Source organism: Citrobacter sp. B72 (genome assembly GCF_016894305.1).
Lineage (GTDB): Bacteria > Pseudomonadota > Gammaproteobacteria > Enterobacterales > Enterobacteriaceae > Citrobacter > Citrobacter portucalensis.
Map to the genome: position 1 here is coordinate 2,069,202 of NZ_CP069801.1, position 57,293 is coordinate 2,126,494.

Below are 57,293 nucleotides of genomic sequence, written 5' to 3' on the forward strand. Positions count from 1 at the left end.
TTGAGAACACCACAATTTGCAGGATCTCATTGTTAGCCATCGCTTCGGCGATGCTGGTTGGAATGGTATGCGTCAGAAAACCTTTCAGGCTCATGCCGCCTACGGCCAGGCCGGTGTCGGTGGCTTCCAGCGGGATCGCCAGGTTCAACCCGCTGCCGGGTTGCTCAAGGGAAACCACAAACAGACCGACCAGGATAGACAGTATAGAAGAGCTGATAAACCAGATCATCGCTTTGCCGCCCACACGACCGATGGTGGACGTTTCTCCCAGGCGCATAATACCAACGGTCAGGGTGCTGAATACTAAAGGCGCGATCACCATTTTAATCAGGCGTAAAAAGATGTCGGTAAGAAGCGTAATGTTATCGGCCCAGGCGGTCACGACGCCGGGGGAGGCATAAGAGTGGATCACCGCACCCGACAGGATCCCCGCCAGCATGAAGATCACGATAAACAACGTGAGTTTGTTTGCATTTGCCACTAAAAAGCCCTCAGTAAGGATTTAACATTTATTGATCGGTTACTCATTTTTTATACTTATTAAGTGGTAACGAGGTATTCATCATATAAATTGGATTAAAGCGTAAGCGGATACAACTTTTTTTAATTTTTTATCCATTTTGTTGTGGTATTTGCGATGCGTATGTGTGATCTCAATCACATAAAAATGCGTATTTCGGCCATTCTGACCGTGCTCACCGATAAAAATAAATGTTATTTACATGATAATTATGGTGTTTTTATGTGAATGATTTGTGGTTGCTGCGCACCCGTTTTATCTTCCCCTCGCCAGGCTTCACATCCCTTCAGGATTTCCTTTTCGCAAACGTAAAGTTATCTCAGCGAGTGCCGATAACGTTGATAACTCGTTTTCAGGAAGGTGCCTTATGTTTAACCGTATCCGCGTTGTCACAATGCTGATGATGGTGCTGGGGGTTTTCGCACTGCTACAGCTTGTTTCCGGTGGTCTGTTGTTTTCTTCATTGCAGCAGAATCAGCAAAGTTTTGTTATTTCTAACGATCTTCGACAGCAGCAAAGTGAACTCACCTCAACATGGGATCTGATGCTGCAGACACGAATCAATTTAAGCCGTTCTTCTGCGCGCATGATGATGGATGCGTCTAACCAGCAAAGCAGCGCCAAAAACGATCTGCTGAAGAATGCGAAAGCATCGCTGGCGCAGGCTGAAACGCATTACGCAAAATTTAAAAACATCACACCGTTGCCGGAAATGGCAGAAGCCAGCGGCAACGTTGAGGAAAAATATCAGCAGTACCATGCGGCCCTGGCAGAACTGGTTCAGTTTCTGGAAAGCGGCAATATGGACGCCTACTTCGCGCAGCCTACGCAGGGAATGCAAAACGCGCTCGGCGAGGCGCTGGGCAAGTACGCCAGCGTTAGCGAAAAGCTTTACGTCCAGGCATTTGATCAAAGCGCACGGGATTACCATTTCGCCCAATGGCAGCTTGGCGTGCTGGCCGTGGTGCTGGTGCTGATTCTGGTGGTGGTCTGGTATGGCATCCGTCATACCCTGCTTAATCCTCTGTCCCGTGTCATTGCCCATATCCGGGAAATCGCCAGCGGTAACCTGACCGCAACTCTCGCCGTTAGTGGCCGTAACGAAATCGGCGAGCTGGCCAGTACGGTTGATCATATGCAGCGCTCGCTGACGGAAACCGTCACTCTGGTGCGTGAAGGCTCTGATGCGATTTATTCCGGTACCAGCGAAATTGCCAGCGGAAACACTGACCTTTCATCTCGTACGGAACAGCAGGCGTCTGCACTGGAAGAGACCGCTGCCAGCATGGAACAGCTGACCGCAACCGTGAAGCAAAACGCGGACAACGCGCGTCAGGCCTCGCAACTGGCGAAAAGCGCGTCCGATACCGCGCAGCATGGCGGCAAAGTGGTTGATAGCGTGGTGAACACCATGCACGAAATCGCCGATAGCTCGAAGAAAATCGCAGACATCATCAGCGTCATCGATGGCATTGCCTTTCAGACCAACATTCTCGCACTGAACGCGGCAGTTGAAGCAGCACGCGCCGGTGAGCAAGGCCGCGGCTTTGCCGTGGTGGCGGGTGAAGTGCGTAATCTGGCAAGCCGCAGTGCGCAGGCGGCGAAAGAGATCAAAGCATTAATTGAAGATTCCGTTTCCCGGGTTGATACCGGTTCCGTACTGGTAGAAAGCGCCGGCGAAACAATGAACGACATCGTCAATGCCGTGACGCGGGTGACCGACATTATGGGCGAGATTGCCTCGGCATCTGATGAGCAAAGCCGGGGGATTGATCAGGTTGCGCTCGCGGTCTCTGAAATGGATCGCGTTACGCAGCAGAACGCCTCTTTGGTACAGGAGTCAGCTGCCGCAGCGGCCGCTCTTGAAGAACAGGCCAGTCGCTTAACGCAGTCGGTATCGACTTTCCGTCTTGCGTCACGTCCGGCCTCGACAAAACCACGCGATACACGATTACCAGCAGCCCCGAGCGCATCCTATCCGCGCCAGAGCATTGAACAAGATACGAATTGGGAAACATTTTGACTGATAGTTAAACCGCGGCCAGTGCCGCCCAATGGGAGCGTTGATGTTTAATCGTATTCGAATTTCGACCACGCTGTTTTTGATTTTAATCCTCTGCGGTGTTTTGCAGATTGGCAGTAATGGCTTGTCCTTCTGGGCATTTCGGGACGGTTTTCAGAACCTGAATCAGGTCGAACGGAGTAATCAGCAACGCGCTGCGCTGGCCCAAACCCGCGCTGTGTTATTACAGGCCAGTACGGCCCTTAATAAGGCAGGGACGCTGACCGCCCTGAGCTATCCGCCAGAGGACATCAAAACGCTGATGACCCTCGCGCGCGATAGCCTGGCGCAGTCTGAATTGATGTTTAAACGCTTTATGGCGACGTCGGATTCGACGGAGCAAGGCAAGGCGCTGTTTGGCGCAACGGAGAATAGTTTCAGCCAGTGGCACAGCGCTCTCGCGCATCAGGCCACCTGGCTTGAAAATAATCAGTTGTCAGATTTTCTGACCGCGCCGGTGCAGGCGGCTCAAGATGCTTTTGATGCGAATGTGAATGCGTGGCAGAGCAACATCGACAGCGTGTTGCAAACGGCGGGAGAGCAGAGTCAGCGTAATTACCATATGTCGGGGGTGATTTTCGCCACCATGGTGGTACTGGCGGCACTGCTCACCAGCGGTGCGCTGTTCTGGTCGCGCAAGATGATCGTTCAGCCGCTGGCGATTATTGGCAGCCATTTCGACAGTATTGCCGCGGGGAACCTGGCACGACCGGTAGCGGTTTATGGGCGCAATGAGATCTCGGCCATTTTTGCCAGCCTGCAGAAGATGCAAAAGGCGTTACGCGAAACGGTAAGTGACGTTCGTCAGGGCAGCTCAGCCATGCATAGCGGTATTTCAGAAATTGCGATGGGCAATAACGATTTATCTTCGCGAACCGAACAGCAGGCGGCCGCGTTGGCGCAAACGGCGGCCAGCATGGAGCAACTGACCGCCACCGTCGGCCAGAACGCTGATAATGCGCGCCAGGCGTCAGGAATCGCCAAAAGTGCGGCAGACACAGCGCATAAAGGTGGCGAGCAGACGTCCCGGGTCGCCAGCACCATGCATGAGATTTCTGCCAGCTCGCAGAAAATCGGCGACATCATCGGCGTGATTGACAGCATTGCCTTCCAGACCAATATCCTGGCGTTGAATGCCGCGGTAGAAGCTGCCAGGGCGGGGGAGCAAGGGCGTGGTTTTGCCGTCGTCGCTGGTGAGGTGCGCAATCTGGCAAGCCGTAGCGCACAGGCGGCGAAAGAAATTAAGGGACTGATTGAGGAATCTGTCACCCGGGTGCATCAGGGCTCGCAGCTGGTGGATATGGCGTCGCGCACTATGACGGAAATTGTCAGTTCGGTGACCCGGGTTAACGACATCATGGGCGAGATTGCCTCGGCATCCGATGAACAGCGCAGAGGCATTGAGCAGGTGGCGCAGGCCGTCAGCCAGATGGACTCCGTGACGCAGCAAAACGCCGGTCTGGTAGAAGAAGCCGCATCCGCCGCCGGACAACTTGCGACGCAGGCCGATCATCTTTCTGCTTGTGTCGCATTTTTTAAACTTGAAGAGCAAACCGTAGCAAAACAAGAGTTGGCGCAGCCTCAGGTTGCGCCCGTTGTATCCTGAATGTGATTGAGAAGGCGCTATGACATCATCTCTGCCCTCCGGGCAAACGTCATTATTGTTACAGATGACACAGCGCCTCGCGCTGTCTGACGCGCATTTTCGTCGGATATGTCAATTAATCTACCAGCGTGCGGGGATCGTACTGGCCGACCATAAGCGGGACATGGTTTATAACCGCCTGGTTCGTCGACTGCGTACCCTGGGGCTGGATGACTTTGGTCGCTATCTCAGCATGCTGGAAGCTAACCAGAACAGTGCTGAGTGGCAGGCTTTTATTAACTCCCTGACTACCAACCTGACCGCGTTTTTTCGCGAAGGGCATCATTTTCCGGTGCTGTCAGATCACGCTCGTCGGCGCAGCGGTGAATACCGCGTCTGGAGCGCGGCGGCGTCAACCGGAGAAGAACCCTACAGCATTGCGATTACGCTTGCCGATACCTTAGGTATGGCACCGGGCCGCTGGCGCGTTTTTGCCAGCGACATTGATACCGAAGTGCTGGAAAAGGCCAGAAACGGCATTTACCGCCTTGATGAGCTAAAGACGCTGTCACCCCAGCAGTTGCAGCGTTATTTCATGCGCGGCACCGGGCCGCATGAAGGACTGGTACGCGTAAGGCAGGAACTGGCAGGTCATGTTGAATTTTCCAGCGTGAACTTACTGGATAAGCAGTACAACGTGCCCGGACCGTTCGACGCCATATTTTGTCGTAACGTGATGATCTATTTCGATAAAACGACACAACAGGACATTTTGCACCGTTTTGTTCCACTTCTTAAACCTGACGGGCTGCTGTTTGCAGGTCATTCAGAAAACTTTAGCAACCTTGTGCGCGAGTTTAGCCTGCGTGGACAGACCGTGTATGCGCATGCGCCAGGTAAGGATAAAGCATGAGTAAAATCAGGGTGTTGTCGGTAGATGATTCTGCATTGATGCGTCAAATCATGACCGAAATTATTAACAGTCACAGTGATATGGAAATGGTGGCGACGGCGCCGGATCCGTTGGTCGCCCGGGATTTAATCAAAAAATACAATCCCGACGTCCTGACGCTGGACGTGGAAATGCCGCGCATGGACGGCCTCGACTTCCTGGAGAAGTTGATGCGCCTGCGTCCAATGCCTGTGGTGATGGTTTCTTCACTGACCGGCAAAGGTTCAGAGGTCACGCTGCGGGCCTTGGAACTGGGGGCGATTGATTTTGTCACCAAACCGCAACTGGGGATCCGCGAAGGGATGCTGGCGTATAGCGAGATGATTGCTGAAAAGATCCGCACCGCATCGCGCGCAAAACTGGCAGCCCATAAGCCCATGGCGGCACCGACGACCTTGAAAGCAGGGCCGTTACTCAGTTCGGAAAAGCTGCTGGTGATTGGGGCGTCAACCGGAGGAACAGAGGCAATTCGCCATGTACTCCAGCCATTGCCGCTTTCAAGTCCCGGTATTCTTATTACCCAGCATATGCCGCCAGGGTTTACCCGTTCGTTCGCCGAACGTCTGAACAAACTGTGCCAGATAACCGTGAAAGAGGCAGAAGACGGAGAGCGCGTACTCCCGGGGCATGCGTATATCGCGCCGGGCGACAAGCATATGGAACTGGCGCGCAGTGGCGCGAACTATCAAATCAAAATTCATGACGGTCCGCCGGTTAATCGGCATCGGCCCTCAGTGGATGTGCTGTTCCATTCGGTGGCGAAACATGCGGGGCGCAATGCTGTCGGGGTGATCCTGACCGGTATGGGCAACGATGGCGCAGCCGGAATGTTAGCGATGAATCAGGCGGGAGCCTGGACCATTGCGCAAAACGAAGCAAGTTGTGTGGTGTTCGGCATGCCGCGCGAGGCCATCAATATGGGTGGCGTAAGCGAAGTGGTCGATCTTAGCCAGGTGAGCCAGCAAATGCTGGTGAAAATTAGTGCCGGACAGGCAATACGTATTTGAATCAGGAGTTTATTTTTATGGCGGATAAAGAGCTTAAGTTTTTGGTTGTGGATGACTTTTCCACCATGCGTCGCATCGTGCGTAACCTGCTTAAAGAGCTGGGATTCAACAATGTTGAAGAGGCGGAAGACGGCGTGGATGCGCTGAACAAGCTGCAGGCTGGGGGATTCGGTTTTGTTATTTCTGACTGGAACATGCCGAACATGGATGGACTGGAACTGCTGAAAACCATCCGTGCCGATGGCGGGATGGCTTCTCTGCCGGTGCTGATGGTCACGGCAGAAGCGAAAAAAGAGAACATCATTGCGGCAGCACAGGCAGGTGCCAGTGGCTATGTCGTGAAACCGTTCACGGCGGCGACGCTGGAAGAAAAACTGAATAAAATCTTTGAGAAACTGGGCATGTGAGGGTGTGATGATGATGCAACCACAAATTAAACCTGCTGACGAACACTCTGCAGGGGACATCATCGCGCGCATCGGCAGTTTGACCCGAATGCTGCGCGACAGCCTGCGTGAACTGGGGCTGGATCAGGCCATTGCCGAAGCGGCAGAAGCGATTCCTGATGCCCGCGATCGTCTCGATTATGTTGTACAGATGACCGCGCAGGCGGCGGAGCGTGCGCTAAACAGCGTAGAAGCTTCGCAGCCGCATCAGGACGCGATGGAAAAAGGGGCCAAAGACCTGACTAAACGCTGGGATGAATGGTTCGAAAATCCGATCGAACTCTCCGACGCCCGTGAACTGGTCACCGATACCCGTCAGTTCCTTGGTGATGTACCTGGACATACCAGCTTTACCAATGCCCAGCTGCTGGACATCATGATGGCGCAGGATTTCCAGGATCTCACCGGACAGGTCATCAAGCGCATGATGGATGTTATCCAGGAAATTGAACGTCAGCTGCTGATGGTTCTGTTGGAAAACATTCCGGAACAGGGCGCTCGTCCAAAACGTGAAAACGAAAGCTTGCTTAACGGCCCGCAGGTTGACGCCTCGAAAGCCGGTGTAGTGGCAAGTCAGGATCAGGTTGACGACCTGCTGGATAGCCTCGGGTTCTGATGCGTATTTGCCGGATGTGAGGCGTGGGCCTCTCATCCGGCTTACGCGCAATTCTGCTTAAAGCCATAAATCCCGTCTTTTTTACCGCTTACTCTTCCCATTGCTGGATAGCTGTTCTGGCATCATTCTCGCCTATATCTCTATCCAGGGTCTGATGCGTGGCAGAAGAAAGCGACGACGACAAAACAGAAGCCCCCACACCCCACCGACTTGAAAAAGCGCGGGAAGAAGGGCAGATCCCCCGATCCAAAGAGCTAACCTCACTGCTTATTTTGCTGGTGGGTGTGTGCATTATCTGGATTGGTGGGGAGTCGCTTGCCCGTAGGCTGGCTGGCATGCTGTCGGCCGGATTACGTTTTGACCACAGTATGGTCAACGACCCGAATCTGATCCTCAGCCAAATCATCCTGCTGATTAAAGACGCGATGATTGCGCTGTTGCCGTTGATTACCGGCGTCGTTCTGGTGGCTTTAATTTCCCCGGTGATGCTTGGCGGCTTGATTTTCAGCGGTAAATCCCTGCAACCCAAATTCTCTAAGCTGAATCCGCTGCCGGGCATTAAGCGCATGTTTTCCGCGCAAACCGGCGCAGAACTGCTCAAAGCAATACTGAAGTCCACGTTGGTGGGAAGCGTGGCCGGATTTTATCTCTGGCATAACTGGCCGGCGATGATGCGTCTGATGGCGGAGTCACCGATTACGGCGATGGGCAATGCCCTGGATTTAGTCGGTATGTGTGCACTACTGGTGGTGCTTGGCGTTATTCCGATGGTGGGGTTCGACGTCTTTTTCCAGATCTATAGCCATGTGAAAAAACTGCGTATGTCGCGTCAGGATATCCGCGATGAATTTAAGCAAAGCGAAGGTGACCCGCACGTTAAGGGCAAAATTCGTCAAATGCAGCGCGCGGCCGCTCAGCGTCGCATGATGGCGGATGTGCCGAAAGCAGACGTTATTGTCACTAACCCTACGCACTACTCAGTGGCGTTGAAGTATGACGAGAACAAAATGAGTGCGCCGAAAGTTGTTGCGAAAGGGGCCGGGCTGGTTGCGCTGCGCATTCGTGAAATTGGCGCAGAGCACCGTGTCCCGACATTAGAAGCGCCGCCACTGGCGCGTGCGCTCTATCGCCATGCTGAGATTGGTCAGCAAATACCGGGGCAATTATACGCCGCCGTTGCCGAAGTACTGGCATGGGTATGGCAGCTAAAACGCTGGCGTCTGGCTGGCGGCAAACGTCCACCACAACCTGAAAACCTTCCGGTGCCAGAAGCACTGGATTTCATGAACGAGAAGAATACTGATGGCTAATCTGGTCGCGATGCTGCGTCTGCCCAGCAACCTGAAATCCACGCAATGGCAAATCCTTGCCGGACCGATCCTCATCCTGCTGATTTTGTCGATGATGGTGCTGCCGCTGCCGGCTTTCGTCCTCGATTTGCTGTTCACATTTAACATTGCGCTGTCGATCATGGTGCTGCTGGTGGCGATGTTCACCCAGCGTACACTGGAGTTTGCCGCATTCCCGACGATTTTGCTGTTTACCACATTATTACGTCTGGCCCTGAACGTCGCGTCTACCCGTATCATTTTAATGGAAGGACACACTGGCGCGGCGGCGGCGGGGAAGGTGGTTGAAGCCTTCGGCCACTTCCTGGTGGGCGGTAACTTCGCGATCGGCATCGTGGTCTTCGTGATTCTCGTCATCATTAACTTTATGGTAATCACCAAAGGTGCAGGGCGTATCGCCGAGGTTGGCGCGCGCTTCGTTCTGGATGGTATGCCCGGCAAGCAGATGGCGATTGATGCAGATTTAAATGCCGGTCTGATTGGCGAAGATGAAGCTAAAAAACGACGCTCGGAAGTGACCCAGGAAGCGGATTTTTACGGCTCAATGGACGGTGCGAGTAAATTCGTCCGTGGAGATGCCATCGCTGGTATTTTGATCATGGTAATCAACGTGGTCGGCGGTCTGTTAGTTGGGGTGTTGCAGCATGGTATGAGCATGGGCAGCGCTGCGGAAAGTTATACCCTGCTGACCATCGGTGACGGGCTGGTGGCACAAATTCCTGCGCTGGTTATCTCTACCGCGGCGGGTGTTATCGTGACCCGCGTGAGTACCGACCAGGACGTAGGCGAACAGATGGTGACCCAACTGTTCAGCAACCCCAGCGTCATGTTGCTCAGTGCGGCGGTACTTGGACTTTTGGGGCTGGTTCCGGGCATGCCGAACCTGGTGTTTCTGATGTTTACTGCCGCATTGTTGGCTCTGGCATGGTGGATGCGCGGTCGTGAGCAAAAAGCGCCAGATGAACCGCAGCCGGTGAAAATGCCGGAAAACAACTCCGTGGTGGAAGCCACGTGGAACGACGTGCAGTTGGAAGATTCGCTGGGCATGGAGGTAGGTTACCGCCTGATCCCAATGGTGGATTTTCAGCAGGATGGCGAGTTGCTGGGGCGAATTCGCAGTATTCGTAAGAAATTTGCCCAGGATATGGGCTTCCTGCCGCCGGTGGTACACATTCGAGACAATATGGATCTGCAGCCAGCCCGCTATCGAATTTTGATGAAAGGGGTAGAAATTGGCAGCGGTGACGCCTATCCGGGACGCTGGCTTGCCATTAACCCGGGTACTGCCGCCGGGTCGCTGCCGGGTGAGAAAACGGTCGATCCGGCGTTCGGACTGGACGCTATCTGGATTGAAAGCGCATTGAAGGAACAGGCGCAGATTCAGGGCTTTACGGTGGTTGAAGCCAGTACTGTTGTCGCTACGCATCTAAACCACCTGATTGGGCAGTTCGCCGCTGAGCTGTTTGGCCGTCAGGAAGCGCAGCAGTTACTGGATCGAGTGTCGCAGGAGATGCCAAAGCTGACGGAAGATCTGGTGCCGGGCGTTGTGACGCTCACCACGCTGCATAAAGTGCTGCAGAACTTGCTGGACGAGAAAGTACCGATTCGCGATATGCGCACCATTCTTGAAACGCTGGCGGAACATGCGCCGCTGCAAAACGATCCGCATGAGCTTACCGCGGTCGTCCGTGTTGCGTTAGGACGCGCCATCACTCAGCAGTGGTTCCCGGGTAATGAAGAGGTTCAGGTTATCGGTCTTGATACTCCGCTCGAGCGTTTGCTGCTGCAAGCGCTGCAGGGGGGCGGAGGCCTGGAGCCTGGGCTTGCAGACCGACTGCTGGCCCAGACTCAGGAAGCGCTGTCCCGGCAGGAAATGTTGGGCGCGCCGCCGGTCTTGCTGGTTAATCACGCGTTACGTCCGTTACTGGCGCGGTTTTTACGCCGCAGCATCCCGCAGTTGGTGGTGTTATCGAATATGGAGCTTTCCGATAACCGCCATATCCGCATGACGGCGACCATTGGAGGTAAATAATGCGTAAGTTACTGTGGTTGTTGTTTTTTCCTCTGGTGGCGCAGGCCACCGGAGAAGGGGCCTGGCAGGCAAGTGGCATGGGGATCACCTTAAATCACCGTGGCCAGTCAGCCTCGTCTGATCCTTTGGTTCCCAGCCAGCCGGTCTCAGGCTTGATGACGCTGGTGGCCTGGCGCTATGAGCTGAATGGCCCCACGCCCGCAGGTTTGCGGGTGCGTTTATGTTCTCAGTCCCGTTGTGTCGAGCTGGACGGGCAAAGTGGGACCACCAACGGGTTCAATAACGTTCCGGCCATTGAACCGATGCATTTTGTCTGGGAGGTCCCCGGCGGTGGTCGCCTGATCCCCGCGTTACGCATTCAGAGCAATCAGGTGATTGTGAACTACCGTTAACCCCCTCCGTCATTCAGACCAGCAGTTGAAACTGCTGGTTGTTTCAACATTGCAGCTTCTCATTCAATTAAATAGAAACGTCGTTTTATAAAATAAGTGACGTACGTTGCCGGACTCTTTGTATTGTTGCCATTTCACGAATCCTTCTGGCAGAAATAGAAAGGTTTCACTTCCTGTTAGCTTTTACTGTGACCCTATAAGGATGCCCATTGTCAAAGCGAGGATTGCGGGGCCTCCAAAAAAGCTGCTGCGCCGTAACAGGGGCAGGTCACAGCATTGAATCCGACATTGACAGAGGTTAAGTAAATGATTGTTTACCCGGTTAAACATAGCCCGTTATTGCGCCAGCCAGAACATTTTATTGCCAGGGATGAATTAAAAACGCTGATCAAAAAGGTGACGCATAACCTGGTCAATATTCATGACGAAACCGGTGAGTTCTTACTGCGTCTGGACGATGGACGCGTAATTGATACTAAAGGCTGGGCGGGATGGGAGTGGACACACGGCGTCGGCCTGTACGGGATGTATCAGTACTATCTGCAAACCGGCGATGAAACGATGCGCGATATCATCGATAGCTGGTTTGCCGATCGCTTTGCTGAAGGTGCAACCACTAAAAACGTGAACACCATGGCGCCATTTTTAACGTTGGCGTATCGCTATGAAGAGACGCGTAATCCAGCGTATCTGCCGTGGCTCGACAGCTGGGCTGAGTGGGCAATGCATGAGATGCCGCGTACCGAATTTGGTGGTATGCAACACATCACGCTGGCGGAAGAAAACCATCAACAGATGTGGGATGACACGCTGATGATGACGGTTTTACCGCTGGCGAAGATTGGCAAGCTACTCAATCGCCCGGACTACATCGAAGAGGCAACGTATCAGTTCCTGCTGCACGTGCAAAACCTGATGGATAAAGAAACGGGGCTGTGGTTCCACGGCTGGAGCTATGAAGGAAATCATAACTTTGCTAATGCCCGCTGGGCGCGTGGCAACAGTTGGTTAACTATCGTGATCCCGGACTTCCTCGAATTACTTGATTTACCGGAAAACAATGCTGTTCACCGCTATCTGGTACAGGTCCTGAACGCGCAAATCGCGGCGCTGGCGAAATGCCAGGATGAAAGTGGGTTGTGGCATACCTTGCTGGACGACCCGCAGTCGTATCTGGAAGCATCGGCAACTGCCGGATTTGCCTATGGGATCCTCAAAGCAGTACGTAAACGCTACGTTGGGCAAGAGTATGCGCCGGTAGCCGAAAAAGCCATTCGCGGCATTGTGCAGCATATTTCACCGGAAGGTGAACTGCTGCACACCTCGTTTGGTACCGGGATGGGACACAATCTCGATTTCTACCGCAACATCCCTCGGACCTCCATGCCTTACGGACAGGCGATGGCGATGCTGTGCCTTACCGAATACTTGCGAAAGTATTTTTGATATCGGTATTCGATGGCGATACCGCTATCGGACCTGATTGTTCAGTCGTCACTGTTTGTACCGTGTTGTCCTGCGGGGCAAACAGATGATCCATGATCTGACGCATAACCGGCGCGGCGGTGACACCATCGCTGCCGCCGTTTTCCAGAATTAACGCCACCGCGACCTTCGGGTTCTTATAGGGTGCAAATGCGGTATAGAACACGTGGTCGCGCAAGCGGACAGGGATCATCTTCGCATTGTAGGTCTGATTTTCTTTCAGGCTAAAGACCTGCGAGGTGCCGCTTTTTGCCGCAATGCCGTATGGCGCGGTGTGAAAGAACTTATAACCTGTACCATTTGGTTCATTTGCCATGCCGAACATCGCCTGACGCACCAGTCCCCAGTAGGGCGATGAGGCCGAGGCGATTTGTGATGGTGCTTCTGGAGCCTGATACGGCGTGATGGTTTTGCCGCTCTCTTCATCGAGCAGCAGGTGAGGGACGATAACCTTGCCGTTGTTAATCAGTGCGACCATGGCTTTTACCATCTGAATAGGTGTGGCAATCCAGTAGCCCTGACCGATGCCAACTGAAATAGTGTCCCCCTGATACCAGGCTTTTTTGTGCACTTTTTGCTTCCATTCGCGGCTCGGAAGCAGGCCGTTATACTCCTCATCAAGATCGATGCCGGTCGGTTTACCATAACCAAACTGGCTGAGCATGCTGTTAATCCGGTCGATCCCCATCATATACGCCACCTGATAGAAGAACGTATCGGCAGACTCTTCTATCGCTTTGGTGACATCCAGCATACCGTGGCCCGTTTTTTTCCAGTCACGGTAATGTCGCTCGGTGCCGGGTAGCGTCCAGGTAGGGGCGCCGAAGAAACTGGTCTGCGGCGTGATCACACCGTTCAGTAATGCCGACATCGCCATATACGGTTTGACCGTTGAAGCGGGAGGGTACAATCCCTGCGTGACGCGGTTGATTAATGGCAGGTCTTTATCCTGGAGTAGCTTGTTATAGTCCTGATAGCTGATGCCTTTGACAAACGGATTGGGGTCATAGCTGGGGTTTGAGACCATCGCCAGGACGGAACCGTCGTGTGGATCTTCAACCAAAACGGCGGCACGCTGGCCAGCCAACAAACTCTCAATGTATTGCTGTAAATGTAAATCCAGCGTCAGATGGATATCTTTTCCGGCAACGGGCGGCACATCTTTGATCAGGCGTACGATGCGTCCGTGGTTATCTACTTCCACCTCCTGATAACCGGTTTTTCCATGCAGTTCGTTTTCGTAATAGCGCTCAATACCTTGCTTACCGATGTTGTGATCGGCGGCGTAGTTCTCCGCCAGACCCTTTTGATCCAGTGCTTTCAGGTCGTTGTCATTGATTTTTGAAACATAACCCAGGACATGCGCCAGCGCCGCGCCATAGGGATACTGGCGGTCTTCGTAACTATTGATGTTGACGCCGCTAAAATGAAACTGGTTTACCGAAAAACGGGCGATTTCGACATCGGTTAGCGCATTTTTTAGCACCACAGGACGATAGCGGCTGCTGGCTTTCAGCTCATGGCGAAACTGGTCTATGTCATCAGGTGTGAGGTCAACGATCGGTGTGAGCTGCTGGAGTAACGCATTCATATCGCTGATTTTATACGGCGTAACGGAAATATCGTACCAGGTAACGTTGCGCACCAGCGGGATGCCGTTGCGATCGTAAATCATGCCACGCGTTGGGGCGACGGGCAGCATTTTGATGTCGTTTGCATTCGACCGGGTGGTGTAATACTGGTGCTGGCAGATTTGTAAGTTATACAGATTGTAAATCAGGATGCCAAAACAGATGACTACCAGGCCAAAGGCCACCAATACACGCCGCTGGAAGAGTTTTTCTTCCGCCTCAAAATCTCTGAATGTCATTGACCCGTACCCGATTAATTCGCCGCCTAATGATACGGAGGCTTAGACGGGATGACAGGCAAAAGATGTTCCATATCTCTAGGGAAATGTGTCATTCCTTGTGGGTTGTTACAAATTACAGTGAACGTAGCCGTTTCTCGTCGGCCTGAGTGTGCTGCCTACGAGGGCGGTCATTCGGGGAAATAAAAAAACCCGCGACATAGCGCGGGCTTTCATATTACTTGAGGTGATTACATACGTTCTACGGTTTCGATACCCAGTGTATCCAGACCCAGCTTCAGGGTTTTCGCCGTCAGTTGTGCCAGCTTCAGTCGGCTGTTACGAATCTCTTCGTTTTCAGCGCTGAGAATAGGGCAGTGCTCGTAGAAGCCTGAGAACAGACCAGCAACGTCGTACAGATAAGCACACATCACGTGTGGCGTACCTTCACGCGCAACGACGGTCAACGTTTCTTCAAACTGCAACAGACGCGCCGCCAGTTGAGCCTCGCGATCTTCGCTGATAACGACCTGCGCATTTGCCAGCGCGCTTTCGTCGATATCTGCTTTACGGAACACGGACAGTACGCGGGTATAAGCGTACTGCATATATGGCGCGGTGTTACCTTCGAACGCCAGCATGTTGTCCCAGTCGAAGATGTAGTCGGTGGTACGGTTTTTGGACAGATCCGCGTATTTCACTGCGCCGATACCGACCGCATTTGCCAGTTTTTCCAGTTCGTCGGCAGGCATGTCCGGGTTCTTCTCCGCGACCAGACGACGTGCGCGCTCCAGCGCTTCATCCAGCAGATCGGCCAGTTTAACTGTGCCGCCCGCGCGGGTTTTGAACGGTTTACCGTCTTTGCCCAGCATCATACCGAACATGTGGTGTTCCAGCGGCACTGAATCCGGCACATAACCGGCTTTACGTACGATGGTCCAGGCCTGCATTAAGTGCTGATGCTGGCGGGAGTCGATGTAATAAAGTACGCGATCGGCATGCAGGGTTTCGTAACGATACTTGGCGCAGGCGATGTCTGTTGTGGTGTAGAGATAGCCGCCATCTTTCTTCTGAATGATAACGCCCATCGGTTCGCCTTCCTTGTTCTTATACTCATCAAGGAATACGACGGTAGCGCCTTCGCTTTCAACAGCCAGGCCTTTCGCCTTCAGATCGGCGACGATGCCAGGTAGCATCGGGTTGTACAGGCTTTCGCCCATGACGTCGTCACGGGTCAGGGTAACGTTGAGGCGATCGTAGGTTAACTGGTTCTGCGACATGGTAATGTCGACCAGTTTGCGCCACATCTCGCGGAAGTATTCGTCACCGCCTTGCAGTTTCACAACATAACTACGGGCGCGTTCCGCGAAGGCTTCATCTTCGTCGTAATGTTTTTTCGCATCACGGTAGAAACCTTCCAGGTCAGCCAGCGCCATCTCTCCGGCATTTTCCTGCTGCTGTTTTTCCAGCCATGCGATGAGCATACCGAACTGAGTACCCCAGTCGCCGACGTGGTTAGCGCGAATAACGTTGTGACCGAGGAACTCCAGCGTACGCACCGCCGCGTCACCGATGATGGTGGAACGCAGGTGACCAACGTGCATCTCTTTCGCTACGTTAGGCGCGGAGTAGTCAACCACGACGGTTTGTTTAGCCGGTTGAGTTACGCCCAGACGATCGGAAGCCAGCGCCTGCTGAACGTGCTGCGCCAGAAATGCCGGATCGAGAAAAATATTGATAAAGCCCGGGCCTGCAATTTCAACTTTGCTGGCAATCCCGTTGAGATCCAGATGAGTCAGCACCTGCTCAGCCAGTTGTCGCGGCGCCATACCCAGTTTTTTAGCGACAGCCATCATGCCGTTAGCTTGATAGTCGCCGAACTGTACTTTTGCTGACTGACGAACCTGCGGTTCGCAATCTGCAGGCGCGCCTGCAGCAATCATGGCCTGACTGACTTTTTCTGAGAGAAGAGCCTGAATATTCACCGGAATACCTTACATTTATGAAGCGGCCTAAAATTCACCGCACCAGTTTAAGAATTAAGGGCGGGAGTATACTGCAAATGCCCGTTGCCGTCAGCATTGTGTGTACCGCCAGTAGCCTGAAATATAAACAATGCAATGGCGTAAATTTATTCATGATGTGTTCGGAGAAAACAGCGGTTGGATGGCGCAGCGCAACAGAGTAAATTAGCGACTTTGAACATGGATATGAGCTTTTAATATGGCGAACTGGCAAACCGTTGCAGAACTACAGGATATTTCTGCAGATTTACCGCATTTCACGCAGGCATTAACGGAACTTTCTACCCGTCTTGGGCTGGATATCACAGGCCTGGAAGCCGATCACATTTCCTTGCGTTGCCATCAAAATACCACCGCAGAACGCTGGCGTCGTGGGTTTGAACAGTGCGGTGAATTGTTGTCAGAAAACATCATTAACGGCAGACCTATTTGTCTTTTTAAACTGCATGAGCCGGTTTGTGTGCAACATTGGCAATTTTCCATCGTCGAACTGCCGTGGCCGGGCGAAAAACGCTACCCTCATGAAGGCTGGGAACATATTGAAATTGTTCTGCCGGGAGAGGCGGAAACGCTGAATGCGCGAGCGCTGGCGCTGCTTTCCGATCACGGTCTGAGTCAACCGGGCATTTTTGTGAAAACCAGCTCGCCAAAAGGAGAGCGTGAGCGTTTACCGAATCCGACGCTGGCGGTTAGCGATGGTAGCGTGACGATAAAATTCCATCCGTGGTCGATTGAAACCATTGTGGCAAGTGAACGTCAGGAGTGAGCATGGCTATACTGGAAATCTGCTGTTACAGCATGGAGTGCGCGCGCACGGCGCAGCAAAACGGCGCGGAGCGTATTGAACTATGCTCGGCACCCAAAGAAGGGGGCTTAACGCCGTCACTGGGCGTCTTGCGTTCCGTTCGCCAGCACATTTCGATTCCCGTCAATCCCATTATTCGCCCACGTGGAGGCGACTTTTGCTACACCGAAGGTGAATTTGCTGCAATGCTGGATGATATTGCGATGGTCAGGGAACTGGGATTCTCAGGGCTGGTGACCGGCATTTTAGATGTGGATGGCAATGTCGATATGCCGCGCATGGAGAAAATAATGATTGCCGCTGGTTCGCTGCAAGTCACTTTTCATCGGGCCTTTGATATGTGTGCTAACCCACTCAATGCGCTTAAAAAATTAGCTGATTTAGGCATTGCCAGAGTACTCACTTCAGGGCAAAAATCAGATGCGGCGCAAGGTTTAACAAAAATAATGGAACTTATTGCGCAGCCCGGTGCTCCAATCATTATGGCCGGAGCGGGGGTTCGCGCCTCGAATTTGTCCCTGTTCCTTGATGCTGGAGTGCAGGAAGTCCACAGTTCTGCCGGAGTATGGCTGGCTTCACCAATGCGTTATCGCAATTCGGGGTTGTCGATGTCTTCGGATGCGCAGGCGGATGAGTATTCGCGCTATGCGGTAGACGGGACGGCGGTTGCTGAAATGAAAGCAATCATTGCACACCATCAGGCCAGCTGATTTTTACCGTTGCATCATGTCGCCCAATATGATGCTTGCTCGTACCAGGCCCCTGCAATTTCAACAGGGGCCTTTTTTTCTCCTTCATATTTCAAGCCGCAGCAGCGTTGGCCGCCTCGCGCACCCCGGTCACGTAGTTATCTACGCTCCCGGGGATTTGCTGCGTTGCCGCCTTGCTGCAACTTGAACTATTTTGGAGAAACGGCGCTATACGTAACGGTCATTCGGCAATCTATTACGGCTTACGCGCAATCAATACCGCACGTAATGGGGCGGGGTAGCCTTCCACCGTTTTGCTGTGGTCGTTAGGGTCGAGGAAGTCGGCCAGCGACTCGGTTACCATCCACTCGGTGCGGCGCTGCTCTTCGGTGGTGGTGACGCAGACATCGGCGATGCGCACATCAACAAAACCGCATTTTTCCAGCCAGTTTTTTAGCGCCAACGCAGATGGAATAAAGTAGACGTTACGCATCTGCGCGTAACGATCGCCCGGCACCAGTACGGTATTTTCATCACCTTCGACGACCAGCGTTTCCAGCACCAGCTCGCCATCTTTAACCAACTGATCCTTTAATTGCCACAGATGTTCCAGCGGCGATCGGCGGTGATAAAGCACGCCCATGGAGAACACAGTGTCAAAGGCGTTTAGCGCTGGAAGTTGCTCAATACCCAGCGGCAGCAGGTGAGCACGCTGGTCATTGCCCAGCAGTTTACGTACCGCCTCAAACTGGCACAGAAACAGTTGCGTAGGATCGATCCCAACCGCCAGATGCGCTCCAGCGCCAATCATGCGCCACATGTGATAGCCACTGCCACAGCCGACATCAAGAATGGTACGGCCGGTGAGATCAGACAAGTGCGGCAGAACGCGGTCCCACTTCCAGTCGGAACGCCATTCGGTATCGATGTTGACGCCGTACAGCGAGTACGGTCCTTTACGCCATGGCATCAGGTTACGCATCAGGGTGTCGATGCGTTTAAGCTGGCCTTCGCTGAGCGGTTCTTTACTTTCTGCGGTAACGCTGTGTAGTAAGTCCAGACGATGCGGCGTCAGCTCGGGCAGAAACTCGACGGCGTTTGACCATTGCTTAAAAAGACCGTGCTGATCGCGCTGCCAGGCAGCGATTTGCGCCGGAAGCGTTTCCAGCCAATGGGACAGATGATTTTTGGCAATCAACTGATAAAAGTTACCAAAATCGATCATGCGCTAACCTCAGCTTTCAACGCCACCAGAGAGCCAAAGTTGAAGCACTGGAACCACAATTCGCTGTGCTCAAAGCCGGCCTGATGCAGTCGCGCTTTGTGCGTTTCTACCGAGTCGGTCAGCATCACGTTTTCCAGCATGCTGCGTTTCTGACTAATTTCCAGTTCGCTGTAGCCATTGGCCCGTTTGAAGTCGTGGTGCATGTTGAACAGCAGCTCGCCAACGTTAGCGTCTTCGAAACTGAATTTTTCAGACAGCACCAGCGCGCCGCCGGGATTCAACCCTTGATAAATCTTATCCAACAATGCCTGGCGCTCAGGTGGCTCAAGGAATTGCAGGGTAAAATTCAGCACCACCATCGAGGCGTTTTCGATAGTAATGTTGCGAATATCGCCTTCGACTACCTCAACCGGGGTCGGTGCCTTATAGGCGTCAATATGACGACGGCAGCGCTCAACCATCGCCGGGGAGTTATCGACGGCAATAATTTTGCAATTCTCGTGATGAATATTGCGACGCACCGAGAGCGTCGCCGCGCCCAGAGAACAGCCCAGATCGTAGACCTGCGTGTTGGGTTGTACGAAACGTTCGGCCAGCATGCCAATCATAGAAATGATATTGGAATAGCCAGGAACGGAACGCTGGATCATATCCGGGAAGACTTCAGCTACCCGTTCATCAAAGGTCCAGTCACCCAGACTGGCGATAGGCGCAGAAAAAAGCGTGTCGCGGTGAGACATAACGTAAAAATCCGGGAAAAATAAAGTGGCGTATTGTGCGCTAATGCAGGGAGAAAACCAACTCCCAGGGCATATACCAAAGATTCGCCAGCACCATTAGCAACAGCGAACACCAGGTTGCGCTCATGCCTGAACGGCGCCAGCGGAAGAGCCGGTGGTGGAATCCGTAATAATGCATCAGTCGTCCGGCAATCAACATCAGCCCGCAAATATGCACCATCCACGTCTCTGCGCCGTTCATTTCCATAAATAACAGCAGCACTAACGCGACGGGAATATATTCCACCGCATTACCGTGAATGCGGATAGCGCTTTGCAGTTCACTAAAACCTCCATCGCCATAGGCAACGCGATATTGCATGCGCAGGCGAACGACGTCAAAGGAGAACTTTATTAACAATAACGCACCCAATACGGCATAAAGCGCGCTTACCATACAAACTCCCTTTTAAAATGGCTGCTGGCACTGACTATGATAGGTGGCAATTTCAGAAAAGAGAAGATTGCTGTGGAATAGAGGGTGCTGATCCGATCTCTGGCAGGGCGCTGCGTAAATCTGCCCATAGCGTATCAACAAGCTCCGGGGCCTGCGCGATGTCCGGCGTATGCAAAAACAGATACGGCGTCGTGGTGCGTTGCCATAGCGATAGCTTGGTCAGCCAGACGGCAAAAAGCTCGCTGTTTTGTGCCATATTATCGCTACCGATAAAGCGTACCATCGGATGGTTTGCCGTCACTACCGCATGCACCGGAACCTTCGGTTTCTTGCGCTGGGCGTCACGTATTGCTTCAGTATGCGGGATTGCGGCATGCACCGGGCGGCTGTCCAGAATCACCCGGTTTACTCCGCGCTCGTGTAAACCGCGATTAAATAGCTGCTCGGCTTCGCCTTTGGCAAAGAAGTCTGGATGGCGAACTTCCACACCGTAGGTAAAGGAATTCGGGAGCACATCGAGAAACTGCCACAGGGCAGGCAGATCGCGTGGGCCAAAAGTCGCAGGTAATTGCAGCCAGTATTGTCCAATGCGCGATTCCAGCGGCGATATGCGCGTAAAAAATTCCTGTACGAGGTCATCACAATTACGCAGCGCAGCCTGATGCGAAATGGTCGCCGGAAACTTAAAACAAAATCGAAACGCATCGGTGGTCTGTGCCTGCCAGCGGGCAACAATATCAGCTTTAGGCAGCGCATACAGCGTGGTATTGCCCTCCACGCAGTTAAAATGGCGGGCATACTCTTCAAGGCTGGTGATCCCCAGACGCACCCATTTTGGATGCGACCACTGAGGTAATCCGATATAAATCATAGCGCTTGCAGAATCTCCTCCACGCTGCGAACGCGCGCAATGCGCGGGAAAATGTGGGTCATGCTGCCCTGGTGTTGCTCAGCACTGGCGGCGCTACAGGCATCCTCTGCAATGATAAGACTGAAACCCAGCTCCCACCCATTTCGCGCCGTCGACTCAACACCAATGTTCGTCGAGATCCCGCACAGGACGATGGTATCAATACCCCGGCGACGCAGCTGCAATTCCAGATCGGTACCATAGAAGGCTCCCCACTGGCGTTTAGTCACTTCGATATCGCTGGCGCATTTCCCCAAAGCAGCCGGGTAATGCCACCAATTTTCAGGTAACGCTTTTGCCGGAGTCTGAGCATCTACGGGTTGTTTCAGCGCTTCGGCGTAATCGTCAGACCAGCCGACGCGCACCATTACCACCGGGGAACCGTGGGCACGGAATTTTTCCGCCAACTGCGCGGCGCGGGTAACCACATCATGTGCCGTATGAGGGCCGCCAGCGAAAGGCAGGATCCCTTCCTGTAAATCAATTACGACAAGGGCGGTTGTTTTAGCGTTCAATTCCAGCATGGTCACTCCAGTAATAAAAGAATTCCGTTACACCTTAATCGCGAATCAGTGTGAAAGGGGCGACAATTTTTGTTATTTTTTGTGAGATTACGCAATGCCCGTCCAGGAAACAGGCGTACAGTCAGTACCGGACTGAGAGTCTATCCCAGTAGGCTCTTATCGTGCGGCAGAATTTCCAGTATAATAGCCGCCTTTTTTCATTCAGTTGTGACATTCAGCTAAAGCTGCGACTTCGTCATCTGCGAGACAGGTGACAATCCGCCTGCGGCAAAGTTAAGGGATATCTCATGCGTACAGAATATTGCGGACAGCTACGTCTGTCCCACGAGGGGCAGCAGGTGACTCTGTGTGGTTGGGTCAACCGTCGTCGTGATCTTGGTAGCCTGATCTTTATCGATATGCGCGACCGCGAAGGTATCGTGCAGGTATTTTTCGATCCGGACCGTGCGGACGCGTTAAAGCTGGCCTCCGAACTGCGTAATGAGTTCTGCATCCAGGTTACGGGCACCGTGCGTGCGCGTGACGCGAAAAACGTCAACGCCGATATGGCGACGGGCGAAATTGAAGTGCTGGCCTCCGATCTGACCATCATCAACCGTTCAGACTCGCTGCCGTTGGACTCTAACCACGTCAACACCGAAGAAGCGCGACTGAAGTATCGCTATTTAGATCTGCGTCGCCCTGAAATGGCGCAGCGCCTGAAAACGCGTGCCAAAATCACCAGTCTGGTGCGTCGTTTTATGGACGACCACGGCTTCCTCGACATCGAAACACCGATGCTGACCAAAGCGACGCCGGAAGGCGCGCGCGATTACCTGGTACCTTCTCGCGTACATAAAGGTAAATTCTACGCGCTGCCGCAATCACCTCAGTTGTTTAAACAGCTGCTGATGATGTCTGGCTTTGACCGCTACTATCAGATCGTAAAATGCTTCCGTGATGAAGACTTACGTGCTGACCGTCAGCCTGAATTTACCCAGATCGACGTTGAGACTTCCTTCATGACCGCACCGCAGGTGCGTGAAGTGATGGAAGCGCTGGTGCGTAACCTGTGGCTGGAAGTGAAAGGTGTGGATCTGGGTGATTTCCCGATCATGACCTTTGCCGAAGCTGAGCGTCGTTACGGTTCCGATAAACCAGACCTGCGTAACCCGATGGAGCTGGTTGACGTTGCCGATCTGGTGAAAGACGTTGAGTTCGCAGTGTTCTCTGGCCCAGCAAACGATGCGAAAGGCCGCGTAGCTGCTCTGCGTGTACCGGGCGGTGCTGCACTGAGCCGTAAGCAGATCGACGATTACGGTAACTTTATCAAGATTTACGGCGCGAAAGGCCTGGCTTACATCAAAGTCACCGAACGTGCGAAAGGTCTGGAAGGTATTACCAGCCCAGTTGCTAAGTTCCTGAACGCAGAAATTGTGGAAGCGATTCTGGCACGTACCGGTGCACAAGACGGCGACATGATTTTCTTCGGTGCCGACAACAAGAAAGTAGTTGCCGACGCGATGGGCGCGCTGCGTCTGAAACTGGGTAAAGATCTGAGCATTACCGACGAAGCCAAATGGGCGCCGCTGTGGGTTATCGACTTCCCAATGTTCGAAGACGATGGTGAAGGCGGACTGACCGCAATGCACCACCCGTTCACCGCGCCGAAAGATATGACGGCCGCTGAGCTGAAAGCTGCGCCGGAAGACGCGGTTGCCAACGCGTACGATATGGTCATCAACGGCTACGAAGTAGGCGGCGGTTCCGTGCGTATTCACAACGGCGACATGCAGCAAACCGTATTCGGTATTCTTGGCATTAATGAGCAAGAACAGCGTGAGAAATTCGGCTTCCTGCTGGATGCACTAAAATATGGTACACCGCCGCATGCGGGCCTGGCGTTTGGTCTGGACCGTCTGACTATGCTGTTGACCGGTACTGACAACATTCGTGACGTTATTGCTTTCCCGAAAACCACGGCTGCAGCGTGTCTGATGACTGAAGCGCCAAGCTTTGCCAACGAAGCTGCGCTGGCGGAACTGAGCATTCAGGTTGTTAAGAAGGCCGAGAATAACTGATATGACATATAAACAGCCTGTCTCGGTGTTAGTCGTGATTTATGCAAAGGACACCGGGAGAGTGCTGATGTTACAGCGACGCGACGATCCTGATTTCTGGCAGTCGGTCACCGGCAGCCTTGAAGAAGGTGAAACCGCGTCGCAAGCCGCTATGCGCGAAGTAAAGGAAGAGGTCGCCATTGATGTTGCATCTGAGCAACTGACCTTAATTGACTGTCAGCGCACGGTGGAGTTTGAGATTTTTAGCCATTTACGTCATCGCTATGCACCGGGAATTGAACGTAATACTGAATCCTGGTTTTGCCTGGCACTTCCCTCAGAACGAGAGATCGTGTTCACCGAACATCTGACCTATCGTTGGGTTAATGCGGTTGAAGCCGCCCAATTAACCAAGTCGTGGAGTAACCGGCAGGCGATTGAAGAGTTTGTAATTAACGTCGCCTGAAAAGGCGCGCTTTTTGGAGATATTATTTATGGCAGGTCATAGTAAATGGGCCAACACCAGACACCGTAAAGCAGCGCAGGATGCTAAACGCGGTAAAATTTTCACCAAAATAATTCGTGAGCTGGTGACGGCGGCTAAACTGGGCGGCGGCGATCCGGATGCTAACCCGCGTCTGCGTGCAGCGGTTGATAAAGCGCTGGCTAACAACATGACCCGTGACACCCTGAACCGTGCAATCGCGCGCGGTGTGGGTGGTGATGAAGATTCCAACATGGAAACCATCATCTATGAAGGTTACGGTCCTGGCGGTACAGCCGTTATGATTGAATGTCTGTCTGACAACCGTAACCGTACCGTTGCGGAAGTGCGTCACGCATTCACGAAAACGGGTGGTAACCTCGGTACCGACGGTTCCGTGGCTTATCTGTTCAGCAAAAAAGGCGTGATCTCCTTTGAACAGGGCGACGAAGACGCCATCATGGAAGCGGCGCTGGAAGCAGGTGCTGAAGACGTTGTGACCTTCGACGACGGCGCAATTGACGTTTACACCGCGTGGGAAGAGATGGGCAAAGTGCGTGACGCGCTGGAAGCGGCTGGTCTGAAAGCGGACGCAGCTGAAGTGTCTATGATCCCATCCACCAAAGCGGATATGGATGCAGAAACAGCGCCGAAGCTGATGCGTCTGATCGATATGCTGGAAGACTGCGACGACGTGCAGGAAGTTTACCACAACGGTGAAATCTCCGATGAGGTTGCTGCCACCTTAGAATGATGTGGTTAAGCCATAAAATAACAGGAGATGCGTGATGTCTATTATTCTCGGCATTGACCCGGGGTCTCGCATCACCGGTTATGGCGTTATTCGTCAGGTCGGCAGGCAGCTGACCTACCTCGGCAGCGGCTGCATTCGCACCAAAGTCGACGATCTTCCGTCACGTCTGAAGTTGATTTACGCGGGCGTGACGGAAATCATCACCCAGTTTCAGCCGGACTATTTTGCCATTGAGCAGGTTTTTATGGCGAAGAACGCCGACTCGGCGCTAAAGCTGGGACAGGCTCGCGGCGTGGCAATCGTTGCGGCGACCAATCAGGATCTACCGGTCTTTGAATACGCGGCCCGCCAGGTAAAACAGACCGTGGTGGGGATCGGTAGCGCGGAAAAAAGCCAGGTCCAGCATATGGTACGCACGCTGCTAAAACTCCCGGCGAATCCGCAAGCAGATGCCGCGGATGCACTGGCGATTGCCATTACCCACTGCCATGTCAGTCAGAACGCCATGCAAATGAGCGAGTCGAGGCTGAATTTGGCGCGAGGTCGATTACGTTAGTGACAAATGAGGCTGGATATCTATCCAGCCTTTTTTTATGATAGCGCATTACCTTTTAGCCCTTAACGCAGGAGCGTCACGTGATAGGCAGACTCAGAGGCATCATTATTGAAAAACAACCCCCGCTGGTCCTTCTGGAAACGGGCGGGGTAGGCTATGAAGTGCATATGCCGATGACCTGTTTCTACGAGTTGCCGGAAGCCGGGCAAGAAGCGATTATTTTCACCCATTTTGTGGTGCGAGAAGATGCTCAGCTATTGTATGGCTTTAACAACAAGCAAGAGCGCACGCTGTTTAAAGAGTTAATCAAAACCAATGGCGTGGGGCCGAAGCTGGCGCTGGCGATCCTCTCCGGTATGTCTGCTCAGCAGTTCGTTAATGCCGTGGAGCGCGAAGAGCTGGGCGCGCTGGTGAAATTACCGGGTATTGGTAAGAAAACCGCAGAACGCCTGATTGTAGAAATGAAAGACCGCTTTAAAGGTTTGCATGGTGATCTCTTTACACCAGCAGCGGATCTGGTCCTGACGTCTCCGGCAAGCCCGACAACGGACGACGCCGAGCAGGAAGCGGTTGCTGCGCTGGTGGCGTTGGGCTATAAACCACAGGAAGCCAGCCGCATGGTGAGCAAAATTGCCCGCCCTGATGCCAGCAGTGAAACCCTGATTCGTGAAGCGCTTCGCGCGGCATTGTGAGGTAAAGGATGATTGAAGCAGATCGCCTGATTTCGGCTGTCAGCACTACCCCTGAAGATCTGGTGGATCGTGCGATTCGCCCAAAATTGCTGGAAGAGTACATTGGCCAGCCTCAGGTCCGTTCGCAAATGGAGATTTTTATCCAGGCGGCGAAGCTGCGCGGTGACGCTCTCGATCACCTGCTGATTTTCGGTCCTCCTGGTCTTGGTAAAACTACGCTTGCCAATATTGTCGCCAATGAAATGGGCGTTAATCTGCGCACCACGTCCGGTCCGGTACTGGAAAAAGCGGGTGACCTGGCGGCAATGCTTACCAACCTTGAACCCCACGATGTGCTGTTTATCGATGAAATACATCGTCTGTCACCGGTGGTGGAAGAGGTGTTGTATCCGGCGATGGAAGATTATCAGCTGGATATCATGATTGGTGAAGGACCGGCTGCCCGTTCGATTAAGATCGATCTGCCGCCGTTCACGCTAATCGGGGCGACGACGCGCGCCGGGTCGTTAACCTCTCCGCTGCGTGACCGTTTTGGTATTGTGCAGCGCCTGGAGTTCTATCAGGTGGCTGACCTGCAGCACATTGTTGGGCGTAGCGCACGCTTTATGGGCCTGGAAATGAGCGATGAAGGCGCGCTGGAAGTGGCACGCCGTGCCCGCGGTACGCCGCGTATCGCCAACCGTTTATTACGCCGGGTACGCGATTTCGCCGAAGTGAAGCATGACGGCACAATTTCAGCAGATATTGCCGCCCAGGCGCTGGATATGCTCAATGTGGATGCGGAAGGATTCGATTATATGGACCGTAAGCTGCTGCTGGCGGTTATCGATAAATTCTTTGGCGGACCGGTAGGACTGGATAACCTGGCAGCGGCGATTGGGGAAGAGCGTGAAACCATTGAGGACGTGCTGGAGCCGTATCTGATTCAGCAAGGTTTTCTACAGCGTACGCCGCGTGGACGTATGGCAACCGTGCGCGCCTGGAACCATTTTGGCATTACACCGCCACAGATGCCTTAATGCCTGATGTCGCGACGCTCATCAGGCCTGGGCGATTTTGTGGGCCCGGTAAGCGCAGCGCCACCGGGCAACGCATGCTTAGCTCGCTTGCTTTTTCATCATGCTGAAAATAAACAGCAGCGCGGCGCACAGCACCACGGAAGGACCTGCCGGGGTGTCATAGAAGGCCGAGAAGGTCAGCCCGCCTGTAACCGCTATCATTCCCACTCCAACGGCAACCCCTGCCATCTGCTCCGGCGTACGGGCAAAGCGACGGGCGGTCGCCGCAGGGATGATAAGCAGTGAGGTGATAATCAGCGCCCCGACAAACTTCATCGCCACGCCAATCGTTAACGCCGTAACCAGCATCAGCAGCAGCTTCACGCGTTGCAGCTTCACACCATCGACAAATGCCAGATCCGGACTGATGGTCATCGACAGCAGGTTACGCCACTGCCAGAACAGAATCGCCAGAACAATAACCACGCCGATGGCGATGGAGATAAGATCTTCAGGCGTTACGGCGAGCAAATCACCAAACAGGTAAGCCATCAGATCCACACGGATGTTGGACATCAGGCTGACAACAACCAGCCCCAATGACAACGCGCTGTGCGCCATAATACCCAGCAAGGTATCGATCGCAAGGTGAGGGCGCTTCTCCAGCCATACCAGACCGCCAGCCAGCAACAGGGTGACGGCGATAACCGCATAGAAAGGGTTTACGTCCAGCAGAAGGCCAAAGGCGACCCCCAGCAGCGAAGCGTGGGCCAGCGTATCACCGAAATAAGACATTCGACGCCAGACTACAAACGAGCCGAGTGGGCCAGCGGCACAGGCCAGCATGATCCCAGCTAACCAGCCGGGTAATAACAATTCAATCATGAGTGACCATTTCCCCGGCGTAAGACGATACGACCCTGTAAATCGTGGCGGTGATTGTGATTATGACGGTAAATTCCGAGTTGTTCGGCGCCGCGTTGCCCGAACATTGAGATGAATTCCGGGTGCATAGAAACCACTTCAGGCGCACCGGAACAGCAAATATGATGGTTCAGGCACAGTACCTCATCGGTTTTGGCCATCACCAGATGCAGGTCATGGGAAACCATCAGTACGGCGCAATCCAGTTCACGTCGCAACTGGTCGATAAGGTCGTACAGTGCGACCTGCCCATTAACATCCACGCCCTGGGTTGGTTCATCGAGCACCAGTAGCTGAGGTTTATTCAATAAAGCACGGGCCAACAGGACGCGTTGTGTTTCCCCGCCAGAGAGCTTTTGCATCGGTGCATCCATCAGATGCCCGGCCTGAACGCGCTTCAGTGCCGGAAGGATATCCTCTTTTTTGGTGCCGGGACGTAAGCGCATAAACCGACTTACCGTCAGTGGCAGCGTAGTATCGAGGTACAGTTTTTGCGGTACATAGCCAATCCGCAATTGACCATTACGCTTGATTACTCCCTCATCAGCCGCTACCAGCCCTAATACAACGCGCACCAGCGTAGACTTCCCGGCACCATTTGGGCCGAGAAGCGTTAAAATTTTACCGGGTCGAAGTTCAAGCGATACGTCAGACAGGACGCGGCGTTGACCATAAGAGACCGAGACATTTTCCAGTGAAACCAAAGTCGTCATATCAATTTTAGTCTTGCAGAAGTTATAGAATGTTATAATATCACATTTCTTACATTCATTACGATGATTGGTCGCATTATGTTACATAAAAATACGCTTCTTTTCGCAGCATTATCCGCTGCTCTTTGGGGTAGTGCAACACAGGCAGCAAATGCCGCTGTGGTGGCCTCACTCAAGCCGCTGGGGTTTATTGCTTCAGCCATTGCAGACGGGGTAACAGACACTGAGGTTCTCCTGCCTGACGGGGCTTCCGAACATGACTATTCACTGCGTCCATCAGACGTAAAACGCTTACAGGGCGCGGACTTAGTTGTTTGGATTGGACCTGAGATGGAAGCGTTTATGGAAAAGTCAGTCAAGAATATTCCTAACGCGAAACAGGTAACGATTGCGCAGCTCAATGACGTGAAACCGTTACTCTTGAAAGGTGCTGATGACGACGATGACGATCATGGACACAATGATGCTGGCAGTGAAAAAAGTGACGAGCATCACCATCATGGCGATTACAACATGCATCTTTGGCTTTCCCCAGAGATAGCGCGGGCCTCAGCGGTTGCAATCCATGAAAAATTAGTGGAACTTATGCCGCAAAGTCGAGCCAAACTTGACGCCAACCTGAAGGATTTTGAGGCACAATTAGCCGCAACCGATAAGCAGGTAGGTAACGAGCTCGCACCGCTCAAGGGAAAAGGTTATTTCGTTTTTCATGACGCCTATGGCTACTACGAGAAACATTACGGACTAACACCGCTTGGTCACTTTACCGTGAACCCTGAGATTCAACCTGGTGCGCAGCGTTTACATGAAATAAGAACACAGTTGGTTGAGCAAAAAGCAACCTGCGTTTTTGCTGAGCCACAGTTCAGGCCAGCGGTCGTTGAAGCCGTCGCGAGAGGGACATCCGTTCGAATGGGAACGTTGGATCCGCTCGGAACGAATATCAAACTGGGTAAAACAAGCTATTCAGCGTTTTTGAACCAATTAGCCAACCAGTATGCGAGCTGCCTGAAAGGAGATTAATGAGGAAGTGAATACGTGCAACAGATAGCCCGCTCTGTCGCTCTGGCATTTAATAATCTGCCGCGACCCCATCGCGTTATGCTGGGGTCGCTTACCGTACTGACATTGGCCGTCGCCGTCTGGCGGCCTTATGTTTACCATCCCGATTCAGCACCCATCGTTAAAACTATCGAGCTGGAAAAAAGCGAAATTCGTTCACTGTTGCCTGAGGCCAGTGAACCTATCGATCAGGCCGCGCAGGAAGACGAAGCCATTCCGCAGGATGAACTGGATGACAAAACGTCTGGTGAAGCCGGCGTGCATGAGTATGTCGTCTCCACAGGCGATACTCTGAGCAGTATTCTTAATCAGTACGGCATCGATATGGGCGACATCAGTCAGCTCGCTGCTTCCGATAAAGAACTGCGCAATCTGAAAATTGGTCAGCAGTTATCCTGGACCTTAAGCGCGGAAGGTGACCTGCAGCGTCTGACCTGGGAAGTGTCCCGCCGTGAAACCCGCACTTACGATCGCACTGCGACAGGTTTCAAAATGAGCAGCGAAATGCAGCAGGGCGATTGGGTTAACAGCCGTATCAAAGGCACGGTGGGCGGAAGCTTCGTCGCCAGCGCCAAAGAGGCCGGACTGACCAGCTCTGAAATCAGCGCGGTGATTAAGGCCATGCAGTGGCAGATGGATTTCCGCAAACTGAAAAAAGGCGATGAGTTCTCAGTGCTGATGTCTCGCGAAATGCTGGACGGTAAGCGCGAGCAAAGCCAGCTGCTGGGCGTGCGTTTACGTTCTGAAGGCAAAGACTATTACGCCATCCGTGCTGAAGACGGTAAGTTCTATGACCGTAACGGTACCGGGCTGGCGAAAGGCTTCATGCGTTTCCCGACGGCGAAACAGTTCCGCATCTCCTCGAACTTTAACCCGCGTCGCCTGAATCCGGTGACTGGACGCGTAGCGCCACACAAAGGTGTCGACTTTGCGATGCCGCAGGGGACGCCTGTACTGTCGGTAGGCGATGGTGAAGTGGTTGTAGCGAAGCGTAGCGGCGCTGCCGGATACTATGTTGCGGTACGTCATGGTCGCACTTACACCACCCGTTATATGCACCTACGCAAGCTGTTGGTGAAACCAGGTCAAAAAGTGAAACGTGGCGATCGTATCGCGCTGTCAGGTAACACGGGACGTTCAACTGGTCCGCATCTGCACTACGAAGTGTGGATCAACCAGCAGGCCGTGAACCCTCTGACGGCTAAACTGCCGCGTACAGAAGGTCTGACCGGCTCGGATCGCACCGATTATCTGGCGCAGGTGAAAGAAGTTATGCCTCAGCTACGTTTTGATTAATTAGCACACTGATAAAGCCGGTACGCGATGCGTGCCGGCTTTTTTATTTTGTACGGCGCACGGTGCGCCGCTACACTATCAGCAGATTTACTTTTCGCGGCACCAGACACTGGAAGAGCATGGAAACGAAAAAAAAGAATATTGAGTATATCCCTGAGTTTCATAAATCATTTCGCCATCCGCGCTACTGGGGCGCCTGGCTGGGTGTAGCGGCGATAGCTGGGATTGCGTTAACGCCAGCGTCATTTCGCGATCCTATTCTGGCAAAGCTCGGACGGATGGTTGGACGCTTGGGAAAAAGCTCACGTCGCAGAGCGCTGATCAATTTATCCCTTTGTTTTCCTGAACGCAGCGAAGCTGAGCGCGAAGCCATTGTTGATGAGATGTTCGCGACCGCCCCTCAGGCGATGGTCATGATGGCGGAACTCGCCCTGCGCGGGCCGGAGAAAATTCAGAATCGGGTTGACTGGCAGGGCCTTGAAATCATCGAAGAGATGCGCCGCAACGATGAAAAAGTGATTTTTCTCGTTCCTCATGGCTGGGGCGTAGATATCCCGGCGATGCTGATGGCTTCCCAGGGACAGAAAATGGCAGCAATGTTCCACAATCAGGGAAACCCGGTATTTGATTACGTCTGGAACACGGTACGCCGTCGTTTCGGAGGTCGATTACATGCGCGTAATGATGGCATCAAACCGTTTATTCAGTCTGTACGTCAGGGATATTGGGGATACTACCTCCCGGATCAGGACCACGGGCCTGAGCACAGCGAGTTTGTCGATTTTTTTGCTACCTATAAAGCAACGTTACCGGCAATTGGTCGCTTGATGAAGGTCTGCCACGCGCGTGTAGTGCCGCTGTTTCCGGTGTATGACGGTAAAACTCACCGCCTGACGATTAAGGTCCGTCCTCCGATGGATGACATCCTGACAGCGGATGACCACACCATTGCCAGACGAATGAACGAAGAGGTGGAGATTTTTGTCACGCCTCATGTCGAACAATACACCTGGATACTGAAACTGCTTAAGACGCGTAAACCCGGCGAGATTGAGCCCTATAAGCGCAAAGATCTCTATCCGAAGAAATAAAAAAAAGCCTCTCAAACGAGAGGCTTTTTTACATCAAACTCTGGTGTTACTCGACGGTCAGGATACGCGTGGTGTTAGTTGAGCCAATGGTGCTCATCACATCGCCCTGTGTCACGATCACCAGATCGCCGGAAACCAGATAGCCTTTATCGCGCAGCAGGTTCACTGCTTCATTGGCGGCAACGACGCCATCTGTTTCGCTGTCAAAGTGAACCGGGGTGACACCGCGATACAGAGAGGTCAGATTCAACGTACGTTCATGACGAGACATCGCGAAAATTGGCAGACCGGAACTGATACGAGAAGTCATCAGCGCAGTACGACCAGACTCCGTCATAGCGATGATAGCGGTGACCCCTTTCAGGTGGTTAGCAGCGTACATCGCTGACATCGCAATCGCTTCTTCAACGTTATCAAACTGCACGTCAAGGCGGTGTTTAGAGACGTTGATGCTTGGGATCTTCTCTGCACCCAGGCAAACGCGCGCCATTGCCGCGACGGTTTCCGCCGGGTACTGACCTGCTGCTGTTTCGGCAGAGAGCATTACGGCATCGGTGCCGTCGAGGACGGCGTTAGCCACGTCCATCACTTCCGCACGAGTCGGCATTGGGTTGGTGATCATCGACTCCATCATCTGTGTGGCGGTGATGACCGCACGGTTCAGCTGACGCGCACGGCGAATCAACGCTTTCTGAATACCTACCAGCTCAGGGTCACCGATTTCAACACCCAGGTCGCCACGGGCTACCATCACTACGTCAGAAGCCAGGATGATGTCATCCATCGCATTCTGGTCGCAGACGGCTTCTGCACGTTCTACCTTGGCGACAATTTTCGCATCGCAACCGGCGTCGCGCGCCAGACGGCGGGCATAGTTTAGATCTTCGCCGCAGCGCGGGAAGGAGACAGCCAAATAGTCAACGCTGATTTGCGCAGCGGTAATGATGTCGGCTTTGTCTTTTTCGGTCAGGGCTTCAGCAGAGAGACCGCCGCCCAGTTTGTTGATGCCCTTGTTATTGGACAGCGGGCCACCGACAGTGACTTCGGTGAAGACTTTCATGCCCTGAACTTCCAGCACTTTAAGCTGTACGCGACCGTCGTCGAGCAGCAGGATGTCGCCAGGCACGACGTCTGCAGGCAGTCCCTTATAATCAATGCCGACTTTTTCTTTGTCGCCTTCGCCTTTACCGAGGTTGGCGTCTAACAGGAACTTGTCGCCAACATTAAGAAAAACTTTACCTTCTTTAAAGGTAGATACGCGGATTTTAGGTCCCTGCAGGTCACCCAAAATAGCTACATGACGTCCCAGTTTTGCGGCAATTTCACGGACCTTATCCGCCCGCAGTTTGTGATCTTCTGGGGAGCCGTGGGAAAAGTTCATACGTACGACGTTCGCACCCGCGGCGATAATCTTCTCAAGGTTGTTATCGCGGTCAGTTGCCGGGCCTAACGTGGTAACGATTTTGGTTCTGCGAAGCCTTCTGGACATGTAATACTCCGTTGACTGAAACAACTAGGTGTTGCGTGAACATTAATCCGGCCGTTCTCAAACATTAACGGTAAAATGAACGACCCGGATGATAAAAGGGTAGAACATTGTTATTGCTTTTAGCGGTCATCACTCTTGATGAGTAATTCTTTATCAAAACGCGATTCCTTAAGCGCTTCCTTGACACGCTTCAAGTTATCTCTAAATTTTGCCCCTCGGCGCAAAGTAAATCCTGTAGCCAGCACATCTATCACGGTCAGTTGAGCAAGTCGAGAGACCATGGGCATATAAATGTCAGTATCTTCCGGCACATCGAGGGTAATAGCCAGCGTGGCTTCACGCGCCAGTGGCGTCCCGGGAGAGGTGAGGGCGATAACCATAGCGTCGTTTTCCCTTGCTAACTGCGCCAGTTCAACCAGACTTTTGGTTCTTCCGGTATGAGAAATAAGCACAATGACGTCGTCGTCGCTACAATTCATACAACTCATCCGTTGCAGGACAATGTCGTCGGAATAGATTACCGGTACGTTAAAGCGGAAAAATTTGTTCATCGCGTCGTGTGCGACCGCGGCGGAAGAACCTAAACCAAAGAAGGCGATTTTCTTCGCCTGGGTTAACAAATCTACCGCCCGGTTTACCGCCGCGTTATCCAGCGACTGACGAACGTGGTCAAGGCTTGCCATCGCCGATTCGAAGATTTTCCCCGTATAAGATTCTACGCTGTCATCCTCATCCACATTGCGATTAACATAAGGGGTACCATTTGCCAGACTTTGTGCCAGATGCAGTTTAAAATCAGGGAAGCCGCGCGTATCCATGCTACGACAGAAACGGTTCACCGTCGGTTCGCTGACGTTGGCTTCTACAGCAAGCGCAGCGATGCTTGAGTGAATTGCCCGCTCGGGAGAGGCAAGAATAATGTCGGCGACTTTACGCTCTGACTTGCTCAAATGTTCCAGTTTTAACTGGATTTTTTCCAGCATATTCATGATGTAGGTAGACTCATGGGTCATGGGCAAAAACGATTTCAACGATAAGGAGAAATCGAGCGGTAACTCTGGTAGATAGTACCCCTGCTAGTGCAGCAACGGGACAAAATGGACAAAATAGTTGTTGTTTTTTTTCATTACATGATCGGAGTCGGATTTTCATACTTCTTCATGGGTACGAAAAAGACGACTTTTTTATCCATTTTGATGGGTTATACGTCAATAAAGCGGCTGTTCGCGGTAACAGCACGGCTGGATAAGCGTTTACGGTTTCCGGATTCACGTAAAAGCAGTACAGTGCACTGTAATAAAATTACAACCAGTGTCTGGCAAAAGCACCAGGCACTTAATTGAGGAGAATGACATGGCGGTAACGCAAACAGCCCAGGCATGTGATCTGGTCATTTTCGGCGCGAAGGGCGACCTGGCGCGACGGAAATTGCTGCCTTCCCTGTATCAACTGGAAAAGGCCGGCCAGATTAACCCGGATACCCGCATCATTGGGGTTGGGCGTGCCGACTGGGACAAAGCAGCCTATACCAAGGTTGTGCGCGAAGCGCTCGAAACCTTCATGAAAGAAAAAATTGATGAAAGGTTGTGGGAAACCCTCAGCGGTCGTCTTGAGTTTTGTAACCTGGACGTCAACGACACCGCCGCGTTTAAGCGTCTGGGCAAAATGCTGGATCAAAAATCGCGTACCACCATCAACTATTTCGCAATGCCGCCAAGCACCTTTGGCGCGATCTGCAAAGGTCTGGGTGAAGCAAAGCTGAATGCTAAGCCTGCCCGCGTGGTGATGGAAAAACCGCTGGGCACGTCACTGGCAACATCCCGTGAAATCAACGATCAGGTTGGCGAGTATTTCGAAGAGTGCCAGGTTTACCGCATCGACCACTATCTCGGCAAAGAGACGGTACTGAACCTGTTGGCACTGCGTTTTGCCAACTCCCTGTTTGTGAATAACTGGGATAACCGCACTATCGACCACGTAGAAATTACCGTGGCGGAAGAAGTGGGCATTGAAGGGCGCTGGGGCTACTTTGACCAGGCCGGTCAAATGCGCGACATGATCCAGAACCACCTGCTGCAGATCCTGTGCATGATCGCGATGTCTCCGCCGTCCGATCTGAGCGCAGACAGCATCCGTGATGAAAAAGTGAAAGTACTGAAATCACTGCGTCGTATCGATCGTTCGAACGTACGTGAAAAGACAGTTCGTGGTCAGTACACCGCCGGTTTTGCCCAGGGCAAAAAAGTTCCGGGATACCTGGAAGAAGAAGGCGCGAACAAGAGCAGCAACACGGAAACGTTTGTGGCGATCCGTGTGGATATCGATAACTGGCGCTGGGCGGGCGTACCGTTCTACCTGCGTACCGGTAAGCGTTTACCGACCAAGTGCTCTGAAGTGGTGGTTTACTTCAAAACGCCTGAGCTGAACCTGTTCAGAGAATCCTGGCAGGACCTGCCGCAGAACAAGCTGACTATTCGTTTGCAGCCTGATGAAGGTGTCGATATCCAGGTACTGAACAAAGTGCCGGGACTGGATCACAAGCATAACCTGCAAATTACCAAACTTGACCTGAGCTACTCCGAAACCTTCAACCAAACGCATCTGGCCGACGCTTATGAGCGCCTGCTGCTTGAAACGATGCGCGGCATTCAGGCGCTGTTTGTGCGTCGAGATGAAGTTGAAGAAGCATGGAAGTGGGTCGATTCCATTACCGAAGCCTGGGCAATGGACAACGATGCACCGAAGCCGTATCAGGCCGGGACCTGGGGACCAGTTGCCTCTGTGGCCATGATTACCCGTGATGGTCGTTCCTGGAACGAATTCGAGTAAAATATCATCTAGCCCATAGGTGTTATTTTACCGGTAACATGATCTAACACAGATTGTAGAATAATTTTTGCACTTTTAAGCTCCGCGTGGATTCACCCGCGGGGCTTTTTTTATTACACTGCCTGAAACGATTTTGCCCCTGAGCTACGGCTAACAAGCGATTCAGCTGTTTTTAACCCAACTGAAACACATTGTTGATCCAACGCTCTGACAGATAAATTTTAGGAGCCTCTATGAATCCGAATTTGTTACGCGTAACAAAACGTATTGTCGAACGTTCTCGCGACACGCGTTCCGCCTACCTTGCCCGTATTGAACAAGCGAAATCGACTACCGTTCATCGTTCACAGCTGGCGTGCGGTAACCTGGCGCATGGTTTTGCTGCCTGCCAGCCGGATGACAAGGCCTCGCTGAAAAGCATGCTGCGTAACAATATCGCGATCATTACCTCCTATAACGACATGCTTTCCGCACATCAGCCGTACGAACATTATCCGGACATCATTCGTAAAGCGCTGCATGAAGCCAATGCGGTAGGCCAGGTCGCTGGCGGTGTTCCTGCGATGTGCGACGGTGTGACCCAGGGACAGGATGGGATGGAGCTTTCGTTACTGAGTCGCGAAGTGATTGCGATGTCGGCTGCTGTCGGCCTCTCACACAATATGTTCGACGGCGCGTTATTCCTTGGCGTGTGCGACAAAATTGTCCCGGGTCTGGTGATGGCGGCACTGTCATTTGGTCATCTGCCTTCGATCTTTATTCCCTCCGGTCCGATGGCGAGCGGTCTGGCGAACAAAGAAAAAGTGCGTATCCGTCAGCTGTATGCTGAAGGCAAAGTCGATCGCATGGCGCTGCTTGAATCCGAAGCGGCGTCTTATCACGCACCGGGGACCTGTACGTTCTATGGCACGGCAAACACCAACCAGATGGTGGTGGAGTTTATGGGGATGCAACTGCCAGGGTCCTCATTCGTACACCCGGATGCCCCGCTGCGCGAAGCGTTGACCGCCGCGGCTGCTCGTCAGGTAACGCGTCTGACCGGCAACGGCAATGAATGGATGCCGATCGGTAAAATGATCGATGAAAAAGTAGTGGTGAACGGTATTGTCGCGCTGCTGGCGACCGGGGGGTCAACCAACCATACAATGCACCTGGTTGCGATGGCGCGTGCAGCCGGGATTCTGATTAACTGGGACGACTTCTCCGATCTGTCCGATATCGTGCCGTTGATGGCGCGTCTGTATCCGAATGGTCCGGCAGATATTAACCACTTCCAGGCAGCGGGTGGCGTGCCGGTGTTAATGCGCGAACTGCTGAACGCGGGTCTGCTGCATGAAGATGTGAACACCGTTGCCGGGTTTGGTTTATCGCGTTACACCATGGAACCCTGGCTCAACGATGGTGAGCTGGACTGGCGTGAAGGGGCGGCGAAGTCGCTGGACAGCAATGTGATTGCTACCATCGATCAGCCATTCTCCCACCACGGCGGTACCAAAGTGCTGAGCGGTAACCTCGGACGTGCTGTGATGAAAACGTCGGCGGTTCCGGTAGAAAATCAGGTAATTGAAGCGCCCGCGGTTGTTTTTGAAAGTCAGCATGATGTATTGCCGGCCTTCGATGCGGGACTGCTCGACCGTGATTGCGTAGTCGTTGTGCGCCATCAGGGACCAAAAGCAAACGGAATGCCAGAATTACATAAACTCATGCCGCCACTTGGTGTATTATTGGACCGTTGTTTCAAAATTGCGTTAGTTACCGATGGACGACTTTCAGGTGCTTCAGGTAAAGTGCCTTCAGCAATCCATGTAACCCCAGAAGCCTATGATGGCGGGCTACTGGCAAAAGTACGCGATGGCGACATCATTCGTGTGAATGGACAGACAGGTGAATTGACGCTGCTGGTTGATGAAGAGGAACTTGCTTCTCGTCAGCCTCACATTCCTGACCTCAGCGCATCGCGCGTGGGCACAGGCCGTGAAATGTTCAGCGCGTTGCGTGAAAAGCTGTCCGGTGCGGAACAGGGCGCAACCTGTATCACTTTTTAAGACTTATTTTGTAATCAGGCGAGAGAAAACTCTGATGAAAAACTGGAAGACAAGTGCAGAAGCAATCCTGACCACTGGCCCGGTTGTACCGGTTATCGTGGTTAATAAACTGGAACACGCAGTGCCGATGGCAAAAGCGCTGGTTGCAGGCGGCGTGCGCGTTCTGGAAGTGACCTTACGTACCGCATGTGCGATGGATGCCATTCGCGCGATCGCAAAAGAAGTTCCGGACGCTATCGTTGGTGCAGGTACTGTACTGAATCCGCAACAGCTGGCTGAAGTGACCGAAGCCGGTGCGCAGTTTGCTATCAGCCCGGGCCTGACCGAGCCGCTGCTGAAAGCCGCAACGGAAGGCACTATTCCGCTGATCCCTGGTATCAGCACCGTGTCTGAACTGATGCTGGGTATGGACTACGGTTTGAAAGAGTTCAAATTCTTCCCTGCTGAAGCAAATGGCGGTACCAAAGCGCTGCAGGCAATTGCGGGTCCGTTCTCTCAGGTGCGTTTCTGCCCAACCGGCGGTATCTCTCCGGCGAACTACCGTGACTACCTGGCACTGAAAAGCGTGCTGTGCATCGGTGGTTCCTGGCTGGTTCCGGCGGATGCGCTGGAAGCGGGTGATTACGATCGTATTACCAAGCTGGCTCGTGAAGCAGTAGAAGGCGCGAAGCAGTAAGCCGTTAATGCGTAAACCGTAGGTCGGATACGGCATCAATGCTTTATCCGGCCTACGGGTCTGGTTTTTATCCTGCAACTTTCACCTGTGCGGCTGCGTCTTTCGCGCGTATCACCGCATCTTCAATGTTCTGTGCTGTGGCCAGCACAACGCCCAGACGACGGCTTCCGTCGATTTCCGGCTTGCCAAAGAAACGCACTTGCATACCCACACCTACAGCGGCTTGCACGTTATCAAATGTGATATTCTTGCTGGTAAGTTGCGGCAGAATAACGGCGGAAGCAGAAGGTCCATACTGGCGGATTTCGCCAACGGGCAGACCGAGAAATGCACGTACGTGCAGGGCAAACTCAGACAGATCCTGCGAAATTAAGGTCACCATACCCGTGTCGTGAGGGCGAGGGGAGACTTCGCTGAAAATCACCTCATCACCGCAGACAAACAGCTCCACGCCAAACAGTCCGTGACCGCCCAGCGCCAGTACCACCTTGCGGGCAATCTCCTGCGCGCGCGCAAGCGCCAGGTCACTCATCTGCTGCGGCTGCCAGGACTCGCGATAATCGCCATCTTCCTGGCGATGACCTACCGGCGCGCAGAAATGCACACCATCAACGGCGCTGACGGTTAGCAGAGTGATTTCAAAATCAAAATTCACTACGCCTTCGACGATAACGCGTCCGGCGCCTGCCCGGCCTCCCTGTTGAGCATAGTTCCACGCCTCGGTGAGCTGATCGACTGAACGGATAAAGCTCTGCCCCTTGCCGGAAGAACTCATTACCGGCTTCACAATGCAGGGATAGCCGATTTCGGCAACGGCCTCACGAAATCGTGTTTCGGTGTCTGCAAAACGGAAAGATGATGTGGGTAAAGACAATTCTTCGGCTGCGAGGCGACGGATTCCTTCCCGGTTCATGGTCAGTTGGGTCGCTCGTGCGCAAGGCACAACGTGTTGACCTTCCTGTTCCAGTTTGATCAGCATATCCGTGGCAATCGCCTCTATTTCCGGCACGATGTAATGTGGTTTTTCACGTTCGACAAGCTGGCGTAATGCCTCGCCATCCAGCATGTTAATTACATAGGAGCGATGGGCAACGTGCATGGCTGGCGCGTCGGGGTAACGATCCACGGCAATGACTTCCACACCCAGGCGTTGGCATTCAATCGCCACTTCTTTACCCAGTTCACCTGAACCTAATAACATCACTCGCGTTGCTGCGGGACGCAGCGCTGTGCCTAATAACGTCATAAATTAATCCCCTGTTTTATCTGAGCGCAGTATATACGAAAACGTTTGCGTCTGTCTTTATTACTAGGTTGATTTAAGGGCTTAAAAAGAATATACTGTACATAAATACAGTTAATTTAAGAGGCTGCAAAAATGGCGGTTGAAGTTAAATACGTAGTCATTCGGGAAGGTGAGGAAAAAATGTCGTTTACCAGCAAAAAGGAAGCCGATGCGTATGACAAAATGCTGGATACAGCAGATCTGCTCGACACATGGCTGGAGCAATCGCCGGTAGCGCTCGAAGACGAGCAGCGTGAAGCTCTTTCCCTGTGGCTGGCTGAGCAAAAAGATGTGCTGAGCGCCATTCTGAAAAACGGCAAGCTTCCTTCGCCACAGGCTGTCGAAAACGATGCACACACTGAGGATGATACTCAGGCTGCCTGAAACGACTTGCGCTCCTGACGTTTTGTACCATGCTTTTCCCTGAATCATTGTGCAATCTCTGACGTTATTTCACGTTGCCGCAGGCAACCTGAAGGACGAAGGGGAGATTAAGGAGAAAAGAATGTATAAAAAAAGAGCGTTATTGAGCCTGCTGTTATTGTCTGCCAGCGTATCGGTATTTGCGGCAAATATGGAAAGCAAGAATGTTCAGTTCCCCAAGTGCGAAGGACTGGATGCTGACGGTATTGCGGCAAGCGTGAAACGTGACTATCAGCAAAATCGCATCGCGCGCTGGGCTGACGATCAAAAACTCGTCGGGCAAGCCGACCCTGTCGCCTGGGTCAACACGCCCGATATTACGGGCAAAGACGGGAAATGGTCAGTTCCCCTGACGGTTCGCGGTAAAAGCGCGGATATTCACTATCAGGTAAAAGTCGACTGCAAAGCCGGAACGGCGGAGTATCAGCCGCAGTAACGCAGGTATTTGCACATCTTTTGATGACCTGAACACTTCCTGACATCCCCTCGGGTACGCTTTGATGATTATTCGTCTGTACTTGAGGGGCAAAATGGCTAATTGGCTGAATCAACTACAATCTCTTCTTGGGCAAAAAGGATCCTCCACGTCATCTTCTGGCGAGCAAGGGCTGAGTAAACTTCTGGTTCCAGGCGCGTTAGGCGGTCTGGCAGGATTACTGGTTGCCAACAAATCTTCACGTAAATTACTGAGTAAATACGGCACCAGCGCGCTTCTGGTGGGCGGCGGCGCGGTTGCCGGTACCGTGTTATGGAACAAATACAAAGATAAAGTTCGCGCTGCGCATCAGGATGAGCCGCAGTTCGGCGTACAAAGCTCACCGCTGGATGAGCGAACCGAGCGTCTGATCCTGGCGCTGGTTTTTGCGGCGAAAAGCGACGGTCATATTGATGCTAAAGAACGAGCGGCCATTGAGCAGCAGCTTCGTGAAGCGGGCGTGGAAGAGCAGGGCCGCGTTCTGATTGAACGAGCCATTGAACAACCGTTAGATCCCCAGCGCCTGGCGCAAGGGATCCGCAACGAAGAAGAAGCGCTAGAAATTTACTTCCTGAGCTGTGCGGCGATTGATATCGACCACTTTATGGAGCGTAGCTATCTCAATGCGCTGGGCGATGCGTTGAAGATCCCGCAGGATGTTCGTGAAGGCATTGAACAGGATCTCAAAGAACAAAAACAGGCTTTACCGGGTTAATTACTTACCGCTAAGGCGCATGTTTCGCTTGCATCATTGCTGTCTTTTGCCACCCTTATAGGATGTTTAAGCAAAAGAACAATGACATGCTACCAAAAGCTTCTCGTATTCCCCGCGCCATGACGCAGCATGGCGATACTCGTGTTGATAATTATTACTGGCTGCGAGATGACACCCGCTCGCAGCCAGAAGTGCTGGATTATCTGCAACAAGAAAATGCGTATGGCCGCCAGGTTATGGCCTCGCAGCAGGCTTTGCAGGATCGCGTCCTGAAAGAAATTATCGACCGTATCCCGCCTCAGGATGCTTCCGCCCCCTATGTGAAGAATGGTTATCGCTACCGGCATATTTATGAACCGGGGTGCGAATATGCTATTTATCAGCGTCAGTCTGCTTTCAATGAAGAGTGGGATGATTGGGATACTCTGTTGGATGGGAACCAGCGCGCGGCACACAGCGAGTTTTATACGCTGGGAGGACTGGCGATATCTCCGGATAACACCATCATGGCGCTGGCAGAAGATTATCTCTCTCGCCGGCAATATGGCGTGCGTTTTCGCAACCTGCAAAGCGGCAACTGGTATCCGGAAGTGCTGGAAAACGTCGAAGCGGATCTGGTCTGGGCGAATGATTCTCAGACTTTCTATTACGTGCGCAAGCACGAAACAACGTTATTGCCGTATCAGGTGTGGCGACATACGGTCGGCTCGCCATCGTCACTGGATGAGCTGGTGTATGAAGAAGCCGATGATATGTTTTATGTCAGCCTGCATAAAACCACCTCGCTACACTATGTGGTTATTCATATCGCCAGCGCGACCACCAGTGAGGTTTTACTGCTTGACGCAGAACTGGCGGATGCCGAACCGTTGGTCTTTTTAGCGCGACGCAAAGACCATGAATACAGTCTCGATCACTATCAACACAATTTTTATCTGCGCTCCAACCGTCAGGGGAAAAATTTCGGCCTGTATCGTACCCGCGTTCGTGATGAGCAAGCCTGGGAGACGCTGATCCCTGCGCGCGACAATGTGATGCTGGAGGGCTTTACGCTATTCACTGACTGGCTGGTGGTAGAAGAGCGTCAGCGCGGCTTAACCAGCCTACGACAGATTAATCGTAAAACGCGCGAAGTGGTCGGGATCGCCTTTGACGATCCGGCTTATGTGACCTGGCTTGCCTATAATCCAGAGCCGGAGACATCGCGTCTGCGCTATGGCTATTCCTCCATGACCACCCCGGACACGTTGTTTGAACTGGATATGGACACCGGGGAACGTCGTGTGCTTAAGCAGACGGAGGTCCCCGGATTTGATGCAGCGAATTACCGTAGCGAACACCTATGGATAACCGCGCGTGATGGCACCGAGGTTCCGGTTTCGCTGGTTTATCATCAAAAGTATTTCCTGAAAGGAAAAAATCCGTTACTCGTTTATGGCTATGGCTCATATGGCGCCAGCATGGACGCCGATTTCAGCAGCAGCCGTTTGAGCTTACTGGATCGCGGCTTTGTTTATGCTATTGCGCATGTGCGTGGTGGTGGTGAATTAGGACAACAGTGGTACGAGGACGGTAAGTTTCTGCACAAGAAAAATACTTTTAATGATTACCTCGACGTTTGTGATGCGTTGCTAAAAATGGGCTATGGCGCGCCTGAGTTATGTTATGGCATGGGCGGAAGCGCCGGAGGCATGTTAATGGGCGTCGCCATTAATGAGCGCCCGGAACGCTTCCATGGTGTTATTGCTCAGGTGCCATTTGTCGATGTGGTAACCACAATGCTCGATGAATCAATTCCCCTGACGACCGGTGAGTTTGAAGAGTGGGGGAATCCGCAGGACGAAGAGTATTACACCTATATGAAAAGCTACAGCCCGTATGACAATGTAACCGCGCAGGCATACCCACATCTGCTGGTCACGACGGGATTACACGATTCCCAGGTGCAATACTGGGAGCCAGCAAAATGGGTGGCAAAACTGCGTGAGCTGAAAACGGACGATCGTTTGCTGCTACTTTGCACAGATATGGATTCCGGACACGGCGGTAAATCCGGGCGTTTTAAATCTTACGAAGGCGTGGCCCTTGAGTACGCTTTTTTGATTGGACTGGCGCAGGGAACGCTGCCTGCTCAGGCGTGATCCAAATAGTGTTTTAGCGTTAATCGCAGTTCCGGGCTCATATTGTCAAGGTTATTAAATAACCAGCGCAGATAGCCCGGATCGCGCTCAGCCACTTCCGATACCGGTTTTCCGCGGTACTTACCAAAAGTGAAAGTAGTGAGTAACGCGGGACGGCCGGTAATATCGACCATTTGATCGGCTGTCCAGCCTGACGTCTGCATGATGTCGATCAGCAGTGCCGCAGTAATGTAGCAATCGTACAGGGCGCGGTGATGGTGGAGACCCGCTGGCGTCTGGACGCTCAGCTTGCGCGATTTATACAGCGCCATGTTGCTGTATTTGATCCCCGGCCACAACCGACGGGAGAGCTTCATGGTGCAAATCCATTCCCCGGGCATATCGGGCAATACGCGGCGGTCAAAGCTGGCATTGTGCGCCACGTACCACTCGCTGCCGTAATACTGCGGGATGACGTCTTCAATCCATGGCTTATCGGCCACCATTGCTTCAGTAATGCGATGGATAGCCATCGCCTGTGGGCTGATGGGGCGGTCAGGGCGTACCAGGTGGCTCATGGGGTTGACTATTTTTCCATCAACCACGTCGACAGAAGCAATTTCAACAATGCCTCCCTGTAGACCACAGGTTTCTGTATCTATTATGCGCAACATGCCATGCTCCTGACCCAAAACGACTAGCGTAATGGAATGATATCACCTTGCCAACCCCGTGGCGTGCGTTGGCCGGTTAACAGCAACGAACCGCTGTCTGCGCGAACAATCAATCGACCTCGTTCATCCCATAACGCACTGCTACCCCGCGCATTGGCCATTAATACCGCGATGGCGAATTTATGTGAGAAACTTTGTAGGCGAGATGTAGAGGAGAGCAGTTCCGGTTCACTGACTGACTGGCAGCTGGTGAACAGCGAATAGGCCGGGTCGATATCTATGCCTTCCGGTTGGCTATCTACAACGCTGATGGCATTTCGCTGTCTGGCAATACAGGCCCCGTGGCTCTGATGGAAGGTTAGTGGCGAAGTCATCCAGGGAGAGAAAAGTGCAATGCCTTTCACGAACCGGTTGTTATGTTCTACCGGTAGTCCCGCAATTATCGTCATGCGATAAGTCGCGGCGGCATGTGCGAGAGGTTCTAACAGCGCTTCATCGGGTGGGGCAGGAAGCGCGTCATTCTCATCAACACAACCCAGCAATGAGAGGGAAGGGAAGACCAGCAATTCACATTGGCATTGAGCTGCCGCATGAATGAATTGCAGGTGATGCGCGACATGTTCGGTAACTGAGGTGTGAAGAGGTTCGTATTGTGCTGCTGCGATTTTCCAGTATGACATAATGATTTCCTTTTCATAGTGTCTACAACCATCCTTAATGTGTGGATTAAGAATATGCTTATACTGTAGCAGGCGTCATGTAAGGAATCGTAACGTAATATAAGTTTTATTTAACTTTAGGCTCGTAAGGTAAACGTGAAAGAGAAACGGATGCCAGGCGGTGCGCGATGAGTCTTTCGCGGAACCAGTCGCGTAAATGCTCTGGCTGTTCGCGTTCAACAACTTCTGCAACAACGGGCATATTGTATCGTTCCTTAAATGCCACTCCAGCCGCAGCCAGATCGACATTGACCTTGTCCATTTCCGCTTGCTCAAGTTTGGCCAGATTGATGTTCATGGGCTTCTCCTTTTCTCTGTCTTTCGGCGCGCAAAGTTACTAAGAGTGTGCGTTAATGGCAAGACAGAAATGATGATTCTCGACTCGACCATTGTAGAAGGTTATTCTCTACAGGTTAGACATAACAAAAAGGAATAGTTGAAATGGCTTCATCTGCATCTATGCTTCGCAACGCGCTCATCGTACTCGCCAGCGTCCTGGCAACACCTGCGGCATTGGCGCATGCCCACCTCACAAAACAAAGTCCGGCGGCTAACGCTGAAGTTGCGGCATCTCCTCAGGCGTTGACGCTGAATTTTTCTGAAGGCGTAGAGCCGGGATTCAGCGGCGCAACGCTGACCGGTCCTAACAAAGAACAGATCAAAACGGGCAAGGCATCGCGCAGTGAGCAGGACAAAACGCAGCTGATTGTTCCGCTTGATCAAACGCTTGAAGCAGGAAAATATACGGTCGACTGGCACGTTGTCTCCGTGGATGGTCACAAGACGAAGGGGCAATATACCTTTAGCGTGAAATAACCAATGCTGGCATTTACCTGGGTTGCGCTACGGTTTATCCATTTTACCGCTTTGATGCTGGTGTTTGGCTGTGCGCTTTACGGCGCATGGCTGGCCCCCGTTTCGGTTCGTCGTTTAATGATGCGTCGTTTTTTACGTCTGCAAAGGCATGCTGCAACGTGGAGCTTTATCAGCGCGACGCTGATGCTGGCGATTCAGGGTGGGTTAATGGGCTCAGGCTGGCGGGATGTTGTCTCTACTGATGTTTGGCTCGCCGTGTTGCAAACGCAATTTGGCGGCGTCTGGTTATGGCAGATTATCCTCGCGTTGGTCACGCTGGTGGTGACCATCATGGTGCCGCGTAGCATGCCGCGACTGCTGTTAATGCTGACAATTGCGCAGTTTATTTTGCTGGCTGGCGTCGGACATGCGACGCTGCACAGCGGTATCCCTGGCGCAATCCAGCAGGTTAACCACGCCTTACATTTGGTATGCGCTGCCGCCTGGTTCGGCGGTTTGCTGCCCGTACTTTACTGTATGCGAATGGCGCAAGGTCGCTGGCGGGAACAGGCCATCAGTACCATGATGCGCTTCTCACGCTATGGGCATCTTTTCGTTATCGGTGTTTTACTAACCGGTATTATGAATGCGCTGTTTATTGTCGGTTTTTCTGTTCCCTGGCACATGGCTTACGGGCGACTGCTTTTGTTAAAAGGTGCCCTGGTCATGTTAATGGTGGCGATTGCGCTGGTGAATCGGTATGTTCTGGTACCACGTATGCGGCAGGATAACCGCGGTATGACTCTCTATTTTATTTGGATGACCAAGCTGGAATGGGGTATAGGAGCAGTTGTGCTGGCGATTGTCAGCTTGTTTGCAACCCTTGAACCTTTCTGATTAATGGACTGGCGAAACGCATGAAAAAAATCATTATCTCTTTATTACTCCTGGCAAGCTCCGGAGCCGCGCTGGCTGCGCCGCAAGTCATTACCGTCAGCCGTTTTGAGGTTGGCAAAGATAAGTGGGCGTTTAATCGGGAAGAGGTGATGCTGACCTGCCGTCCAGGTAACGCGCTGTATGTCATCAATCCCAGTACGCTGGTGCAATACCCGTTGAATGATGTCGCCAGACAGCAGGTGGAGAGCGGAAAAACCACGGCAAAGCCGATCGAGATTATCCAGATCGATGATCCGGCGAAACCGGGCGAAAAAATGAGCCTGGCACCGTTTGTAGAGCGTGCAGAAAAGCTCTGCTAATTGTCAGATGTAGCGCTCTGATTTCCAATAAAAAACCGCAAGCATCTCGCAGGAGAACTTGCGGTTTTTGCGTTTGGATGCGTAACAAACGTCCTTTTTTTCCGGCCACTTTAGTCGCGGACTGGAAAACCTGGCGCTGTCATCTATTCTTAAATGGCAGGGTAACTTAGCCTGCATTAATGCCAACTTTTAGCGCACGGCTCTCTCCCAAGAGCCATTTCCCTGGACCGAATACAGGAATCGTATTCGGTCTCTTTTTATGTGGCGAATGCGATGCCATCCAGGGCAAAACACGGCGTATTGCATGCTGCATTCTCCATAAACCATACCATACTCCTGCCCACGATCGTCCAGGCTTTTTTACCAACATTGCTAAAATTATAATCAGGTACCCTTGTACTCTGGAGGCGACATGGGACGACCTGGCAATATCTATCAACGAATCGACGGTACGCAGTGGCGTCACGTCTGGGTGGTTGGGGATATCCACGGATGCTTCTCGATGCTGATGGCTAAGCTGCGCCAGTACCGTTTTGATCCCTGGCAGGATTTGCTGGTTTCAGTGGGGGATGTTATCGACCGTGGACCAGACAGTTTGCGTTGTCTGAAACTACTGCGTAAACACTGGATTGTCGCGGTCAGGGGGAATCATGAACAGATGGCGCTGGACGCGCTGGCGACGAGGGATCAATTCATGTGGTTTATGAATGGTGGCTCGTGGTTCGAGCAGGCGGAGCAACCGGCAGCGAAATTTGCTCTTGAAGCGTGTTGGCAGTTACCCTGGATACTGGAGCTGCATTGTCAGAACGGTATACACGTTATTGCTCATGCCGATTACCCGGATGATGATTATCAGTGGCTAAAAGAGATCGATTTACAGCGCGTGCTGTGGGACCGTTCGAGGCTGATGAACAGTGGTTGTGCGATTCAGGGCGCGGATCACTTCTGGTTTGGCCACACGCCGCTGCGCCATCGGCTGGATCGCGAGAATTTACACTATATTGATACCGGTGCTGTATTTGGCGGCGAGTTAACGCTGGTACAACTGCAATAATCAAAAATCGCTGTATTCCTGGGCCGGATGCCAGAAACTGTCGATGTAGTCGTCCGCAGGTAAACATCCGCCGTTACGAATACGTTGATCGTCCATCGATATCAGGCACTGCTGCTCAGTTTTGTAGACATCAACCACGATATCTTCACAACCGCCATCCAGATAGCACACAAAAAGAACCAGCGTGAACATTCCATCCTCAAATGGTAAAGCCATACCTGTAGTGTAGAAGATGTTGATAGATGAGGGAAATTAACCAAGAAATAACCCGTCTGGCGACGGGTTCTTTTTGAATCAGGCAAGGCGCATGATCCAGGCATCTGACTTACGATCGTAGTGTTCGCGAAATAGTACTGAATGTTCTCCGTTCAACAGGGCCGGGACGCTGGTTTCGGCATCCCAGGCATCCAGTTGCATACATAAATCCGGATCGGATTTACACGGAATGGTTAACGTTCGGTCCCCCGGCGATTCGCCATGTAACTCGGCGTCGTCGATTTCAAAAGCGCCAATGCGCACACTGGTTTTCATCATCGTGCTCTCCGTTAATTTGCTGGTTGTGGTACGACCAGTTAGGGCGTCCATTTTTCAGCGTAGTCAACGTTAGCAAAAGCGCCAGTAAAAACGTGCGTTATCCCGTAAAGAGTTTGCCATCCCGGACAAGATCGCGCGGGTAGCTATTCTTCAGTCGCGATCCAATGCGTTTTGCCAGACCGATCGGCTGATGCTGGAACGTAACCAGTACGTCGTCACTTGTCGGTGCGGTTTGCGGGTAAACATCTCTACCGCGATACCACTCTTCCGCTTCGGCAAGGGTCAGTTCGAATGCATGGCTGTGGTTCGGGTCGGCGAGGGCGATAACGGCCTCATGCTGCCAGCGATACCCTTTATTGTGGGTTTCGGCCAGTTTGATCCCGAGTCGAGAAAAGCGAACCTTGCCAATCAGAGGTTCAATTTCAGTCGGGAACAGCCAGATCTCTTTATCGCGCTGCCACAGGCGCAAATTATCTTCCCACTGCAGTCCACAAGCGCTCGCGGCTTGCGTGACAAGCGCAGATTCGCGTCCTTTAAGCGGGCTAAACGGGAAGTTACCGACTTTGTACTTCGGCGCAGGTAGTGCAGGGATTGCAGCTATTTTGCGCAAACGCGCAACGAAGAAACCTTCGCAATCGTAAATCTGCGGGAATACATGCAGGAATCCTTCCGGCGTCAGGGCGCGTTCGGCCTGCGGAAATAAATCGCCCAGAGGTAAAAACTCGACGGCATCAGGGTAGGTCTCAATCAACCACTGCATGATATTTTCATTTTCGTCACGATTAAGCGTACAGGTCGAGTAAACCAATGTGCCACCGGGACGCAGGGCGTGGAAGGCGCTGTCGAGTAATTCGCGCTGGGTCGCGGCAATTTCCAGATTACTTTCTACAGACCAGTTTTTTAGCGCATCGGGGTCTTTACGCACCACACCTTCACCGGAACACGGTGCGTCGAGCAATATGGCATCAAATGACTCCGGCAACGCAGCGCCAAATACGCGTCCGTCAAAATGGGTCAGGGCGACGTTGGCTATCCCGCAACGGCTGATATTGGCATGCAGGACTTTGACGCGACTGGCAGAAAACTCATTCGCCAGAATGGCGCCTCGATTATTCATTTTTGCGGCAATTTGCGTGGTTTTGGAGCCGGGGGCTGCCGCAACATCCATTACGCGTTCCGGGGTATTGCCTTCGGCGAACAGTGCTGCGACTGGCAGCATTGAACTGGCTTCCTGAATATAAAACAGGCCGCTTAAATGTTCTGCGGTGCTGCCGAGCGGCACTGACTCTTCATCATCGCGCTCGATCCAAAAGCCTTCAGCACACCAGGGAACCGGGGTGAGAGACCAGTTGTAAGGTGCTGTCAGCGCGAGGAAATCGGCAACGGAGATTTTCAGCGTATTGACGCGAATGCTGCGGCGCAACGGGCGCTGACAGGCAGCGAGAAATTCATCGAATGAGAGCGTGGAAGGCATTGCTTCACGCATTTGAGTCAGAAAGGCGTCGGGAAAATAAGCCACTTGGTACCACCGGCAAAAAAACAGGTGCGCAGTGTAGCATAAGTGCTCCGGCGCGAGTACGCCGGAGCAAGTGGAGAGGTTAACGTGGCAGGGCGGTTCCCCATTCACGCCACTCTTTAGGTTCACTTTCCAGCAACAGGAAGTGTTTACCTGCCTGCGCTTTCGGAGCCAACGGTGTACCCGGTGGAGTCGCGAAGGCGATGCCGCCGCGGATGAACTGATTGAAGGTACCGGTCTTCACGACACCGCCGGTCAGGCCGAAGTCGAGATTGTAGCCGGATGCCAGCCAGAACACGGAGTTGTTGCGTACCAGATGCTGATAGCGTTGGCTAATGCGCATGGCAACCATCACACGATCGGAAAGCGAGCCCAGCGTCAGCCCGGTGACGGTCCCCACTTCAATACCTCTGAACAAAACCGGGGTTCCGATATTCAGCGAACCTGCTTCTGGTGCTTCAACCACAATACTCAGACCATCGAGGTAACGAGAGTCGGTAATGGTGGCTTCCTGCAGCTCAAAATCACGGCGCGGATTACCGCGTCCTGGTTCAACGTTGATATACGGCTGCAGGATTGTATCCAGATGCTCCACGCCCGCTGCCGAAATTTGCGGGGTGATCACGGAGAAACGGGTACCGCTTCGCGCGAAGGTTTGTACGTATTCCGGGTACAGAACCGCTTTTGCCTGAACTTCGTTACGGGCGGTGATCAGCTCAAGCGTCTGGATCTGTCCGATATCGATTCCCAGGTAGCGAATCGGCATGCCTGCAGCGAGTTTACCGGCATCGAACGCATGCAGCGTTATCTGGCCGCCGACCGCACGCGCGGCGGTTTCCGAAGCATACAGAATACGCTTGTCGCCTTTACGTTGGCTGGCGCTGGCACCGCTTAAATTATCGAAGCTAATCGCCCCTTTAAGCGCGCGTGAAAGGGGAGATGCCTGTACGGTTAATCCGCTGCCGTTAAGCTGAACTTTTGCTCCGCCTTCGGCCCAGAACACGCTGTTGCTGGTCAACAGGTTGCGATATTCCGGTTTGATATGCAGATCGATATCAAACGCATCAGCGCGAGGACGAACGCTAATCACTTCACCGACCTCGAATTTGCGGTAAAGCACCACCGAGCCGGCCTGCACATCAGGTAGCGTTTCGGCGCTCAGGCTGACCGTAGTGGTTGGCAGATCGCTCAGGCTGTTTTCAATCGCTTTCTCCAGGTTAGCGTAAAGCGGGTAGCTTTTTTTCATTTCGCCCTTGGTTCCGGGCAAAATACGAATGCCGCCGCTGAGCCACTCACTGGCGCTGGCGCCAAGGAACTCCACGCCATCAAGTCCAACTTTGACATCCACGCGGCTGTTCACCACGAACTTACTGTCACCTTGCACCAGGTCACGATGCTGTGGTTCAACAGCAACGGTAAATGAGACGCCTTTGCTGGAAAGCGTACGCTCAATCACCTGACCGACCTGTACGCCGTGAAGAATTAGCGGCTGGCCAGCATCAATACCGTAACTCTCCGGCGCGGTCAGCGTAAACGTCATGACGCCTGGGTCGTGTAACAACGACTTCTCAGCGGGAATAACGACAAACTGGTTACGCGGCTCGCCTTCGCCAGGTACCAGCTCGAAAGTTTTACCTGTTAGCAGCGAACTGAGATTCACATCGCTTAACGATAATTTAGGGCTGTGTAACTCAATGCGTGTGTTGTCACGCAGCAGCGTTACGACGCTGGGATCGACCGTCATTTCGCCGGTGACTTTACCGCCTGGGTTTAAATCCAGTTTTGTGAGCTGACCGACTTCTAATCCTTGATACATCAGCGATGTTGAGCCTGCTTTGAGTCCATCTCCGTTGGGTAAATCAAGCTTGACGATTACTCCGCGCTGGCTGTGCGCGAGATCCTGATATAGACCAAACGTGTCGTCTGCCGCAGCAGGTTTTGAGTCTTCGGGTGAATCAAAAGCAATGGCACCGTTGACCAGCGCCGCCAGACTCTCCAGTTTTACCTTCGCACCGCTAAGGCTGACATCCGCATTTACACCGGAGACGTTCCAGAAGCGGCTGCCTTTTTTCACCAGATTGGTGAAGCGACGTTCAATCAATACATCGATGGTTACGCCCTGATGGTTCGGGTTGATGGTGTAGTCATAGACCCTGCCCACCGGAATCTTACGGAAATAAACCAGCGAACCGCTATTAAGCGATCCGAGATCAGGGGCGCGCAGATGCAGCATTAAATCGCCATTATCCAGACGATACTTAGGCTGGGTGTCGAGGGCGACGAAATGATCCTCGGCCTCGCCAGTACCGGGCATCATGCCGATATAGTTGCCACCAACCAGCGCATCCAGACCAGAAACCCCAGCCAGCGACGCCTTCGGCGTGACCAGCCAGAACTGGGTATCTTTGCGCAGAGCATCTTTCATGCTCGATTTGATGCTGACGCGGACTTCAATTTTGCGCAGATCTTTGCTGAGGTTGATATCCTGCACCGTGCCCACTTCAACGCCCTGATAACGAACGGGAGTACGGCCTGGCACAATGCCGTCAGCAGACATAAAGTCGATGGTCACGGTATTGCCGCGATCTTCATAACTTCCCCAGATAAGCCATCCTGCGATCATCAGCGCGATGAACGGCAGCAGCCAGAACGGGGAGATACGGCGTTTTGTTTTAATCTGCGCTTCAGTCTGCGAAGCGGGCGTTTCCTGACTCATGTGCATCCCAAAGTAAGCGGCTGTCCAGCCATTCCACAGCAAGAATAGTCAATATTACCGCTGCGCCGAAATAAAACGCAGCCGGTCCCATAGTAAAAGCAAGTATCTGATCGCGATTTATCAGCGACATGGTTAACGCGATAACAAAGAGATCGAGCATCGACCAGCGGCCAATCCAGGTCACCATACGCAGTAGTTTTATACGGGTGCGCAACCCTTGTTCACAATTAAAGTGGATGCTGAATAGCAACGTAAACATCACAATCACTTTGGTGAATGGCACTAATATACTGGCGATAAACACGATCGCCGCTACGCCGACATTACTGTTTGCCAAAGACATTATGCCTGACAGGATTGTGTCTTCCTGCCGGCCGCCGTTGACATAAATTATCGAGATGGGCAGCAGGTTAGCGGGCAAAAGCAGGACAATCGAGGCCAGCAGTGCCGCCCAACACTTTTGGATACTTTGATTTCTGCGCCAGCGCAACGGGATATGGCAGCGAGGGCAGCGACCGCGGGCATCCGGATAACCTGTAAAATGGCAGCCGAGGCAGACGCGGAGCTTTTCATCGGGCCGACGAGCCGGTCTTTGCGGGTAGAAACGGTCCCAAAGCTGCTCAACGTTAAGATGCGACAGCGTCAAAATACTGAGGATCACCAGCGCAATAAAAGCAAACAGCCCCACGCCAGGCTGCAAAAAAGCATAGTCCTGAACCTTGATTGATGCGACGCCGATACCCACCAGGTAAATATCGAGCATCACCCACTCTTTGAGCCTTTCCAGCATCAGCAGCACCGGGCGCAGGTTCATCCCAAGAATATTACCAAACCACAGATAAGCGATTGAGGTCACGAGAATTAGTGGCGCACCAGCGACGCAAAAAAGCACGAAGGAGGCGGTGAGGGGATCACCTTGTCGGGTCATTTGCCAGATGCCTTGCATCACATTGGCATCAATGCGCACGCCTAATAAATAGATGTGCAGGAGCGGCTCTCCCCAGGCAAAGGGCATCAGCAGCAACATGGTGAAAGCCATTGCCGCCAGTCGTGTTAACGACCAGTCGCGTCCGTCACGAATTTTTGCCTGGCAGCGTGGGCAAAAGGCACTTTGGTGCGAACGCATTTTAGGCAAGCTAAATATCAGGTCACATTCAGGGCAGCGATGATAATGTGCACGAGGTAGTGCCTCACCGATGGACCTGATGGCTATTTTTTTAGTTGGCGTGATGCGTGGTGTCGTTAAGGCCATGTATCGCGAATCAAATTGTTGAAGTAATGTTATCTTAACTCATGACGGGAATGATCTTGAGCATTAACGCATTTAATGTTTATTTTAGTAGGCTGCAGTTTTAAGTAAGACAACTAAGTGATTATATAATGAACAAAATAGAGCTATACACGGATCTGAACCGTGATTTTCAGGCATTGATGGCAGGTGAAACCAGTTTTCTGGCAACGCTGGCGAATACCAGCGCATTGTTGTACGAGCGTCTTGCAGAAGTGAATTGGGCCGGTTTTTACCTGCTTGAGGACGATACGCTGGTGCTTGGTCCCTTCCAGGGCAAAATTGCCTGCGTGCGGATCCCGGTAGGGCGCGGTGTGTGCGGTACCGCAGTGGCGCAGAACCAGGTTCAGCGTATTGAGGACGTACATGCTTTTGATGGGCACATCGCCTGTGATGCCGCCAGCAACGCTGAAATCGTCCTGCCGATCGCTGTCGATAATCAGATAATCGGCGTGCTGGATATTGATAGCACGGCATTTGGCCGCTTTACTGAAGAAGATGAACAAGGTCTGCGTACGCTTGTGGCACAGCTTGAAACCGTGCTTGCAACGACGGATTACAAAAAATTCTTTGCGCGCGTCGCAGGATAATCAACGGATAACGTAGCAATTACTGATGACGTCATTATAATGTCGCCTGTTCATGCCTGCGCTTGTTGGCTACGTCCGTTGTAATCAGGAAATTTCATGGAAAATCAACCTAAGTTGAATAGCAGTAAAGAAGTCATCGCGTTTCTGGCCGAACGCTTCCCGCAGTGTTTTAGTGCGGAAGGCGAAGCGCGCCCACTGAAAATTGGCATTTTTCAGGATCTGGTAGAGCGTGTTGAGGGTGAAATGAACCTCAGCAAGACTCAGCTCCGTTCTGCCTTACGTCTCTATACTTCAAGCTGGCGCTATCTGTATGGCGTTAAATTGGGCGCAACGCGTGTTGATCTCGACGGCAACCCTTGTGGTGAGCTGGATGAACAACATGTTGAACATGCTCGCAAACAGCTGGAAGAAGCTAAAGCCCGTGTTCAGGCGCAACGCGCAGAGCAACAGGCGAAAAAACGCGAAGCGGCTGCTGCCGCCGGTGAAAAAGAAGACGCCCCGCGTCGCGAGCGTAAGCCGCGTCCTGCACCGCGTCGTAAAGAAGGTGCTGAGCGTAAACCTCGTGCTGAAAAACCAGCAGCAAAAGCACCGCGTGCTCCTCGCGAAGAACAGCATACCCCGGTATCTGATATTTCAGTACTGACGGTAGGGCAGTCTCTGAAGGTGAAAGCAGGAAATAATGCGATGGATGCCACCGTATTAGAAATCACCAAAGATGGCGTCCGTGTACAGCTGAATTCGGGTATGTCTTTGATTGTACGCGCAGAACACCTGGTGTTCTGAAACGGAGGCCAGGCCTGGCATGAACACTTTTTTTAGGCTTACTGCGTTAGCTGGTCTGCTTGCATTAGCAGGCCAGGCACTTGCTGTGGAAGACATCACGCGTGCCGATCAAATCCCCGTGTTAAAGGAAGAAACCCAGCATGCGACGGTAAGCGAACGTGTGACGTCGCGTTTTACGCGATCACACTATCGCCAGTTCGATCTGGATCAGGCGTTTTCGGCAAAAATATTTGACCGCTATTTGAATTTGCTCGACTACAGCCACAACGTGCTGCTGGCGAGCGATATCGAACAGTATGCAAAAAAGAAAACGGTCCTCGGCGATGAACTGCGCACCGGCAAGCTGGATGTCTTTTACGATCTCTATAATCTGGCGCAAAAACGCCGATTTGAACGTTATCAGTACGCATTAAGCGTACTGGCACGTCCAATGGATTTCACCGGTAACGACACCTTTAACCTCGACCGAAGCAAAGCGCCGTGGCCGAAGAGCGAAGCAGAGCTTAATGCGCTGTGGGACGGCAAGGTTAAATTTGACGAACTCAGCCTGAAGCTGACCGGTAAAACCGATGCGGAAATCCGCGAAACGCTGACGCGCCGCTACAAATTTGCGATTCGCCGTCTGGCGCAGACCAACAGCGAAGATGTGTTCTCACTGGCGATGACAGCGTTCGCCCGTGAAATCGACCCGCATACTAACTATCTCTCTCCGCGCAATACCGAGCAGTTCAATACTGAAATGAGCTTGTCTTTGGAAGGTATTGGCGCGGTTCTGCAGATGGATGATGACTACACCGTCATTAACTCCATGGTGGCAGGTGGTCCGGCAGCCAAGAGCAAAGCGATCAGCGTTGGCGATCGTATTGTCGGCGTCGGGCAGACGGGCAAGGGCATGGTCGATGTGATTGGCTGGCGTCTGGATGACGTTGTAGCGCTGATCAAAGGACCTAAAGGCAGCAAAGTTCGCCTCGAAATCCTGCCTGCCGGTAAAGGTACCAAGACGCGCACCGTGACGCTAACGCGTGAACGTATCCGTCTCGAAGACCGTGCCGTT

Annotated in this window: 56 protein-coding genes (2 of these 56 cut by a window edge); 35 read left to right on the plus strand and 21 right to left on the minus strand. The window is 52.7% G+C overall.

Annotated elements, in window-relative coordinates:
* Nucleotides 1-481, minus strand: the beginning of a protein-coding gene (locus tag JQN59_RS09890) for a dicarboxylate/amino acid:cation symporter (protein ID WP_003833882.1). 779 nt of this gene lie to the left of the window's left edge; 481 of the gene's 1,260 nt are visible here — the first part of the coding sequence; the start codon lies at nt 479-481; the stop codon falls past the left edge of the window.
* Nucleotides 482-887: 406 nt separating this feature from the next.
* Here JQN59_RS09890 and tar point away from each other — a divergent pair, with 406 nt between their 5' ends.
* The 10 genes from tar to bglB all read left to right on the plus strand — a co-directional run bounded on the left by tar (nt 888) and on the right by bglB (nt 12,407).
* On the plus strand, nt 888-2,543 hold the full coding sequence (tar, locus tag JQN59_RS09895) for a methyl-accepting chemotaxis protein II (protein WP_003833879.1): 1,656 nt from the start codon (nt 888-890) through the stop codon (nt 2,541-2,543).
* 43 nt (nt 2,544-2,586) lie between these two features.
* Nucleotides 2,587-4,188 (plus strand): methyl-accepting chemotaxis protein IV, encoded by a 1,602-nt coding sequence (tap, locus tag JQN59_RS09900; protein ID WP_071446161.1) that lies wholly within the window; start codon nt 2,587-2,589, stop codon nt 4,186-4,188.
* 19 nt (nt 4,189-4,207) lie between these two features.
* Nucleotides 4,208-5,080 carry a protein-glutamate O-methyltransferase CheR gene (gene cheR / locus JQN59_RS09905; RefSeq protein ID WP_032943796.1) on the plus strand — a complete coding sequence of 291 codons (873 nt, stop codon included), beginning with the start codon at nt 4,208-4,210 and terminating at the stop codon, nt 5,078-5,080.
* On the plus strand, nt 5,077-6,126 hold the full coding sequence (locus tag JQN59_RS09910; protein ID WP_003833872.1) for a protein-glutamate methylesterase/protein-glutamine glutaminase: 1,050 nt from the start codon (nt 5,077-5,079) through the stop codon (nt 6,124-6,126). Before cheR ends, JQN59_RS09910 begins: the two co-directional genes overlap by 4 nt.
* Before the next feature lie 17 nt (nt 6,127-6,143).
* Nucleotides 6,144-6,533, plus strand: coding sequence for a chemotaxis response regulator CheY (cheY, locus tag JQN59_RS09915; protein WP_003034656.1), 390 nt, complete (start codon nt 6,144-6,146; stop codon nt 6,531-6,533).
* Nucleotides 6,534-6,543: 10 nt separating this feature from the next.
* Nucleotides 6,544-7,188, plus strand: coding sequence for a protein phosphatase CheZ (gene cheZ, locus JQN59_RS09920; protein WP_003034659.1), 645 nt, complete (start codon nt 6,544-6,546; stop codon nt 7,186-7,188).
* Nucleotides 7,189-7,346: 158 nt separating this feature from the next.
* Nucleotides 7,347-8,498, plus strand: a complete 1,152-nt coding sequence (flhB, locus tag JQN59_RS09925) for a flagellar biosynthesis protein FlhB (RefSeq protein ID WP_003833866.1) — start codon at nt 7,347-7,349, stop codon at nt 8,496-8,498.
* Nucleotides 8,491-10,569, plus strand: coding sequence for a flagellar biosynthesis protein FlhA (flhA, locus tag JQN59_RS09930; protein ID WP_003833865.1), 2,079 nt, complete (start codon nt 8,491-8,493; stop codon nt 10,567-10,569). Before flhB ends, flhA begins: the two co-directional genes overlap by 8 nt.
* Entirely contained in the window at nt 10,569-10,961 is a 393-nt protein-coding gene (gene flhE, locus JQN59_RS09935) for a flagellar protein FlhE (RefSeq protein ID WP_149607411.1), read from the plus strand. The genes flhA and flhE overlap by 1 nt, the downstream gene beginning before the upstream one ends.
* A gap of 306 nt (nt 10,962-11,267) precedes the next feature.
* Nucleotides 11,268-12,407: a beta-galactosidase BglB gene (gene bglB, locus JQN59_RS09940; RefSeq protein WP_008785063.1), complete on the plus strand. Its 1,140-nt coding sequence runs from the start codon at nt 11,268-11,270 to the stop codon at nt 12,405-12,407.
* Here bglB and mrdA read toward each other — a convergent pair.
* Complete coding sequence (gene mrdA, locus JQN59_RS09945; protein ID WP_048216124.1) at nt 12,379-14,316, minus strand: penicillin-binding protein 2; 1,938 nt, start codon at nt 14,314-14,316, stop codon at nt 12,379-12,381. The two genes, bglB and mrdA, sit on opposite strands and share 29 nt — an antisense overlap.
* Nucleotides 14,317-14,546: 230 nt before the next feature.
* Nucleotides 14,547-16,280 carry an arginine--tRNA ligase gene (argS, locus tag JQN59_RS09950; protein WP_003833857.1) on the minus strand — a complete coding sequence of 578 codons (1,734 nt, stop codon included), beginning with the start codon at nt 16,278-16,280 and terminating at the stop codon, nt 14,547-14,549.
* Between the two features lie 238 nt (nt 16,281-16,518).
* Here argS and JQN59_RS09955 point away from each other — a divergent pair, with 238 nt between their 5' ends.
* Together JQN59_RS09955 and cutC are read left to right on the plus strand one after the other, a co-directional pair.
* Entirely contained in the window at nt 16,519-17,085 is a 567-nt protein-coding gene (locus JQN59_RS09955) for a VOC family protein (RefSeq protein WP_003833855.1), read from the plus strand.
* Nucleotides 17,086-17,087: 2 nt separating this feature from the next.
* A complete protein-coding gene (gene cutC / locus JQN59_RS09960) occupies nt 17,088-17,834 on the plus strand; it encodes a copper homeostasis protein CutC (RefSeq protein WP_136392055.1) in 747 nt (248 codons plus the stop codon).
* Between the two features lie 235 nt (nt 17,835-18,069).
* Here cutC and cmoB read toward each other — a convergent pair whose 3' ends face one another.
* From cmoB to JQN59_RS09985, 5 genes are read right to left on the minus strand one after another with little or no spacing between them, the layout of a single operon-like run.
* On the minus strand, nt 18,070-19,038 hold the full coding sequence (gene cmoB / locus JQN59_RS09965; protein ID WP_003833851.1) for a tRNA 5-methoxyuridine(34)/uridine 5-oxyacetic acid(34) synthase CmoB: 969 nt from the start codon (nt 19,036-19,038) through the stop codon (nt 18,070-18,072).
* Nucleotides 19,035-19,778, minus strand: coding sequence for a carboxy-S-adenosyl-L-methionine synthase CmoA (gene cmoA / locus JQN59_RS09970; protein ID WP_003034686.1), 744 nt, complete (start codon nt 19,776-19,778; stop codon nt 19,035-19,037). The genes cmoB and cmoA overlap by 4 nt, the downstream gene beginning before the upstream one ends.
* 40 nt (nt 19,779-19,818) lie before the next feature.
* Nucleotides 19,819-20,214, minus strand: coding sequence for an MAPEG family protein (locus JQN59_RS09975; RefSeq protein WP_003833847.1), 396 nt, complete (start codon nt 20,212-20,214; stop codon nt 19,819-19,821).
* Between the two features lie 52 nt (nt 20,215-20,266).
* On the minus strand, nt 20,267-21,085 hold the full coding sequence (locus JQN59_RS09980; protein ID WP_149607412.1) for a DUF72 domain-containing protein: 819 nt from the start codon (nt 21,083-21,085) through the stop codon (nt 20,267-20,269).
* Entirely contained in the window at nt 21,082-21,648 is a 567-nt protein-coding gene (locus tag JQN59_RS09985; protein WP_048224201.1) for a hydrolase, read from the minus strand. Before JQN59_RS09985 ends, JQN59_RS09980 begins: the two co-directional genes overlap by 4 nt.
* Before the next feature lie 287 nt (nt 21,649-21,935).
* On the opposite strand from JQN59_RS09985, the gene aspS reads away from it, so the two are divergent.
* The 6 genes from aspS to ruvB all read left to right on the plus strand — a co-directional run bounded on the left by aspS (nt 21,936) and on the right by ruvB (nt 27,192).
* On the plus strand, nt 21,936-23,708 hold the full coding sequence (gene aspS / locus JQN59_RS09990) for an aspartate--tRNA ligase (RefSeq protein ID WP_048216173.1): 1,773 nt from the start codon (nt 21,936-21,938) through the stop codon (nt 23,706-23,708).
* A gap of 1 nt (nt 23,709) precedes the next feature.
* Nucleotides 23,710-24,153, plus strand: coding sequence for a dihydroneopterin triphosphate diphosphatase (nudB, locus tag JQN59_RS09995; protein WP_003034863.1), 444 nt, complete (start codon nt 23,710-23,712; stop codon nt 24,151-24,153).
* A 28-nt stretch (nt 24,154-24,181) separates the two neighbouring features.
* Complete coding sequence (locus tag JQN59_RS10000; protein WP_003833836.1) at nt 24,182-24,925, plus strand: YebC/PmpR family DNA-binding transcriptional regulator; 744 nt, start codon at nt 24,182-24,184, stop codon at nt 24,923-24,925.
* A gap of 34 nt (nt 24,926-24,959) precedes the next feature.
* Nucleotides 24,960-25,481 (plus strand): crossover junction endodeoxyribonuclease RuvC, encoded by a 522-nt coding sequence (ruvC, locus tag JQN59_RS10005; protein WP_003034867.1) that lies wholly within the window; start codon nt 24,960-24,962, stop codon nt 25,479-25,481.
* A gap of 80 nt (nt 25,482-25,561) precedes the next feature.
* The gene (gene ruvA, locus JQN59_RS10010; RefSeq protein ID WP_003034869.1) at nt 25,562-26,173 is read left to right on the plus strand and encodes a Holliday junction branch migration protein RuvA; all 612 of its coding nucleotides are present in this window, start codon (nt 25,562-25,564) and stop codon (nt 26,171-26,173) included.
* Between the two features lie 8 nt (nt 26,174-26,181).
* On the plus strand, nt 26,182-27,192 hold the full coding sequence (ruvB, locus tag JQN59_RS10015; protein ID WP_003034872.1) for a Holliday junction branch migration DNA helicase RuvB: 1,011 nt from the start codon (nt 26,182-26,184) through the stop codon (nt 27,190-27,192).
* 78 nt (nt 27,193-27,270) lie between these two features.
* Here the strand turns inward: ruvB and znuB are convergent, their stop codons facing one another.
* Nucleotides 27,271-28,056, minus strand: coding sequence for a zinc ABC transporter permease subunit ZnuB (gene znuB / locus JQN59_RS10020; protein ID WP_003034874.1), 786 nt, complete (start codon nt 28,054-28,056; stop codon nt 27,271-27,273).
* Entirely contained in the window at nt 28,053-28,808 is a 756-nt protein-coding gene (gene znuC, locus JQN59_RS10025) for a zinc ABC transporter ATP-binding protein ZnuC (RefSeq protein ID WP_003833829.1), read from the minus strand. The genes znuB and znuC overlap by 4 nt, the downstream gene beginning before the upstream one ends.
* Before the next feature lie 78 nt (nt 28,809-28,886).
* On the opposite strand from znuC, the gene znuA reads away from it, so the two are divergent.
* The 3 genes from znuA to lpxM all read left to right on the plus strand — a co-directional run bounded on the left by znuA (nt 28,887) and on the right by lpxM (nt 32,257).
* The gene (znuA, locus tag JQN59_RS10030) at nt 28,887-29,831 is read left to right on the plus strand and encodes a zinc ABC transporter substrate-binding protein ZnuA (protein WP_133158639.1); all 945 of its coding nucleotides are present in this window, start codon (nt 28,887-28,889) and stop codon (nt 29,829-29,831) included.
* 15 nt (nt 29,832-29,846) lie between these two features.
* Nucleotides 29,847-31,166 carry a murein DD-endopeptidase MepM gene (gene mepM, locus JQN59_RS10035; RefSeq protein ID WP_003833825.1) on the plus strand — a complete coding sequence of 440 codons (1,320 nt, stop codon included), beginning with the start codon at nt 29,847-29,849 and terminating at the stop codon, nt 31,164-31,166.
* A gap of 119 nt (nt 31,167-31,285) precedes the next feature.
* Complete coding sequence (gene lpxM / locus JQN59_RS10040; protein ID WP_048216176.1) at nt 31,286-32,257, plus strand: lauroyl-Kdo(2)-lipid IV(A) myristoyltransferase; 972 nt, start codon at nt 31,286-31,288, stop codon at nt 32,255-32,257.
* 46 nt (nt 32,258-32,303) lie between these two features.
* Here the strand turns inward: lpxM and pyk are convergent, their stop codons facing one another.
* Nucleotides 32,304-33,746 (minus strand): pyruvate kinase, encoded by a 1,443-nt coding sequence (pyk, locus tag JQN59_RS10045; RefSeq protein WP_003034890.1) that lies wholly within the window; start codon nt 33,744-33,746, stop codon nt 32,304-32,306.
* Between the two features lie 119 nt (nt 33,747-33,865).
* Nucleotides 33,866-34,735 (minus strand): MurR/RpiR family transcriptional regulator, encoded by an 870-nt coding sequence (locus tag JQN59_RS10050; protein ID WP_003034893.1) that lies wholly within the window; start codon nt 34,733-34,735, stop codon nt 33,866-33,868.
* Between the two features lie 364 nt (nt 34,736-35,099).
* Between JQN59_RS10050 and zwf the strand changes: the two genes are divergently transcribed.
* The 3 genes from zwf to kdgA all read left to right on the plus strand — a co-directional run bounded on the left by zwf (nt 35,100) and on the right by kdgA (nt 39,296).
* Complete coding sequence (gene zwf, locus JQN59_RS10055) at nt 35,100-36,575, plus strand: glucose-6-phosphate dehydrogenase (RefSeq protein WP_048216177.1); 1,476 nt, start codon at nt 35,100-35,102, stop codon at nt 36,573-36,575.
* 233 nt (nt 36,576-36,808) lie between these two features.
* Nucleotides 36,809-38,620 (plus strand): phosphogluconate dehydratase, encoded by a 1,812-nt coding sequence (gene edd / locus JQN59_RS10060; RefSeq protein ID WP_008785050.1) that lies wholly within the window; start codon nt 36,809-36,811, stop codon nt 38,618-38,620.
* Nucleotides 38,621-38,654: 34 nt separating this feature from the next.
* Nucleotides 38,655-39,296, plus strand: coding sequence for a bifunctional 4-hydroxy-2-oxoglutarate aldolase/2-dehydro-3-deoxy-phosphogluconate aldolase (gene kdgA / locus JQN59_RS10065; RefSeq protein ID WP_003034901.1), 642 nt, complete (start codon nt 38,655-38,657; stop codon nt 39,294-39,296).
* Between the two features lie 67 nt (nt 39,297-39,363).
* Here the strand turns inward: kdgA and purT are convergent, their stop codons facing one another.
* Nucleotides 39,364-40,542 carry a formate-dependent phosphoribosylglycinamide formyltransferase gene (gene purT, locus JQN59_RS10070; RefSeq protein WP_149607413.1) on the minus strand — a complete coding sequence of 393 codons (1,179 nt, stop codon included), beginning with the start codon at nt 40,540-40,542 and terminating at the stop codon, nt 39,364-39,366.
* Between the two features lie 132 nt (nt 40,543-40,674).
* On the opposite strand from purT, the gene yebG reads away from it, so the two are divergent.
* The 4 genes from yebG to ptrB all read left to right on the plus strand — a co-directional run bounded on the left by yebG (nt 40,675) and on the right by ptrB (nt 44,335).
* Complete coding sequence (gene yebG / locus JQN59_RS10075; RefSeq protein WP_032943780.1) at nt 40,675-40,965, plus strand: DNA damage-inducible protein YebG; 291 nt, start codon at nt 40,675-40,677, stop codon at nt 40,963-40,965.
* Between the two features lie 121 nt (nt 40,966-41,086).
* Complete coding sequence (yebF, locus tag JQN59_RS10080) at nt 41,087-41,440, plus strand: protein YebF (RefSeq protein WP_020996626.1); 354 nt, start codon at nt 41,087-41,089, stop codon at nt 41,438-41,440.
* A 94-nt stretch (nt 41,441-41,534) separates the two neighbouring features.
* Complete coding sequence (locus JQN59_RS10085; protein WP_048235202.1) at nt 41,535-42,194, plus strand: tellurite resistance TerB family protein; 660 nt, start codon at nt 41,535-41,537, stop codon at nt 42,192-42,194.
* Nucleotides 42,195-42,280: 86 nt separating this feature from the next.
* Nucleotides 42,281-44,335 carry an oligopeptidase B gene (gene ptrB / locus JQN59_RS10090; protein WP_188110089.1) on the plus strand — a complete coding sequence of 685 codons (2,055 nt, stop codon included), beginning with the start codon at nt 42,281-42,283 and terminating at the stop codon, nt 44,333-44,335.
* Here the strand turns inward: ptrB and exoX are convergent.
* From exoX to JQN59_RS10105, 3 genes are all read right to left on the minus strand, one after another.
* The gene (exoX, locus tag JQN59_RS10095; protein WP_003833802.1) at nt 44,326-44,988 is read right to left on the minus strand and encodes an exodeoxyribonuclease X; all 663 of its coding nucleotides are present in this window, start codon (nt 44,986-44,988) and stop codon (nt 44,326-44,328) included. The two genes, ptrB and exoX, sit on opposite strands and share 10 nt — an antisense overlap.
* Before the next feature lie 23 nt (nt 44,989-45,011).
* Nucleotides 45,012-45,668, minus strand: a complete 657-nt coding sequence (locus JQN59_RS10100) for a carbon-nitrogen hydrolase family protein (RefSeq protein ID WP_008785043.1) — start codon at nt 45,666-45,668, stop codon at nt 45,012-45,014.
* A gap of 106 nt (nt 45,669-45,774) precedes the next feature.
* Complete coding sequence (locus JQN59_RS10105; protein ID WP_003034925.1) at nt 45,775-46,005, minus strand: DNA polymerase III subunit theta; 231 nt, start codon at nt 46,003-46,005, stop codon at nt 45,775-45,777.
* A gap of 143 nt (nt 46,006-46,148) precedes the next feature.
* Between JQN59_RS10105 and yobA the strand changes: the two genes are divergently transcribed.
* From yobA to pphA, 4 genes are all read left to right on the plus strand, one after another.
* Complete coding sequence (gene yobA, locus JQN59_RS10110) at nt 46,149-46,523, plus strand: CopC domain-containing protein YobA (protein ID WP_003833799.1); 375 nt, start codon at nt 46,149-46,151, stop codon at nt 46,521-46,523.
* A gap of 3 nt (nt 46,524-46,526) precedes the next feature.
* Nucleotides 46,527-47,399 carry a copper homeostasis membrane protein CopD gene (copD, locus tag JQN59_RS10115; protein WP_008785042.1) on the plus strand — a complete coding sequence of 291 codons (873 nt, stop codon included), beginning with the start codon at nt 46,527-46,529 and terminating at the stop codon, nt 47,397-47,399.
* 20 nt (nt 47,400-47,419) lie between these two features.
* On the plus strand, nt 47,420-47,758 hold the full coding sequence (locus tag JQN59_RS10120) for a YebY family protein (protein WP_003833793.1): 339 nt from the start codon (nt 47,420-47,422) through the stop codon (nt 47,756-47,758).
* A 412-nt stretch (nt 47,759-48,170) separates the two neighbouring features.
* The gene (gene pphA, locus JQN59_RS10125) at nt 48,171-48,812 is read left to right on the plus strand and encodes a protein-serine/threonine phosphatase (protein WP_149607415.1); all 642 of its coding nucleotides are present in this window, start codon (nt 48,171-48,173) and stop codon (nt 48,810-48,812) included.
* On the opposite strand, the gene JQN59_RS10130 is transcribed toward pphA, so the two are convergent.
* The 5 genes from JQN59_RS10130 to yebS form a co-directional block, all read right to left on the minus strand.
* Nucleotides 48,813-49,004: a YebW family protein gene (locus tag JQN59_RS10130; protein ID WP_003034941.1), complete on the minus strand. Its 192-nt coding sequence runs from the start codon at nt 49,002-49,004 to the stop codon at nt 48,813-48,815.
* Between the two features lie 102 nt (nt 49,005-49,106).
* Nucleotides 49,107-49,343 carry a YebV family protein gene (locus JQN59_RS10135; protein WP_165612495.1) on the minus strand — a complete coding sequence of 79 codons (237 nt, stop codon included), beginning with the start codon at nt 49,341-49,343 and terminating at the stop codon, nt 49,107-49,109.
* A 100-nt stretch (nt 49,344-49,443) separates the two neighbouring features.
* Nucleotides 49,444-50,832, minus strand: coding sequence for a 16S rRNA (cytosine(1407)-C(5))-methyltransferase RsmF (gene rsmF / locus JQN59_RS10140; protein WP_204528211.1), 1,389 nt, complete (start codon nt 50,830-50,832; stop codon nt 49,444-49,446).
* 112 nt (nt 50,833-50,944) lie between these two features.
* Complete coding sequence (locus tag JQN59_RS10145; RefSeq protein WP_048216184.1) at nt 50,945-53,578, minus strand: PqiB family protein; 2,634 nt, start codon at nt 53,576-53,578, stop codon at nt 50,945-50,947.
* The gene (gene yebS, locus JQN59_RS10150) at nt 53,547-54,830 is read right to left on the minus strand and encodes a membrane integrity lipid transport subunit YebS (RefSeq protein ID WP_048216185.1); all 1,284 of its coding nucleotides are present in this window, start codon (nt 54,828-54,830) and stop codon (nt 53,547-53,549) included. Before yebS ends, JQN59_RS10145 begins: the two co-directional genes overlap by 32 nt.
* 128 nt (nt 54,831-54,958) lie before the next feature.
* On the opposite strand from yebS, the gene JQN59_RS10155 reads away from it, so the two are divergent.
* The 3 genes from JQN59_RS10155 to prc form a co-directional block, all read left to right on the plus strand.
* The gene (locus tag JQN59_RS10155) at nt 54,959-55,456 is read left to right on the plus strand and encodes a GAF domain-containing protein (protein ID WP_003833782.1); all 498 of its coding nucleotides are present in this window, start codon (nt 54,959-54,961) and stop codon (nt 55,454-55,456) included.
* A gap of 96 nt (nt 55,457-55,552) precedes the next feature.
* Nucleotides 55,553-56,239 (plus strand): RNA chaperone ProQ, encoded by a 687-nt coding sequence (proQ, locus tag JQN59_RS10160; protein ID WP_003833781.1) that lies wholly within the window; start codon nt 55,553-55,555, stop codon nt 56,237-56,239.
* A gap of 19 nt (nt 56,240-56,258) precedes the next feature.
* On the plus strand, nt 56,259-57,293 hold the 5' portion of the coding sequence (prc, locus tag JQN59_RS10165; protein WP_149607417.1) for a carboxy terminal-processing peptidase. Its footprint extends 1,014 nt past the window's final position; the window shows 1,035 of its 2,049 coding nt (coding positions 1-1,035); its start codon is at nt 56,259-56,261; the stop codon falls past the right edge of the window.

Bases quoted from the DNA above. Each gene is read 5' to 3' on its own strand.
- pphA (WP_149607415.1), top strand. From the start codon at position 48,171: ATGGGACGACCTGGCAATATCTATCAACGAATCGACGGTACGCAGTGG.
- rsmF (WP_204528211.1), bottom strand. From the start codon at position 50,832: ATGCGTGAAGCAATGCCTTCCACGCTCTCATTCGATGAATTTCTCGCT.
- pyk (WP_003034890.1), bottom strand. From the start codon at position 33,746: ATGTCCAGAAGGCTTCGCAGAACCAAAATCGTTACCACGTTAGGCCCG.
- JQN59_RS09980 (WP_149607412.1), bottom strand. From the start codon at position 21,085: ATGATTTATATCGGATTACCTCAGTGGTCGCATCCAAAATGGGTGCGT.
- yebS (WP_048216185.1), bottom strand. From the start codon at position 54,830: ATGGCCTTAACGACACCACGCATCACGCCAACTAAAAAAATAGCCATC.
- cmoB (WP_003833851.1), bottom strand. From the start codon at position 19,038: ATGATCGATTTTGGTAACTTTTATCAGTTGATTGCCAAAAATCATCTG.
- kdgA (WP_003034901.1), top strand. From the start codon at position 38,655: ATGAAAAACTGGAAGACAAGTGCAGAAGCAATCCTGACCACTGGCCCG.
- JQN59_RS09985 (WP_048224201.1), bottom strand. From the start codon at position 21,648: ATGCTGGAATTGAACGCTAAAACAACCGCCCTTGTCGTAATTGATTTA.
- edd (WP_008785050.1), top strand. From the start codon at position 36,809: ATGAATCCGAATTTGTTACGCGTAACAAAACGTATTGTCGAACGTTCT.
- JQN59_RS09910 (WP_003833872.1), top strand. From the start codon at position 5,077: ATGAGTAAAATCAGGGTGTTGTCGGTAGATGATTCTGCATTGATGCGT.
- ruvC (WP_003034867.1), top strand. From the start codon at position 24,960: ATGTCTATTATTCTCGGCATTGACCCGGGGTCTCGCATCACCGGTTAT.
- JQN59_RS10135 (WP_165612495.1), bottom strand. From the start codon at position 49,343: ATGAAAACCAGTGTGCGCATTGGCGCTTTTGAAATCGACGACGCCGAG.
- exoX (WP_003833802.1), bottom strand. From the start codon at position 44,988: ATGTTGCGCATAATAGATACAGAAACCTGTGGTCTACAGGGAGGCATT.
- cheR (WP_032943796.1), top strand. From the start codon at position 4,208: ATGACATCATCTCTGCCCTCCGGGCAAACGTCATTATTGTTACAGATG.
- JQN59_RS10145 (WP_048216184.1), bottom strand. From the start codon at position 53,578: ATGAGTCAGGAAACGCCCGCTTCGCAGACTGAAGCGCAGATTAAAACA.
- cheY (WP_003034656.1), top strand. From the start codon at position 6,144: ATGGCGGATAAAGAGCTTAAGTTTTTGGTTGTGGATGACTTTTCCACC.
- flhE (WP_149607411.1), top strand. From the start codon at position 10,569: ATGCGTAAGTTACTGTGGTTGTTGTTTTTTCCTCTGGTGGCGCAGGCC.
- bglB (WP_008785063.1), top strand. From the start codon at position 11,268: ATGATTGTTTACCCGGTTAAACATAGCCCGTTATTGCGCCAGCCAGAA.
- JQN59_RS10130 (WP_003034941.1), bottom strand. From the start codon at position 49,004: ATGTTCACGCTGGTTCTTTTTGTGTGCTATCTGGATGGCGGTTGTGAA.
- tap (WP_071446161.1), top strand. From the start codon at position 2,587: ATGTTTAATCGTATTCGAATTTCGACCACGCTGTTTTTGATTTTAATC.
- proQ (WP_003833781.1), top strand. From the start codon at position 55,553: ATGGAAAATCAACCTAAGTTGAATAGCAGTAAAGAAGTCATCGCGTTT.
- yebF (WP_020996626.1), top strand. From the start codon at position 41,087: ATGTATAAAAAAAGAGCGTTATTGAGCCTGCTGTTATTGTCTGCCAGC.
- JQN59_RS09975 (WP_003833847.1), bottom strand. From the start codon at position 20,214: ATGGTAAGCGCGCTTTATGCCGTATTGGGTGCGTTATTGTTAATAAAG.
- copD (WP_008785042.1), top strand. From the start codon at position 46,527: ATGCTGGCATTTACCTGGGTTGCGCTACGGTTTATCCATTTTACCGCT.
- JQN59_RS10155 (WP_003833782.1), top strand. From the start codon at position 54,959: ATGAACAAAATAGAGCTATACACGGATCTGAACCGTGATTTTCAGGCA.
- ptrB (WP_188110089.1), top strand. From the start codon at position 42,281: ATGCTACCAAAAGCTTCTCGTATTCCCCGCGCCATGACGCAGCATGGC.
- JQN59_RS10085 (WP_048235202.1), top strand. From the start codon at position 41,535: ATGGCTAATTGGCTGAATCAACTACAATCTCTTCTTGGGCAAAAAGGA.
- JQN59_RS10000 (WP_003833836.1), top strand. From the start codon at position 24,182: ATGGCAGGTCATAGTAAATGGGCCAACACCAGACACCGTAAAGCAGCG.
- cutC (WP_136392055.1), top strand. From the start codon at position 17,088: ATGGCTATACTGGAAATCTGCTGTTACAGCATGGAGTGCGCGCGCACG.
- tar (WP_003833879.1), top strand. From the start codon at position 888: ATGTTTAACCGTATCCGCGTTGTCACAATGCTGATGATGGTGCTGGGG.
- znuA (WP_133158639.1), top strand. From the start codon at position 28,887: ATGTTACATAAAAATACGCTTCTTTTCGCAGCATTATCCGCTGCTCTT.
- JQN59_RS10100 (WP_008785043.1), bottom strand. From the start codon at position 45,668: ATGTCATACTGGAAAATCGCAGCAGCACAATACGAACCTCTTCACACC.
- JQN59_RS10105 (WP_003034925.1), bottom strand. From the start codon at position 46,005: ATGAACATCAATCTGGCCAAACTTGAGCAAGCGGAAATGGACAAGGTC.
- yebG (WP_032943780.1), top strand. From the start codon at position 40,675: ATGGCGGTTGAAGTTAAATACGTAGTCATTCGGGAAGGTGAGGAAAAA.
- ruvB (WP_003034872.1), top strand. From the start codon at position 26,182: ATGATTGAAGCAGATCGCCTGATTTCGGCTGTCAGCACTACCCCTGAA.
- mrdA (WP_048216124.1), bottom strand. From the start codon at position 14,316: ATGACATTCAGAGATTTTGAGGCGGAAGAAAAACTCTTCCAGCGGCGT.
- JQN59_RS09955 (WP_003833855.1), top strand. From the start codon at position 16,519: ATGGCGAACTGGCAAACCGTTGCAGAACTACAGGATATTTCTGCAGAT.
- JQN59_RS10050 (WP_003034893.1), bottom strand. From the start codon at position 34,735: ATGAATATGCTGGAAAAAATCCAGTTAAAACTGGAACATTTGAGCAAG.
- cheZ (WP_003034659.1), top strand. From the start codon at position 6,544: ATGATGCAACCACAAATTAAACCTGCTGACGAACACTCTGCAGGGGAC.
- znuB (WP_003034874.1), bottom strand. From the start codon at position 28,056: ATGATTGAATTGTTATTACCCGGCTGGTTAGCTGGGATCATGCTGGCC.
- JQN59_RS10120 (WP_003833793.1), top strand. From the start codon at position 47,420: ATGAAAAAAATCATTATCTCTTTATTACTCCTGGCAAGCTCCGGAGCC.
- aspS (WP_048216173.1), top strand. From the start codon at position 21,936: ATGCGTACAGAATATTGCGGACAGCTACGTCTGTCCCACGAGGGGCAG.
- cmoA (WP_003034686.1), bottom strand. From the start codon at position 19,778: ATGTCTCACCGCGACACGCTTTTTTCTGCGCCTATCGCCAGTCTGGGT.
- yobA (WP_003833799.1), top strand. From the start codon at position 46,149: ATGGCTTCATCTGCATCTATGCTTCGCAACGCGCTCATCGTACTCGCC.
- flhA (WP_003833865.1), top strand. From the start codon at position 8,491: ATGGCTAATCTGGTCGCGATGCTGCGTCTGCCCAGCAACCTGAAATCC.
- lpxM (WP_048216176.1), top strand. From the start codon at position 31,286: ATGGAAACGAAAAAAAAGAATATTGAGTATATCCCTGAGTTTCATAAA.
- purT (WP_149607413.1), bottom strand. From the start codon at position 40,542: ATGACGTTATTAGGCACAGCGCTGCGTCCCGCAGCAACGCGAGTGATG.
- zwf (WP_048216177.1), top strand. From the start codon at position 35,100: ATGGCGGTAACGCAAACAGCCCAGGCATGTGATCTGGTCATTTTCGGC.
- znuC (WP_003833829.1), bottom strand. From the start codon at position 28,808: ATGACGACTTTGGTTTCACTGGAAAATGTCTCGGTCTCTTATGGTCAA.
- nudB (WP_003034863.1), top strand. From the start codon at position 23,710: ATGACATATAAACAGCCTGTCTCGGTGTTAGTCGTGATTTATGCAAAG.